General features: G+C 62.5%; 50 protein-coding genes (2 of these 50 cut by a window edge). 29 read left to right on the top strand and 21 right to left on the bottom strand.

Translation table 11 applies throughout. The annotated features are described in order from the left end of the window. Positions 1 to 1,809, top strand: the 3' portion of a protein-coding gene (locus ACW4TB_RS17605) for a TonB-dependent siderophore receptor (RefSeq protein WP_279931847.1). It extends 582 nt beyond the left edge of the window; only the last 1,809 of its 2,391 coding nucleotides appear in the window; its start codon lies off the left edge, out of view; the stop codon is at positions 1,807 to 1,809. On the opposite strand, the gene ACW4TB_RS17600 is transcribed toward ACW4TB_RS17605, so the two are convergent. Beyond that, a complete protein-coding gene (locus ACW4TB_RS17600) occupies positions 1,806 to 2,681 on the bottom strand; it encodes an AraC family transcriptional regulator (RefSeq protein ID WP_254467162.1) in 876 nt (291 codons plus the stop codon). The two genes, ACW4TB_RS17605 and ACW4TB_RS17600, sit on opposite strands and share 4 nt — an antisense overlap. A gap of 216 nt (positions 2,682 to 2,897) precedes the next feature. On the opposite strand from ACW4TB_RS17600, the gene ACW4TB_RS17595 reads away from it, so the two are divergent. The 4 genes from ACW4TB_RS17595 (at position 2,898) to ACW4TB_RS17580 (ending at position 6,704) form a co-directional block, all read left to right on the top strand. Next, positions 2,898 to 3,794 (top strand): DMT family transporter, encoded by an 897-nt coding sequence (locus ACW4TB_RS17595; RefSeq protein WP_012312788.1) that lies wholly within the window; start codon positions 2,898 to 2,900, stop codon positions 3,792 to 3,794. An 89-nt stretch (positions 3,795 to 3,883) separates the two neighbouring features. Beyond that, positions 3,884 to 5,404, top strand: coding sequence for a glucosyltransferase domain-containing protein (locus tag ACW4TB_RS17590; RefSeq protein WP_279931843.1), 1,521 nt, complete (start codon positions 3,884 to 3,886; stop codon positions 5,402 to 5,404). Further along, positions 5,398 to 5,769, top strand: a complete 372-nt coding sequence (locus tag ACW4TB_RS17585; RefSeq protein ID WP_279931841.1) for a GtrA family protein — start codon at positions 5,398 to 5,400, stop codon at positions 5,767 to 5,769. The genes ACW4TB_RS17590 and ACW4TB_RS17585 overlap by 7 nt, the downstream gene beginning before the upstream one ends. Next, the gene (locus ACW4TB_RS17580; protein ID WP_012312791.1) at positions 5,766 to 6,704 is read left to right on the top strand and encodes a glycosyltransferase family 2 protein; all 939 of its coding nucleotides are present in this window, start codon (positions 5,766 to 5,768) and stop codon (positions 6,702 to 6,704) included. The genes ACW4TB_RS17585 and ACW4TB_RS17580 overlap by 4 nt, the downstream gene beginning before the upstream one ends. A gap of 40 nt (positions 6,705 to 6,744) precedes the next feature. Here ACW4TB_RS17580 and ACW4TB_RS17575 read toward each other — a convergent pair whose 3' ends face one another. After that, a complete protein-coding gene (locus tag ACW4TB_RS17575; protein ID WP_279931840.1) occupies positions 6,745 to 7,719 on the bottom strand; it encodes a 2-hydroxyacid dehydrogenase in 975 nt (324 codons plus the stop codon). Between the two features lie 119 nt (positions 7,720 to 7,838). Beyond that, positions 7,839 to 8,786 carry a LysR family transcriptional regulator gene (locus ACW4TB_RS17570; protein ID WP_012312793.1) on the bottom strand — a complete coding sequence of 316 codons (948 nt, stop codon included), beginning with the start codon at positions 8,784 to 8,786 and terminating at the stop codon, positions 7,839 to 7,841. Positions 8,787 to 8,964: 178 nt separating this feature from the next. Here ACW4TB_RS17570 and ACW4TB_RS17565 point away from each other — a divergent pair, with 178 nt between their 5' ends. The 4 genes from ACW4TB_RS17565 to ACW4TB_RS17550 are packed head-to-tail and all read left to right on the top strand — an operon-like array spanning position 8,965 to position 13,753. Beyond that, the gene (locus tag ACW4TB_RS17565; protein ID WP_279931837.1) at positions 8,965 to 10,494 is read left to right on the top strand and encodes an efflux transporter outer membrane subunit; all 1,530 of its coding nucleotides are present in this window, start codon (positions 8,965 to 8,967) and stop codon (positions 10,492 to 10,494) included. Next, the gene (locus ACW4TB_RS17560; RefSeq protein WP_012312795.1) at positions 10,491 to 12,668 is read left to right on the top strand and encodes an FUSC family protein; all 2,178 of its coding nucleotides are present in this window, start codon (positions 10,491 to 10,493) and stop codon (positions 12,666 to 12,668) included. The genes ACW4TB_RS17565 and ACW4TB_RS17560 overlap by 4 nt, the downstream gene beginning before the upstream one ends. Further along, the gene (locus ACW4TB_RS17555; protein ID WP_012312796.1) at positions 12,658 to 12,873 is read left to right on the top strand and encodes a DUF1656 domain-containing protein; all 216 of its coding nucleotides are present in this window, start codon (positions 12,658 to 12,660) and stop codon (positions 12,871 to 12,873) included. The genes ACW4TB_RS17560 and ACW4TB_RS17555 overlap by 11 nt, the downstream gene beginning before the upstream one ends. Positions 12,874 to 12,883: 10 nt before the next feature. Next, positions 12,884 to 13,753 carry an efflux RND transporter periplasmic adaptor subunit gene (locus ACW4TB_RS17550; RefSeq protein ID WP_012312797.1) on the top strand — a complete coding sequence of 290 codons (870 nt, stop codon included), beginning with the start codon at positions 12,884 to 12,886 and terminating at the stop codon, positions 13,751 to 13,753. A 22-nt stretch (positions 13,754 to 13,775) separates the two neighbouring features. Here the strand turns inward: ACW4TB_RS17550 and ACW4TB_RS17545 are convergent, their stop codons facing one another. Next, entirely contained in the window at positions 13,776 to 14,222 is a 447-nt protein-coding gene (locus ACW4TB_RS17545) for a universal stress protein (RefSeq protein WP_254467166.1), read from the bottom strand. A gap of 268 nt (positions 14,223 to 14,490) precedes the next feature. Between ACW4TB_RS17545 and ACW4TB_RS17540 the strand changes: the two genes are divergently transcribed. The 5 genes from ACW4TB_RS17540 to ACW4TB_RS17520 all read left to right on the top strand — a co-directional run bounded on the left by ACW4TB_RS17540 (position 14,491) and on the right by ACW4TB_RS17520 (position 20,040). Then, entirely contained in the window at positions 14,491 to 15,399 is a 909-nt protein-coding gene (locus tag ACW4TB_RS17540) for a LysR family transcriptional regulator (RefSeq protein ID WP_012312799.1), read from the top strand. A 135-nt stretch (positions 15,400 to 15,534) separates the two neighbouring features. Further along, positions 15,535 to 17,076 carry an MFS transporter gene (locus tag ACW4TB_RS17535; protein WP_012312800.1) on the top strand — a complete coding sequence of 514 codons (1,542 nt, stop codon included), beginning with the start codon at positions 15,535 to 15,537 and terminating at the stop codon, positions 17,074 to 17,076. Between the two features lie 27 nt (positions 17,077 to 17,103). After that, positions 17,104 to 18,165, top strand: a complete 1,062-nt coding sequence (locus ACW4TB_RS17530) for an HlyD family secretion protein (RefSeq protein WP_279931833.1) — start codon at positions 17,104 to 17,106, stop codon at positions 18,163 to 18,165. Further along, positions 18,162 to 19,613, top strand: coding sequence for an efflux transporter outer membrane subunit (locus tag ACW4TB_RS17525; RefSeq protein ID WP_012312802.1), 1,452 nt, complete (start codon positions 18,162 to 18,164; stop codon positions 19,611 to 19,613). Before ACW4TB_RS17530 ends, ACW4TB_RS17525 begins: the two co-directional genes overlap by 4 nt. A 16-nt stretch (positions 19,614 to 19,629) precedes the next feature. Next, positions 19,630 to 20,040, top strand: coding sequence for an SDR family NAD(P)-dependent oxidoreductase (locus tag ACW4TB_RS17520; protein ID WP_012312803.1), 411 nt, complete (start codon positions 19,630 to 19,632; stop codon positions 20,038 to 20,040). Here the strand turns inward: ACW4TB_RS17520 and ACW4TB_RS17515 are convergent. From ACW4TB_RS17515 to ACW4TB_RS17450, 14 genes are all read right to left on the bottom strand, one after another. Beyond that, the gene (locus tag ACW4TB_RS17515; protein WP_279931830.1) at positions 19,990 to 20,814 is read right to left on the bottom strand and encodes an SDR family oxidoreductase; all 825 of its coding nucleotides are present in this window, start codon (positions 20,812 to 20,814) and stop codon (positions 19,990 to 19,992) included. The two genes, ACW4TB_RS17520 and ACW4TB_RS17515, sit on opposite strands and share 51 nt — an antisense overlap. Positions 20,815 to 20,963: 149 nt before the next feature. Beyond that, positions 20,964 to 21,428 (bottom strand): hypothetical protein, encoded by a 465-nt coding sequence (locus ACW4TB_RS17510; RefSeq protein ID WP_012312805.1) that lies wholly within the window; start codon positions 21,426 to 21,428, stop codon positions 20,964 to 20,966. Between the two features lie 146 nt (positions 21,429 to 21,574). After that, positions 21,575 to 23,029 (bottom strand): mannose-1-phosphate guanylyltransferase/mannose-6-phosphate isomerase, encoded by a 1,455-nt coding sequence (locus ACW4TB_RS17505; protein ID WP_012312806.1) that lies wholly within the window; start codon positions 23,027 to 23,029, stop codon positions 21,575 to 21,577. A 37-nt stretch (positions 23,030 to 23,066) separates the two neighbouring features. After that, positions 23,067 to 23,714: an alginate O-acetyltransferase AlgF gene (locus ACW4TB_RS17500; protein ID WP_012312807.1), complete on the bottom strand. Its 648-nt coding sequence runs from the start codon at positions 23,712 to 23,714 to the stop codon at positions 23,067 to 23,069. A 21-nt stretch (positions 23,715 to 23,735) separates the two neighbouring features. Beyond that, a complete protein-coding gene (locus ACW4TB_RS17495) occupies positions 23,736 to 24,893 on the bottom strand; it encodes an alginate O-acetyltransferase (protein WP_012312808.1) in 1,158 nt (385 codons plus the stop codon). Between the two features lie 11 nt (positions 24,894 to 24,904). Next, the gene (locus tag ACW4TB_RS17490) at positions 24,905 to 26,365 is read right to left on the bottom strand and encodes an MBOAT family O-acyltransferase (RefSeq protein ID WP_279931824.1); all 1,461 of its coding nucleotides are present in this window, start codon (positions 26,363 to 26,365) and stop codon (positions 24,905 to 24,907) included. A 216-nt stretch (positions 26,366 to 26,581) separates the two neighbouring features. Further along, positions 26,582 to 27,685, bottom strand: a complete 1,104-nt coding sequence (locus ACW4TB_RS17485; RefSeq protein ID WP_012312810.1) for a mannuronate-specific alginate lyase — start codon at positions 27,683 to 27,685, stop codon at positions 26,582 to 26,584. A 7-nt stretch (positions 27,686 to 27,692) separates the two neighbouring features. Next, a complete protein-coding gene (locus tag ACW4TB_RS17480; protein ID WP_012312811.1) occupies positions 27,693 to 29,132 on the bottom strand; it encodes an alginate O-acetyltransferase in 1,440 nt (479 codons plus the stop codon). Positions 29,133 to 29,145: 13 nt separating this feature from the next. Further along, complete coding sequence (gene algG / locus ACW4TB_RS17475) at positions 29,146 to 30,705, bottom strand: mannuronan 5-epimerase AlgG (protein ID WP_254467170.1); 1,560 nt, start codon at positions 30,703 to 30,705, stop codon at positions 29,146 to 29,148. Between the two features lie 19 nt (positions 30,706 to 30,724). Then, positions 30,725 to 32,203: an alginate export family protein gene (locus tag ACW4TB_RS17470; RefSeq protein ID WP_046784816.1), complete on the bottom strand. Its 1,479-nt coding sequence runs from the start codon at positions 32,201 to 32,203 to the stop codon at positions 30,725 to 30,727. Next, on the bottom strand, positions 32,200 to 33,627 hold the full coding sequence (gene algK, locus ACW4TB_RS17465; RefSeq protein ID WP_279931815.1) for an alginate biosynthesis TPR repeat lipoprotein AlgK: 1,428 nt from the start codon (positions 33,625 to 33,627) through the stop codon (positions 32,200 to 32,202). The genes ACW4TB_RS17470 and algK overlap by 4 nt, the downstream gene beginning before the upstream one ends. A 12-nt stretch (positions 33,628 to 33,639) precedes the next feature. Then, on the bottom strand, positions 33,640 to 34,806 hold the full coding sequence (locus tag ACW4TB_RS17460; protein ID WP_254467172.1) for a PilZ domain-containing protein: 1,167 nt from the start codon (positions 34,804 to 34,806) through the stop codon (positions 33,640 to 33,642). 37 nt (positions 34,807 to 34,843) lie between these two features. Then, positions 34,844 to 36,325, bottom strand: a complete 1,482-nt coding sequence (gene alg8 / locus ACW4TB_RS17455) for a mannuronan synthase (RefSeq protein ID WP_174142263.1) — start codon at positions 36,323 to 36,325, stop codon at positions 34,844 to 34,846. A gap of 67 nt (positions 36,326 to 36,392) precedes the next feature. After that, a complete protein-coding gene (locus tag ACW4TB_RS17450; RefSeq protein WP_012312817.1) occupies positions 36,393 to 37,709 on the bottom strand; it encodes a nucleotide sugar dehydrogenase in 1,317 nt (438 codons plus the stop codon). A gap of 926 nt (positions 37,710 to 38,635) precedes the next feature. Between ACW4TB_RS17450 and ACW4TB_RS17445 the strand changes: the two genes are divergently transcribed. The 6 genes from ACW4TB_RS17445 (at position 38,636) to ACW4TB_RS17420 (ending at position 44,443) form a co-directional block, all read left to right on the top strand. Continuing rightward, positions 38,636 to 39,076, top strand: coding sequence for a hypothetical protein (locus ACW4TB_RS17445; protein WP_279931808.1), 441 nt, complete (start codon positions 38,636 to 38,638; stop codon positions 39,074 to 39,076). A 127-nt stretch (positions 39,077 to 39,203) separates the two neighbouring features. Then, positions 39,204 to 39,953: a hypothetical protein gene (locus ACW4TB_RS17440; protein ID WP_279931807.1), complete on the top strand. Its 750-nt coding sequence runs from the start codon at positions 39,204 to 39,206 to the stop codon at positions 39,951 to 39,953. Next, positions 39,950 to 40,615: an ABC transporter ATP-binding protein gene (locus ACW4TB_RS17435; RefSeq protein WP_279931806.1), complete on the top strand. Its 666-nt coding sequence runs from the start codon at positions 39,950 to 39,952 to the stop codon at positions 40,613 to 40,615. Before ACW4TB_RS17440 ends, ACW4TB_RS17435 begins: the two co-directional genes overlap by 4 nt. After that, the gene (locus tag ACW4TB_RS17430) at positions 40,608 to 41,777 is read left to right on the top strand and encodes an ABC transporter permease (RefSeq protein ID WP_455828439.1); all 1,170 of its coding nucleotides are present in this window, start codon (positions 40,608 to 40,610) and stop codon (positions 41,775 to 41,777) included. The genes ACW4TB_RS17435 and ACW4TB_RS17430 overlap by 8 nt, the downstream gene beginning before the upstream one ends. Next, entirely contained in the window at positions 41,770 to 43,233 is a 1,464-nt protein-coding gene (locus ACW4TB_RS17425) for a TolC family protein (RefSeq protein ID WP_012312822.1), read from the top strand. Before ACW4TB_RS17430 ends, ACW4TB_RS17425 begins: the two co-directional genes overlap by 8 nt. Beyond that, complete coding sequence (locus ACW4TB_RS17420) at positions 43,226 to 44,443, top strand: efflux RND transporter periplasmic adaptor subunit (protein ID WP_279931804.1); 1,218 nt, start codon at positions 43,226 to 43,228, stop codon at positions 44,441 to 44,443. The genes ACW4TB_RS17425 and ACW4TB_RS17420 overlap by 8 nt, the downstream gene beginning before the upstream one ends. A gap of 68 nt (positions 44,444 to 44,511) precedes the next feature. Here the strand turns inward: ACW4TB_RS17420 and yaaA are convergent, their stop codons facing one another. After that, positions 44,512 to 45,291 (bottom strand): peroxide stress protein YaaA, encoded by a 780-nt coding sequence (gene yaaA, locus ACW4TB_RS17415; RefSeq protein WP_012312824.1) that lies wholly within the window; start codon positions 45,289 to 45,291, stop codon positions 44,512 to 44,514. Between the two features lie 88 nt (positions 45,292 to 45,379). Here yaaA and ACW4TB_RS17410 point away from each other — a divergent pair, with 88 nt between their 5' ends. The 5 genes from ACW4TB_RS17410 to moaE all read left to right on the top strand — a co-directional run bounded on the left by ACW4TB_RS17410 (position 45,380) and on the right by moaE (position 49,491). After that, the gene (locus ACW4TB_RS17410; protein WP_455843030.1) at positions 45,380 to 46,555 is read left to right on the top strand and encodes a polysaccharide deacetylase family protein; all 1,176 of its coding nucleotides are present in this window, start codon (positions 45,380 to 45,382) and stop codon (positions 46,553 to 46,555) included. A 281-nt stretch (positions 46,556 to 46,836) separates the two neighbouring features. Next, the gene (locus ACW4TB_RS17405) at positions 46,837 to 48,231 is read left to right on the top strand and encodes a PhoH family protein (protein ID WP_039602532.1); all 1,395 of its coding nucleotides are present in this window, start codon (positions 46,837 to 46,839) and stop codon (positions 48,229 to 48,231) included. A gap of 95 nt (positions 48,232 to 48,326) precedes the next feature. Then, positions 48,327 to 48,797 (top strand): cyclic pyranopterin monophosphate synthase MoaC, encoded by a 471-nt coding sequence (gene moaC, locus ACW4TB_RS17400; RefSeq protein ID WP_279931800.1) that lies wholly within the window; start codon positions 48,327 to 48,329, stop codon positions 48,795 to 48,797. Then, positions 48,797 to 49,042 carry a molybdopterin converting factor subunit 1 gene (gene moaD / locus ACW4TB_RS17395; protein WP_012312828.1) on the top strand — a complete coding sequence of 82 codons (246 nt, stop codon included), beginning with the start codon at positions 48,797 to 48,799 and terminating at the stop codon, positions 49,040 to 49,042. Before moaC ends, moaD begins: the two co-directional genes overlap by 1 nt. Further along, positions 49,039 to 49,491 carry a molybdopterin synthase catalytic subunit MoaE gene (moaE, locus tag ACW4TB_RS17390; protein WP_455843039.1) on the top strand — a complete coding sequence of 151 codons (453 nt, stop codon included), beginning with the start codon at positions 49,039 to 49,041 and terminating at the stop codon, positions 49,489 to 49,491. The genes moaD and moaE overlap by 4 nt, the downstream gene beginning before the upstream one ends. A gap of 196 nt (positions 49,492 to 49,687) precedes the next feature. Here the strand turns inward: moaE and rhlB are convergent, their stop codons facing one another. Then, a complete protein-coding gene (gene rhlB / locus ACW4TB_RS17385) occupies positions 49,688 to 51,139 on the bottom strand; it encodes an ATP-dependent RNA helicase RhlB (protein ID WP_279931794.1) in 1,452 nt (483 codons plus the stop codon). Positions 51,140 to 51,239: 100 nt separating this feature from the next. Continuing rightward, on the bottom strand, positions 51,240 to 51,896 hold the full coding sequence (locus ACW4TB_RS17380; protein WP_012312831.1) for an alpha/beta hydrolase: 657 nt from the start codon (positions 51,894 to 51,896) through the stop codon (positions 51,240 to 51,242). Positions 51,897 to 52,226: 330 nt separating this feature from the next. Between ACW4TB_RS17380 and ACW4TB_RS17375 the strand changes: the two genes are divergently transcribed. From ACW4TB_RS17375 to ACW4TB_RS17360, 4 genes are all read left to right on the top strand, one after another. After that, entirely contained in the window at positions 52,227 to 53,255 is a 1,029-nt protein-coding gene (locus ACW4TB_RS17375; protein WP_012312832.1) for an amino acid ABC transporter substrate-binding protein, read from the top strand. Between the two features lie 67 nt (positions 53,256 to 53,322). After that, positions 53,323 to 54,501 (top strand): amino acid ABC transporter permease, encoded by a 1,179-nt coding sequence (locus ACW4TB_RS17370; protein ID WP_279931791.1) that lies wholly within the window; start codon positions 53,323 to 53,325, stop codon positions 54,499 to 54,501. A 37-nt stretch (positions 54,502 to 54,538) separates the two neighbouring features. After that, positions 54,539 to 55,609: an amino acid ABC transporter permease gene (locus ACW4TB_RS17365; RefSeq protein WP_217433461.1), complete on the top strand. Its 1,071-nt coding sequence runs from the start codon at positions 54,539 to 54,541 to the stop codon at positions 55,607 to 55,609. Between the two features lie 10 nt (positions 55,610 to 55,619). Continuing rightward, positions 55,620 to 55,952: the start of an amino acid ABC transporter ATP-binding protein gene (locus ACW4TB_RS17360; protein ID WP_012312835.1), read on the top strand. 432 nt of this gene lie beyond the right edge of the window; 333 of the gene's 765 nt are visible here — the first part of the coding sequence; it begins with the start codon at positions 55,620 to 55,622; the stop codon falls past the right edge of the window.

Below are 55,952 nucleotides of genomic sequence, written 5' to 3'. Positions count from 1 at the left end.
TTCGGCGATAACCGCGACGGTTCGATCATGCGCGATGGTATGCCCGTCGTGCAGGGGCGCAGCCTCAATGCGAGCACCGAACGGGTCGAGGTACTCAAGGGCCCGGCTTCGCTGTTGTATGGCATCCAGGACCCGGGCGGGGTGATCAACGTGGTCAGCAAGCGCCCGCAATTGCAGCAGTACAACGCCCTGACCGTGCGCGGTTCGACCTACGGCAGCGGCAAGAACGGCAGCGGCGGCGGGGTCGACAGCACCGGGGCACTGGGCGACAGCAACTTCGCCTACCGTTTGATCGTCGATCATGAGGACGAGGATTACTGGCGTAACTATGGCGTGCACCGCGAATCGCTGGTGGCGCCGTCGCTGGCCTGGCTGGGCGAGGACACCCAAGTGGTGCTGGCATATGAGCACCGTGAATTTCTCTACCCGTTCGACCGGGGCACCGCGTTCGGCAGCAACGGCCACCCACTGGACATTCCGGCCACGCGTCGCCTGGATGAACCCTTCAACGACATGGAAGGCCGCTCCGACCTGTATCGCCTGGAGGTCGATCACCAGCTGGCCAACGATTGGAAACTGCACTTTGGCTACAGCTTCAACCGCGAGACTTACGACGCCAGCCAGGTGCGCGTGACCGGTGTCAACGAAGCCAAGGGCACGCTCACGCGCAGCATCGATGGCACCCACAACGCCATGAGTCGCGACCAGTTCGCGACCCTGAGCCTCAATGGCAACGTCGAGCTTGCCGGAATGCAGCATGACCTGCTCATTGGCATTGATCACGAAGACCGCAAGGTCTTTCGCGGCGACCTGATTCGCCAGACCGCTCAGTCCACCTTCAGTTATTTGAACCCGGTCTATGGCCAGGAAGTGGAGGGCAGTACGGTGCGCGCCAGCGACAGTGACCAGACCGACAAGCTGCGCACCGACGCGCTGTTCCTGCAGGACGCACTGCACCTGGACGAACACTGGATACTGGTGGCCGGCGCCCGCTTTCAGCAGTACGACCAGTACGCCGGCCGCGGCCGGCCGTTCAAGGCCAATACCGACACCAGTGGCCAGGCCTGGGTACCGCATGCCGGCATCGTCTACAAGGTCGATGAGCAGTTGTCGTTCTATGGTAGTTACAGCGAGTCGTTCAAACCCAACTCCAGCATTGCCCCGCTGACCGGTGGCGTCGTGCTGGATTCGTCGATTGCGCCCGAAGAGGGTAAGTCGTGGGAGCTGGGTGCCAAGCTCGACATGCCTGGCAGCCTGACCGGCACCTTGGCGCTGTTCGACATCACCAAGCGCAACGTGCTGGTCTCCAACTTCGACAGCGGTACCGGCGAGACGGTTTACAGCAATGCGGGCGAGGTCAGTTCAAGGGGGGTGGAGCTTGACCTGACCGGACAGCTCAGTGAACGTTGGAGCCTGATCGGCAGCTATGCCTTTACCGACGCCAAGGTGACCAAGGACCCGGACCTTGAGGGTAACCGCCTGCAGAACGTGGCCAGGCACAGTGGCTCATTGTCGGCGGTGTATGACTTCGGCAGCCTGTTCGGCGGCGACAGTTTGCGTTTCGGTGCCGGAGCCCGTCATGTCGGCGAGCGCCCGGGCAACTCGACCAATACCTTCGACTTGCCCAGCTACACCGTTGCCGATGCCTTCGCCACGTATGAGACCCGGCTCGACGAGCACAACGTGCGCCTGCAACTGAACGTGAAGAACCTGTTCGACAAGGTCTACTACAGCTCGGCGGTGAACCAATACTTCGTTGCCATAGGTGATGCACGCCAGGTGAGCCTGTCGAGTACCTTCGAGTTCTAGTGGCTGAAGGCGGCGCGATAGTCGCCAGGTGTCGCGCCGACTGCCTGGCGAAAGCGATTGCTGAAATGGCTGGCACTGGCAAACCCGCACAGCAATGCAACGTCTCCCAATGGCAGCTGGCCCAGGCGCAGCAGTTGGCAGGCCCGATGCAGCCGGCGGGCCAGCAGATACTGGTGCGGCGGCAAGCCGAAGCTGGTGCGGAACATGCGTGCGAAGTGATACTCGGAGAGGTTGCAACGTACGGCCAACTCACCGAGGGTGATGGGCTGATCCAGGTGTGTCTCGATGTATTCCACCAGTTGCCGGCGCAGGTTCGGTGCCAACCCGCCTTTGAGGCGTAACCCCTGGCGCAGCCCTACCTGGCTGAGCACGGCGTGATCGACAATCTCGTGTGCCAGGCTGCTGGCCAGCAAGCGCTCGCCTGGCTCTTCCCAGGCCAGGCTGATCAACTGGCGAAAACGCAACGACTGCCGTGGGTCGTCGAGAAACGTCGCTTCCTGCAGTTGCATCTCCCGCGGTTCCCGGTCGAGCAGACGCACGCAGCCCAGGGCGAATTGCACCTCGCTGATGTACAGGTGCGCCAGGCGGATCTGCCCATTGACCACCCAGTTGGACTCGTGGCCGGCCGGCATGATGCACAATTTGTCCGGCGCCCCTTTGTCGGCTGGGCGCTGGCGGCGAAAGGTGCCGGTGCCGTGGGCGATGTAGCACGACAGCGTGTGGTGGCTGGGCGCCTGATAGTCGCGGGCATCGTCACGGTTGCTCCATAGCGCCGCCGCCAGCCCGTCGCCCAAGTGCGCGCTCAGTTCCAGCCGCGCGTGGGGCGAGGCATGCATGGCGTTGAACACGTGCAGCTGGGTGAGTGGGGTCATGGGCGATTCCTCTGTTGCCATCGTACTGCCGATGCGCCGACGTGGCAGCTCCCTGAGCGTTGAAAAGCGCAAGTTTGTGCAAGCGCACATCACTGGCCGAAGAGAACACTGATGGCCCTGGCGAGGGCTGCGCCCTCAATCGCCGGCAAGCCAGCTCCTACAGGTTGGCCGCATGGTGCCCCCCGCAATGCATGGTCGTATGCCTAAGGAACCCTCATGAACCTCTCCCTGTACCTGCTCACTGTCCTGATCTGGGGTACCACCTGGATCGCCCTGAAACTGCAATTGGGCGAAGTCGCCATTGCGGTTTCGATCGTTTACCGCTTTGCCTTGGCCGGGCTGATTCTGTTCGCCATCCTGTTGCTCACCCGCCGCCTGCAACCGATGAATCGGCGCGGTCATCTGCTGTGCCTGGCGCAAGGCCTGTGCCTGTTCTGCGTCAATTTCATGTGTTTCCTCACCGCCAGTCAGTGGATTGCCAGCGGCCTGATCGCCGTGGTGTTTTCCACTGCAACACTGTGGAATGCGCTGAATGCGCGCCTCTTTTTCGGGCAGAGGGTCGCCAGCAACGTACTCGGTGGCGGCGCGCTTGGTCTTTTGGGGTTGGGGCTGCTGTTCTGGCCGGAGCTGTCGCACCATGCGGCAAGCCGCGAAACGCTCTATGGTCTCGGTCTGGCCTTGCTCGGTACGTTGTGTTTTTCGGCAGGCAACATGCTCTCGAGCATGCAGCAGAAAGCTGGCCTCAAGCCTATGACCACCAATGCCTGGGGCATGGTCTATGGCGCCGCGATGCTGACCGTGTATTGCCTGATCAGCGGTATTCCATTTGCGATGGAGTGGAACACGCGTTACATCGGCTCGCTGCTGTACCTGGTGATCCCGGGTTCAGTGATCGGCTTCACCGCCTACCTGACGTTGGTCGGGCGCATGGGCCCGGAGCGGGCTGCGTATTGCACGGTGTTGTTCCCGCTGGTGGCGCTGAATGTGTCGGCGTTTGCCGAGGGCTATCAATGGACAGCCCCCGCTTTGCTCGGGCTGGTCGCTGTCATGGCGGGTAATGTGTTGGTGTTTCGTAAGCGCAAACCCACGCTGGCAGGTGCATTGGCACGCTGAGCGCTGCGCTGCAACTGACATAAATGCCAGGTGTTGGCACGGGGTAGTCTGTTTAGACTTGCCCGGGAGCCATTAGCCCGGAAACGTCAATGCCACCATTGCTCTCCTGGAACAAGCGACTGTCGCATCGTCAGGTCCAGATGCTCTGCCTGCTCGCCTTGGCTGTTCATCTATTGCCGCTGGTGCTTGCCGATTACGCCTATATCGATGATGTGTGGCGCGCCCAGAACGCTGGGCTCACGCTTACCGGCAATGAATCCTGGACAGGGCAGGGGCGCTTCCTGCTCTATCTGATGCATCGCACGCTGGGCTTCTCTGCCGGGGCTGTGAATCTGTTCCCTTTGCCTATTCTGCTGGCAGCCAGCGTGACTGCCCTGGCGCTCGCCCGGCTGGTGTCACATTACTTCCCGGTGCCCACGGCGACCTCCGTGCTGGTGGTGTTGCCCTTATGGTACAACCCCTTCTTTCTGCAGAACCTGTCGTACCAATACGACGCACCCGGTATGGCGTTGGCGCTGGCTGCATGCGTCTGGGCCATCACGCTGAGTGCCGAGCGCTGGCAGCAGTGCCTGCTGGGCGGCGTGCTGGTGGCATGTGCCGCGAGTTTCTATCAGGTCAGCATCAACGTCTTCGCTGGCTTGTGCTGCCTCGAAGTCATGCGCCAAGTACTCGGGCATGCCGAGTTGCGCCAGGTCTGCCGTCATCTTTTCGGCCGGCTGGCACAGCTGCTCGGCGGGTGCCTGCTGTACTCGCTCACGGCCCATCAGTTCATAGATGTCCCCCGCACTGCGTTGCTGCCTCTGGATGCCCAGTGGTGGCCTGAGGTGTTGCGGCGCCTGGAAGTTATCTTGGGCCACGTGGCGTTGTTGATCACGCCGGGAACGGCGTGGGTGTTCATCGGCCTTTCGGGGCTGGCGCTCGTGGCGCTGCTGATCGCCTTGCGTGAGGTATTGGTTGATCCACGCCCTGTATGGGAACGGGGGGTGTTGACGGCTGCGCTGCTGCTGCCCATCCCGGTAGTGGCGTTGCTGGTGTACGGCCTGATGATGGTGTTCGCGCATTTTGACGGTGGCGCACGCCTGTTGATGGGGTTCGGGGTGGTCTTGATGATGCTGGCACTGCTGGCGCATCGGCTACTGTCAGGGCTTGGCGGTCGGCTGAGGTGGCTGCTGGCTATTCCTGTGTTGTTCATGTTGTCATTTTCGTTCGCTTACGGCCGAACGCTGATCGTGCAGAAGGAACTGCAACGCATGGTGACGTCTTCGCTCGCCAATGCCATCGAAAGCCGGCCGCAGTTGTACGAGACCAAGCGATTCTATGTTTTCGACATCGGTAGCAGCAGACGTTGGTTGCCTGCAGCCAGCGCCAGCTATGAACAGATGCCAGCTTTGCGTTATGTCATGAACATCGATTTTCTGCTGTTGCCTGAGATGATGCCGCGCCTCGGGCTGGTCAACTTCGCTAAATCCGCCCCACTCGACCGTGAGCAGGTACTTGCGCGCGACCATGCAGCGGTGGTGGAGAGCAAGTTTTTCGACATCCACCTGGTCGACGGTAACGGCTATGTGCTCATGAAAGCACCTGTCGAGAGCGAGACCTACCGATGGTAATGGCCCTGCGTTTCTACCGTTATGGCCTCATCGGTGTTGGAAATACGCTGTTGCACTGGGCGGTTTTCTTCCTGCTGCACCAAGCTGCAGGGCTAAGCCAGGCATTGAGCAACCTCCTGGCATTCACAGTGGCTGTCAGTGCTTCCTATTACCTCAATGCTCGCTTCACGTTTGCCTGCGCGCCGAGCAGGCTGCGTTACCTGGCGTTCGTGTCGGGCATGGGGTGCCTGAGCCTGAGCATGGGGGCGCTATCGGACCGGGCTGGTTTGTCACCCTGGCTGACCCTCGTGGCGTTTTCCGCCGTCAGCCTGATCATCGCCTATGGCTACTCACGAGCAGTGGTGTTCAAGCGGAGGCAGCCATGAACATTACCTTGGTCGTGCCCCTGTACAACGAGCAGGACACCCTCGAACGCTTCTATCACACGGTGCGCAACGAACCGTCTTTACAGGGCTTGGCGGTCGAAATCCTGTTGGTCAACGACGGCAGCAACGATGCCAGCGAAGCCATCTGCGCCGAGTTGGCGGCACGTGACGAATGGGTAACCGTCGTCAATTTCTCGCGTAATTTCGGCAAGGAATCGGCGTTGTTCGCCGGGCTTGAGTACGCCGATGGCGACGCCGTGGTGCCGATCGATGTCGACTTGCAGGACCCGGTCGAGCTTATCGCGCAGATGATCGATGTGTGGCAGCAAGGGGCGGAGGTGGTTCTGGCAAAGCGCCGTAGTCGCGCCGCTGACACGCGGTTCAAACGGTGGAGCGCACGCTTGTACTACCGCCTGCACAACCGCATAGCATCGACTCGGATCGAAGAGAACGTCGGTGATTTTCGCTTGTTGGACCGCAAAGTGGTAGCCGCCATCCGCCAGTTGCCGGAGCAGCAGCTGTTCATGAAAGGTGTGTTGTCCTGGGTAGGCTTTCGTACCGAAATCGTCGAGTACGACCGACCTGAACGCACGGCGGGCAACAGCAAGTTCAGCTTCTGGCGGCTGTGGAACCTGGCCCTGGATGGCATCACCTCGTTCAGCACTGTGCCTTTGCGGCTATGGAGTTACGTGGGCGGAGGGGTATCGCTGTCGGCGTTTGTGTTTGCGATGTATATGGTGATCGACAAAATCCTGTTCGGAAATGACGTGCCGGGTTATCCGTCATTGATGACGGCAGTGCTGTTCTTGGGCGGTGTGCAGTTGATCGGCATCGGAATATTGGGGGAATACATAGGCCGGATCTACCAGGAGACCAAGCATCGGCCCCGGTACGTGGTGCGCAAGGTTCTGAGGCGGCGCAGGCAACCCATGTGAAGGTTGCCTGGCCTGGTCTGCTCGCGGCAAATACGAGTTATCAGCCCTTCCACACCTGCGGATTCACCAGATCCCGCGGCCGCTCACCCAGCAGCGCGGCGCGCAGGTTGTCCATCGCCCGGTTGGCCATTGCCTCACGGGTTTCGGCGGTGGCCGAACCGATGTGCGGCAGCGTCAGAGCATTGGGCAATTTGAACAGCGGTGATTCGCTCAGCGGCTCCTTCTCGTAGACATCCAGGCCGGCGCCGCGAATGGTGCCGTTGTGCAGCGCCTCGACCAGCGCTGCCTCGTCTACCACCGGGCCACGGGCTATGTTGATCAGGAAGGCGCTCGGCTTCATCAGCTTCAGCTCGCGAGCACCGATCAGCTTGCGGGTGGCGTCGGACAGCGGCACCACGATGCAGACGAAATCGGATTCTGCCAGCAGTTGTTCAAGGCTGCGGTATTGGGCCCCCAATTCCTGCTCCAGCGCCTGCTTGCGACTGTTGCCGGCATACAGCACCGACATGTTGAAGCCGAAGCGGCCACGGCGTGCGACGGCCGCGCCGATGTTGCCCAGGCCGACGATACCCAGTGTCTTGCCGTACACATCGCTGCCGAAGTGCGCCGGGCCGACGGTGGCCTGCCATTGGCCAGCCTTGGTCCAGGCGTCCAGTTCGGCCGTGCGCCGTGCGCAGCCCATGATCAGCGAAAAGCCCAGGTCGGCGGTGCTTTCAGTGAGCACGTTAGGCGTGTTGGTCAGGGCGATGCCGCGCTCGTTGAAGTAGTCGACGTCGTAGTTGTCGTAGCCCACCGACACGCTGGACACCACTTCCAGTTTGGCTGCCCCTTCGAGCTGCGCGCGGCCGAGCTTGCGACCGGCGCCGATCAGGCCGTGGGCTTGGGGCAAAGCTTCATTGAACTGGGCACTGATGTCGCCGAGCTTGGGGTTGGGCACGATCACGTTGAAGTCTTGCTGCAGGCGCTCGGCCATGGCCGGGGTGATACGGCTGAAGGCCAGGACGGTCTTTTTCATCGGGCTACTTCCAACGGAAAAGCTACAAGCTACAAGCTTCAAGCTGCAAGAAAAAGCAGCGCGTGCACCAATCTGCTTTTTCTTGCAGCTTGCAGCTTGCAGCTTGCATGCAGCTGCTTTCAGTTCGCGATCAGCAACTCGTGGGTTTTCAGGTCCGCTTCATGGGCTGCGAGAATCTCCGGCAACGAGTTGCGCAGGTACTCAACCCAGGTCTTGATCTTCGCATCCAGGTACTGGCGCGACGGGTAGATCGCATAAAGGTTCAGTTCCTGCAGTCGGTAGTCCGGCATCACCCGCACCAGGCTGCCATCACGCAAGCCATCGATGGCCGAGTAGATCGGCAGCACGCCCATGCCCATGCCGCTGCGAATCGCGGTTTTCATCGCGTCGGCCGAGTTGACCTGGAACGGCGAGCTGGTGATGTTGACCAGCTCCTGGCCTTCCGGGCCGTCGAATAACCATTTTTCCAGCGGGATCACCGGGCTGACCATGCGCAGGCAGGCATGCTGCAGCAGGTCGACCGGCTTGTGCGCGAAGCCGTTCCTGGCCACGTACTCGGGCGAGGCGCAGACGATGCTGTAGGTGATGCCCAGGCGCTGCGACACGAAACCTGAGTCCGGCAGCTCGGTGGCCAGCACGATGGACACGTCATAGCCTTCGTCGAGCAGGTCGGGCACGCGGTTGGCCATGGTCAGGTCGAAGGTCACGTCCGGGTGCGACTCGCGGTAGCGGGCGATGGCATCGACCACGAAGTGCTGGCCGACCCCGGTCATCGAATGCACCTTCAATTGCCCGGCAGGCCGGGCATGCGCATCGCTTGCCTCGGCTTCGGCCTCTTCGACATAGGTGAGGATCTGTTCACAGCGCATCAGGTAACGCTTGCCCGCCTCGGTCAGGGCGATGCGCCGTGTGGTTCGGTTGAGCAGCCGGGTTTGCAGATGGGCTTCCAGATTGGAGACCGCCCGCGACACGTTCGCGGTGGTCGTATCCAGTTGCGCCGCGGCGGCAGTGAAACTGCCAAGCTGGGCTACGCAACTGAAAGCACGCATGTTTTGCAGGGTGTCCATGGGTCACTCTCAAGGTAGAGGGCAAATTGTGTCACGAAGTTGGTTGCATGTGCCTTCGACCAAAGCCGGATTATCGCTGTTTTGGTAACAAAGATTCGCAGGAATCTGCGCTTATCGCCAGTACGGCCGCCCCCTAGAATTGCCCAGCCCTCCACCTCTTCCTCGGGAAATCGCAGCTGTGCCGCGTCGCATCATCAGAACGCTTCAGGCGTTCAGTGCCTGTGCCCTTAGCCTCACCTTGAGCGGCTGTATCGGAACCTGGGGCATTGCCCCACAGAGCAAGACCCTCCAAGCCAATACCTTGACCACCGACGCGGCCATCCGTGAAGCCGCCAGCGATGCCCACTGGCCCGACCAGCAGTGGTGGCACGCCTACCGAGATCCGCAGCTCAACCGTTGGCTCGACCTGGCTATGGCCGGTAGCCCGACCCTGGCCATGGCCGCAGCGCGGGTGCGCGCAGCCAAAGCCATGGCCGGTGTGGTCGAGTCGGCAGAAAAGCTGCAGGCCAACGGCCAGGCGTCGCTCAAACGCCACAACTGGCCTGAAGACCAGTTCTATGGCCCGGGCGCCCTGTCGGGTGCCAACACCTGGGACAACAACGCCGCCATCGGCTTCAGCTATGCCCTGGACCTCTGGGGGCGCGAGCGCAATGCCAGCGAACAGGCCGTGGACCAGGCCCACATGAGCGTGGCCGAAGCCCGCCAGGCGCAACTGGAACTGCAGAACAATGTGGTGCGTGCCTACATTCAGCTCAGCCTGCACTTCGCCCAGCGCGACATCGTCAAGGCCGAGCTGGAGCAGCAGGAGCAGATCCTGGCTTTGGCCAAGCGCCGCCTGGACGGCGGTATCGGTACCCATTTCGAGGTCAGCCAGGCCGAAGCCCCGCTACCCGAAACCCATCGCCAACTGGACAGCCTCGACGAAGAAATCGCGCTTACCCGCAATCAGCTGGCTGCGCTGGCGGGCAAGGGGCCAGGGGAGGGGGCGCAGATCCAGCGCCCCAGCCTGGCCCTCGCCGCCCCGCTGCAACTGCCGTCGGCGCTGCCCGCCGAGCTGGTCGGCCAGCGCCCCGACGTGGTCGCCAGCCGCTGGCAGGTGGCCGCTCAGGCGCGTGGTATCGACGTCGCCCACGCCGGCTTCTTCCCCAACGTTGACCTGGTCGGGAGCCTGGGCTTCATGGCCACCGGTGGCGGGCCGCTGGAATTCCTTACCGGGCGCAAGTTCAACTACAACGTCGGGCCGGCCATCAGCCTGCCGATCTTCGACGGCGGCCGCTTGCGCTCGCAGCTGGGTGTGGCCTCGGCGGGCTATGACGTGGCCGTGGCGCACTACAACCAGACGGTCATCGGCGCGCTGAAGAACATTTCCGACCAGTTGATCCGCCGTGAGTCGATGAAGGAGCAGGCCCATTTCGCCGCCGAATCCGTGGCCGCTGCACAGAAAACCTACGATATTGCCATGGTCGCCTTCCAGCGCGGGCTGACCGACTACCTCAACGTGCTCAATGCCCAGACTTTGCTGCTGCGTCAGCAGCAGGTGCAACAGCAGGTGCAGGCCGCGCGCCTGATCGCCCATGCCGAGCTGGTGACCGCGTTGGGTGGTGGCCTGCAGGCCGGCAAGGACGTACCTGAGCAGGAGCGCCAGACGGCGCCGAAAACCCCAGCCACCCTGGCTGTTTTCGACCGCAAACCGGACCGCGCCGAATGAGTACATCGAGCCTGCCCCTGCGCTGGCTGCACAGCCTGGAGTGGCGCCGGGGCTTCTTTGCCTGGGCGCGTACCGACGGGGTGACCTGGGTCTACATCTTCAAGGTGCTGGCCGCTGCGTTCATCACCCTGTGGCTGGCCATGCGCCTGGAGTTGCCGCAGCCGCGCACGGCGATGATCACCGTGTTCATCGTCATGCAGCCGCAGAGCGGCCATGTTTTTGCCAAGAGCTTCTACCGGGTGCTCGGCACTCTGGCTGGCTCGGCGATGATGGTGGCGCTGATCGCCCTGTTCCCGCAGAACACAGAGCTGTTCCTGCCCAGCCTGGCGCTGTGGGTGGGCCTATGTTCAGCGGGCGCCATGCGCTACCGCACCTTCCGCGCCTATGGCTTCGTGCTGGCCGGTTACACCGCTGCCATGATCGGCCTGCCGGTGCTGGAGCACCCTGACCAGGCGTTCATGGCTGCGGTGTGGCGGGTGCTGGAGATTGCCCTGGGCATTCTCGTCTCGACCTTCGTCAGTGCCGCGATCTTGCCGCAATCGGCCAGCGCCGCCATGCGCAATGCGTTGTACCAGCGTTTTGGCGTGTTCGCCGGGGTGGTGGTCGAAGCCTTGCGCGGTGACAGCCAGCGTGACCGTTTCGAAACCAGCAACGTACGGTTCGTCGCCGAGGCGGTCGGCCTGGAAAGCCTGCGCAACGTCACCGCCTTCGAAGACCCGCACATGCGCAGGCGCTCTGGCCGGCTGGTGCGCATGAACAGCGAGTTCATGGCCATTACCACGCGCTTCAACGCCCTGCACCGGTTGCTTGAACGCTTGCGCGCCCGCGGCCCGCTGCAGATCGTCGGGGCCATCGAGCCGGGCCTGAACACCTTGGTCGAGCTGCTTGAGCCCTATGTAGGGCGTGCGCTGACCGATGCCGATGCGCTGCGCCTGACGCTGGAACTGGCTGCCTACAAAGAGGGCCTGCAGGCCCAGGTACGCGGCCTGCGCGCCGAGTACCTGCTGACCGACCCCAGCGAGTCCGACCTGCTGGATTTTCATACCGCTTTCGAGCTGCTCTATCGCTTCGTCGACGAGATGTACAGCTATGCCGAAACCCATGCCTCCCTGGCCGCGCACACGCACGAGCGCGAGCAGTGGGACGAGCCTTACGTGGCCCGGACCAGCTGGCTGGTGTCGCTGGCCGCTGGCGTGCGCGCCTCGGCGGTGCTGTTGCTGCTGGGTAGCTACTGGCTGCTCAGCGACTGGCCCAGTGGGGCCATGATGACCTTGATCGCCACCGTCACCGTAGGCCTGTCGGCGGCTTCGCCGAACCCCAAGCGCATGTCGTTCCAAATGGCCTGCGGCACGGCGATCGGCGCGTTCGTCGGCTTCTTCGAAACCTTTTTCGTGTTCCCCTGGATCGACGGTTACCCGCTGCTGTGCATGGTCCTGGCGCCGGTGTTCATGCTTGGCGCGTTCCTGTCTTCGCGGCCGGCTTACGCGGGTTACGGCATAGGCCTGCTGGTGTTCTTCGCCATCGGTTCGGTGCCTAACAACCTGACTGTGTACGACCCTTACACTTTCATCAACGACTACATCGGCATGGTCCTCGGCATGTTCGTCTGCGCTGCTGCCGGGGCGATCATCCTGCCGCCCAACAGCCGCTGGTTGTGGAGCCGCCTGGAGCAGGAGCTGCGCGAGCAGGTACTGTTCGCCATCAGTGGTCGCCTGCGCGGTCTGGGCTCGGCTTTCGAAAGCCGCACCCGTGACCTGTTGCACCAGGCCTATGGTCTGGCCGCCGGCAAGCCGCAGGTACAAAGCCAGCTGATGGGCTGGATGTTCACCGTGCTGGAAATCGGCCATGCGGTCATCGAGCTGCGCAAGGAGCAGGCCCGCGCACCAATCCATCCTGCGTATGCCGAATCACAGCCTTGGCGACAGGCCATCCGTGTCATGGGCCGGGCTCTGGCGCGGCTGTTCCTGCAGCCCAGCGCCAGCAACCACGAGCGCGCGCTGGTGGCGGTGGACCACGCCATCAGCCGCGTGCAGGCCACCGACGAACCCTTCGCCCGGCACTTCGATACCTCGGTGCTGCGCCGCGCGCAGAGCTACCTGCACTTCATCCGTTCCTCCCTGCTCGACCCACAGTCGCCGTTGGCTACGACGAAAGGATTGCACGATGTTCCGTGAAATCATGCCCCGTGAGATCGCCTTCCATGGCGTGTACATGCCCACCATGACCTTGATGTTCCTGTTCGCCCTGGGCCTGGCCTGGGGCCTGGACCGCTTCATTGCCAGCCATGATGGCTACCGCTTCTTCTGGCATCCGGCGCTGTTGCGTCTGAGCCTGTTCGTCTGCCTGTTCGGCGCCCTGGCGCTGTCGCTCTACTGGTGAGAATCCTTCGATGAAAAAGTTCTTCAGCCTGTTTGCTACCTTGCTGGTGCTGACCATGGCCGTGGTGATCGGTCGCCAGTTGTGGCTGCACTACATGACTACGCCCTGGACCCGTGACGGGCGCGTGCGGGCCGACATCATCAATGTGGCCGCCGACGTGCCCGGTTATGTGGTGGACGTACCGGTCAAGGATAACCAGCGGGTGAAGAAGGGCGACCTGCTGATCCGGGTCGACCCCGAGCACTACCAGCTGGCTGTCGACCAGGCCAAGGCGTTGGTCGCCTCGCGCAAGGCCACCTGGGAGATGCGCAAGGTCAACGCCCGCCGCCGTGCCGACATGGACAACCTGGTGATCTCCAAGGAAAACCGCGACGACGCCAGCAACATCGCCAATGCCGCCCTGGCCGACTATCAACAGGCCCAGGCAGCACTGGCAGCGGCCGAGCTGAACCTCAAGCGCACCCGTATCGTTGCCACGGTCGATGGTTACGTGACCAACCTGAATATCCACAAGGGTGACTATGCGCGTACCGGTGAGGCGGTGATGGCAGTGGTCGATGAAAACTCGTTCTGGGTTTACGGCTTCTTTGAGGAAACCAAGCTGCCGCACGTGAAGGTGGGTGACCAGGCTGAGCTGCAGATGATGAGCGGCGAACGGCTCAAGGGCCACGTGCAGAGCATCGCCCGCGGTATCTACGACCGCGACAACCCGCAGAGCCGCGAGCTTATTGCCGACGTGAACCCGACCTTCAACTGGGTGCGCCTGGCCCAGCGCGTGCCGGTGCGGATTCACATTGATGAAGTGCCGGACGGGTTTCTGCTGGCGGCGGGGACGACGTGTACGGTGGTGGTGAAACCGAGCGAGGGTGGAGCGGGCTAGCTAAACCACGTTCAATCAAACCCTAGGCCGGGCCTACCATTACCGGTATTTCGACACGGTCAATCACCTTCGCGCTGATCGACGGGTCGAGCATCCGCCCCAGCCGTGACAGGTGCCGGTGGCCCATGATGATCAGCTCGCATTGCAGTTCCCGTGCCTTGGCGACAATGGCCTCGACCGGTTGCCCGGCGACCATGCAGCCGTGGCTGGTGAAGCCGGCCTGCTTTAGCAATGCAACGGCCTCGGCCACGGCGCGGTCGCCCAGGCGTTGTTCCTCACAGGCGGCAGGGTATTGCTCCAGTTCCTCGGCGGTGTAGGGCGCAGGCTTGTCGTGCACCGCGAAAGTCGAGTCGATGGCCAGCAGCACGTGCAGTTCGTGTTCGTCGGGCCGGCAGTAGCGGCGGGCGAGGGTGAGCAGGGCGGTCGAGGCAGGGGACGCGTCGATGGCGATCAGGACGGGGTTGGGCATGGGGGTCCTTGCTGAAAAACTGGCTGGTCGGTTGGCTGTACTGCCCCATCGCCGGCAAGCCGGCTCCCACAAATAATGCACCGATCGCAGGGCAGTGGGGCACCTGTAGGAGCCGGCTTGCCGGCGATAGGGCCGGTGCAGCCACTGCATCATTTATGGCCCATCTCGCCCTCGAGATAAATGTTCCACCACGCACGAACGCATTGCGTCTGGTGCAATCATGCGACCTGTTAACATCGCTTTCCCACAACTGCCACGGAAATCGGCCATGCCACTCCCGGACATGAACCTGCTCGTCGCCCTCGACGCCCTGCTCGATGAAGGCAGCGTGGTTGGCGCGGCCCAGCGCATGAACCTCAGCCCGGCGGCGATGAGCCGGACCCTCGGGCGTATCCGCGATGCCTTGGGCGACCCGATCCTGGTACGCGCGGGTCGTGGCCTGGTACCGACGCCTCGGGCGCTGGCGCTGCGCGAGCAGGTGGCGGCGCTGGTGGAGCAGGCCGGTGAGGTGTTCCGCAGTGCTGGAGAGGTGGATTTGCCCAAGCTCGACCGAGCCTTCAACATCCGCACCAATGACCTGTTCATTGCCCTGTATGGCGCCCTGCTGTTGCGCCGCATGCATGAGCAGGCCCCGCGCACGGTACTGCGCTTCGTGCCCGAGAGCCCCGGCGGTGATGACGATAGCGTGCTGCGCGACGGGCGCACCGACCTGATCATCAGCTCGACCGTCGACCTGGGCCCGGAGATCAAGGTGCAGAGCCTTTTCCAGACCTACTACGTGGGTTTGGCGCGGCGCGACCATCCCATATTCGACCAGCCGATCACACCGCAGAGCTTTGCCAGTTATCCACAGATCAGCGTTTCCCGGCGTGGCCGCGCCAATGGGCCGATTGACGTCGAACTGGCCAACTTCAAGGTGCAGCGGCGCGTAGCGCTGATTACACCGAGTTTCCACTCAGCGTTGTTCTCGCTGCCGGATTCGGACCTGATCCTGCCGATGCCCGCCAATATCCTCAACAGTGTGCACAAGCTCGGTTTGCCGTTGCGCTCGTTCGAGATTCCCGTGCCGCTGGAGCGGGTAACCGTGCTGCAAGCCTGGCACCCGCGTTATCACAACGATCCGGCACACCGCTGGTTGCGGCAGATCCTGAAAGCCTGTTGCAGTGTTGATCCGTAACCCCGCTTCGTCCGATTGCGGCTGAAGCGGATTGCGTCATACGCAATATAAAACTGCCGATAAGTCAGTTTTCGTAAGCATTCGACTTTCTTAGACTTGCCCCAGCCATAAAATTGTTGCTGGAGTTGTCTACCCATGAGTTCTCTGTCCGCCCCTGCCACCGCGATCGCCGCCGCCCCTGCGCCGGCTGCGCCCGTGCAGTCGGCGTTCGGCCTGCGCGTGGTGGTCGGGCTGTTCGGCGTGTTGCTGGCCGTGCTGTGCGCCGGCCTCAACGAGTCGGTGACCAAGATTTCCCTGGCCGATATCCGCGGGGCCATGGGCATCGGCGCCGACGAGGGCGCCTGGCTGCTGGCGGTGTACAGCGCCGCATCGGTTTCGGCCATGGCCTTCGCGCCGTGGCTGGCCACTACCTTCTCCTTGCGCCGCTTCACCATGAGCGCGGTCGGGCTGTTTGCGCTGCTGGGATTGCTGCAGCCCTTGGCCCCCAACCTGCACAGCCTCATGCTGCTGCGCATCCTTCAGGGCTTTGCAGCGGGCGCCTTGCCACCGATGCTCATGAGCGTGGCGCTGCGTTTTCTGCCGCCGGGCATCAAGGTCTACGGCCTGGCCTGCTATGCCCTGACGGCCACCTTCGGGCCCAACCTCGGCACGCCGCTGGCCGGGTTGTGGACCGAATACGTCGGTTGGCAGTGGGCGTTCTGGCAGATCATTCTGCCCTCGGCCCTGGCCATGTTCTGTGTCGGCTGGGGCTTACCGCAGGACCCGCTGCGTCTGGAGCGCTTCAAGCAGTTCGACTGGCGCGGCGTGTTGCTGGGCCTGCCGGCCATCAGCTGCATCGTCCTGGGCCTGTCGCTTGGGGACCGCTGGGGCTGGCTCGATTCGCCGCTGATCTGCTGGCTGCTGGGCGGGGGCGTGCTGTTGCTGGTGCTGTTCCTGTACAACGAATGGTCCGAGCCGCTGCCGTTTTTCCAGTTGCGCATGCTGTCGCGCCGCAACCTGAGCTTCGCGCTGGTCACCCTGGCCGGCGTGTTGGTGGTGCTTTCCGGTGTGGGCAGCATTCCCTCTGCCTACCTTGCGCAAATCCAAGGGTATCGCCCGGCGCAAACCAGCCCGCTGATGATGCTGGTGGCCATGCCGCAACTGATTGCCCTGCCATTGACGGCGGCACTGTGCAACCTGCGCGCGGTGGACTGCCGCTGGGTGCTGGCCACGGGGCTGGCGATGCTGGCGCTGTCGTGCATCGGTAGCAGCCTGCTGACCTCCGAGTGGATCCGCGGTGATTTCTACCCTTTTTACCTGCTTCAGGTGTTCGGCCAACCGATGGCAGTACTGCCGCTGCTGATGCTCTCCACCAATGGCATGAGCCCGCAGGAAGGCCCATTCGCCTCCAGCTGGTTCAACACCGTCAAGGGGCTCGCCGCAGTGATCGCCGGTGGCCTGCTGGATGCCCTCGGCACGCTGCGCCGACACTTTCATTCCAACCACCTGGTGGACAGCCTGGGCAACGCCCCGCTGATCGATGACCACGCTGCGGGCCTTGCCAAGCGTATCCATGACCAGGCGCTGGTGCTCACTTCGGCCGACCTTTACCTGGTCATGGCCGGTATCGCCGTGGCGCTGATCTGCCTTATTCCTTTCGTGCCTACCCGGGTCTACCCACCGCGCGCGGTGGCCTGAACCCGGATGAATTCGAGACCGCTGAAAATGACCAACAAGCGCAAGACAATCGTGATCGGCTCGGTACTCGCCGTGGCCGTGCTGGCGGGTATCGTCGGCCCCTGGCTGCTCGGCAGTGACCACCGGCAAAGCACCAACGACGCCTACGTGATCGCCGATTACACCGTAGTGGCGCCCAAGGTGGCCGGCTTCGTCAAGCAAGTGCTGGTCGAAGACAACCAGCAGGTGCAGGCCGGCCAGTTGCTGGCGACCATCGATGCGCGGGACTACCAGGCCGCCCTGGATGCCGCGCAGGCCCAGTTGCTGGTGGCCAAGGCGCAAAGCGCCGATGCCCGTGCCACCCTGGAACGCCAGGCGGCATTGATTGCCCAGGCTGAGGCGGCGGTGAAGGCGGCGCAGGCCGAAGCATCGTTCGCCGACCACGAGGTCAAACGCTACAGCCGTCTCGCCCAGCAGGGCGCCGGCACCGTGCAGAATGCCCAACAGGCGCGTAGCCGGGTCGACCAGGCCCGCGCGCGGCTGGCCAATACCCAGGCTGCTTTAGTTGCCGCGCGCAAGCAGGTGGACATCCTCAGCGCTCAGGTCGCCAGTGCCGATGGGCAGTTGAAGCGTGCCGAAGCGGGCGTTGAAAAAGCTCAGCTGGACCTGTCCTACACGCGCATTACCGCCCCGGTGGATGGCATGGTCGGTGAGCGTGCCCTGCGCGTTGGCGCCTTCGTCAACCCGGGCGCGCGGCTGCTGTCGGTGGTGCCCCTGCAGCATGCCTATGTGGTCGGCAATTTTCAGGAAACCCAGCTGACCCATGTGCAGCCGGGGCAGCCGGTCAGTATCAGCGTCGATACCTTTTCCGGTGAAACCCTCAAGGGCCATGTCCAAAGCATTGCGCCTGCTACTGGCGTGACCTTCGCCGCAGTAAAGCCCGACAACGCCACCGGCAACTTCACCAAGGTCGTGCAGCGCATCCCGGTGAAAATCGTCTTCGATGACGGCCAGCCGTTGCTTGCGCGCCTGCGTGTGGGCATGTCGGTGGAAGCGACCATCGACACCCGTGGTGACACGTTCAGTGGCAAAGAGGTGAGTGCACGATGAAACCGGCATTACGCTTGAGCCCCTTGCTGCTAGCCGTGCTGATGGCCGGCTGCACCCTGGGCCCCGACTTCAAGCGCCCGGCCAGCCAGGCCCCGCAGCAATGGGCACCGCTGCAGGGCCAAGCTGCACCCAGCCAGCCGCAGGCAGAAGCGCTTGAACTGCGTTGGTGGGAGACCTTCCACGATGCGCGCCTGAGTGCGCTGATCCAGCAGGTGGCCGAGCGTAACCTCGACCTGCAGATCGCCAGTGCGCGGCTGCTGCAAAGCCGCGCCTTGCGCAGTACGGTGGCTGCCGACCAGGCGCCGTCGGTCGATGTGGATGGCGGCTACAGCCGCGCCCGTAATAGTGCCGAAGGCCTCAGCGACCCGTCCGGCAAGGCAGGCAAGTCGGCGTTCAACCTGTGGCAGGGCGACCTGGTCGCCGGTTGGGAGCTGGACCTCTGGGGCCGGGTGCGCCGGCAGGTGGAGGCTGCCGACGCCACGGTGGAAGTGGCCGAGAATGACCGGCGCGGCGTGCTCTTGGCGCTGTTGTCGGAAACCGCAGGCAACTACATCCAGTTGCGTGCCGTGCAGCACACGCTCGATGTCACGCGCGACAACCTGAAGGTCGCCCGGCACAGCCTGAAGCTGTCCCAGGACCGCCAGGCCGAGGGTGTCGCCACCCGGCTCGACGTGGCCCAGGCCAGTGCCCAGGTTGCCTCGATCGAGGCCCGTCTGCCGAGCCTGGAGGCCCGGCGCGACGACCTGATAAACGCGCTCAGCCTGCTGGCGGCCGAGCCGCCACGCAGTTTGCAGGCACAGTTGCTTGAGGGCGGGGAGTTGCCCGCGCCGCAGCAGCAATTTGCGATCGGCTTGCCATCCGAGCTGGCCGAGCGCCGTCCGGACATCCGCCAGGCCGAGGCACGGCTGCATGCGGCCACTGCCAGCATTGGCGTGGCCAAGGCGGATTTCTACCCCAGCATCCGGCTGTCCGGCAGCGTCGGCTTCCAGGCCATGCAACTGTCGGATTTCGGCGCTTGGGACTCGCGCCGCTTTGCCTTCGGCCCACAGCTGTCATTGCCGATCTTCGAGGGTGGCCGGCTCAAGGGTACCCTGGCGCTGCGCGAGGCGCAGCAGCAGGAGGCGGCGCTCAACTACCGCAAGGTGGTGCTCGGTGCCTGGCACGAGATCGACGATGTGCTGCGGCTGTACAACGCCAGCCAGCTGCGCCGTGATCATTTGGCCGAAGCGGTGCGGCAAAACCGCATCGCCCTGGAAACCGCCCAGCGTCAGTACGTGGAAGGCGCAGTGGACTTTCTCAACGTGCTGACCGTGCAGAGTGCGTTGCTGGCCAGCGAAGAGCAGTGGATCGACAGTTCGGCGGCGGTATCGCAGGCATTGGTCGGGCTGTACAAGGCTTTGGGTGGTGGCTGGCAGGCGTTCGACGGGCAGCCGACGACAAAGGTGTGATCAAGCGGAGGCAGCCATGCACCTCTCCCTCAATGGAAAGCGCGCACTCATCAGTGGTTCCATGGCAGGGCAGGGCCTGTCTACCGCCATCGACCTTGCCGCCGCCGGCGCCGAGGTCGTGCTCAACGACCGCACCCAGGCGTTGGTCGACGCTGCGCTGAAAGCGATACGTGAGCGCTTGCCCAAGGCACGGATCATTGGCGTTGCCGCTGACCTGGGCACCGAACAGGGTGTGCAGGCCTTGCTCCAGCAGGTGCCGCACACCGATATCCTGGTCAACAACGGCACGCAGGACGTTGCCCGGCGCCTGCAGCGTCATTACGCCCGCGGCATGGCCGAGCGCAAGTGGGGGCAGGTGATCCACCTGCGCGGTGAATCAGAGCGGTCGCAGCAGCCCGAAGCGTTTGCGCAGTACCCAGTCCAGTAACCGCCGTGGCAGCCAGCGTGCCAGTAGCGGCAACGCCGTACTGCCATTGCCCAGCCGCACCACTGCTGGCACAGGTGATTTGCGCGTGGCCGCCAGCAGCCCTTGGGCAAATTGCGCCGCGGATGTGGGCCGGTCTTGCGAGGCGCGGGCTCGCGCCTGGATATGCTCGCGCAGCGGCCACCACGGCGACTGCGCCGCTACCACCTGATCGGCCTGGCGCTGCGCATTGCTGGCGAATTGTGAGGCGATCGCTCCCGGTTGCACTTCCATCACCTGAATGCCGAAAGGCGCCAGCTCCAGGCGCAGGGCGTCGCTCAGTGCATGCACGGCAGCCTTGGAGGCGCAGTAGGCGCCCGCGAACGGCGTGACCATTACGCCCGATACACTGCCGATGTTGACCACCAGCCCACGCGCACGGCGCAGCAGCGGGAACACTGCACCGGTTACCCCGATCACGGCGAACACATTGGTTTCGAACTGCTGGCGCATGGCGTCCACGCCGCCATCCAGCAGGGGCCCCATGGCACCGTAGCCAGCGTTGTTGACCAGGATGTCGAGCCGGCCGTGGCGTGCTTCCAGCTCCTCGGCCAGGTGCTTCAGGCCCTCGGGGTCGTTGACGTCAAGCTGCCGGGCGGTGAAACCGGCGCCGGCCAGGTGTTCAACGTCTTCGGCTTTACGGGCGGTGGCCCAAACGTCGTGGCCGGCAGCGCGAAAGGCTTCGGCCAGGGAGCGGCCGATGCCGCTGGAACAACCGGTGATCAGGACGGTGGGCATTGGGCAGGCCTGTGCTCAGAATAAGTTATGTATAGGCTGGGCTGGCCCCATCGCCGGCAAGCCAGCTCCCAGAGGTACCCCGAATCTGCGGGCAGCGGTGAGCCTTTGGGAGCCGGCTTGCCGGCGATAGGGCCAGATCAGGCACCGTATCAGTTGGCGAATGTACCCTGTAGATGCTCGGCACGAAACTCCAGTGTCTGCGGCCGGTAGCCAGCGCGCAGTGGCGGCAGTGGCAGGCAGTCGGTCCACTCGGCCCCAGGCTGCAGTTCACCCGGCCCACGATAGCGCGGTGCGCTGTAGGTGTTTTCGGCCAGGTTGATTGTATCGCCCGGGGCATAGGCACCGACCCGCCAGCGCAGTTCGGTCAGCGGAGCCTTGTTGCCGTTTTTCATCTGTACCTTCAAGGCACGGTCGGCGGGGCATTGATCCGGGGCGTAGGTCAGGCGCAGGTCAAGACGCGCCAGTTGCGAAGCTTCGCGTGTGTCCTGCCAGACGACGAACAGCGCGACCAGCCCGAGGCCGCAGACAGCGGCCAGCGAGATCGGCAAGGCCTTGGCCGGGTAACGCAGGAGCAGTACCAGCCAGGTGAGGATGAGGAAGGCGCCGATGATCATGTGGTCCGAGTCCCGTTCGAGTCTTCGGACATCTTGGAGCTGCAAGCTGCAAGCTGCAAGAGAAAAGCGGGTCGGCGGTGGCCCCACATCTGTAGGTACACCGTCGACCCGCTGTAGCTTGCCGCTTGCCGCTTGCCGCTTGCCGCTTACTGCGCGATGGTCTTCACCGATACGCCCCGTTCGACGGGAGTGGACGTGCGCCCATACACATCTTCGAAGCGCTCGATATCATCCTCGCCCAGGTAACTGCCGGACTGCACTTCGATGATCTCCAGCGGGATCTTGCCCGGGTTGCGCAGGCGGTGGACCGAAGCGATCGGGATGTAGGTCGACTGGTTTTCGGTGAGCAGGAACACGTTTTCATCGCACGTCACTTCGGCGGTGCCCGATACCACGATCCAGTGCTCGGCCCGGTGGTGGTGCATCTGCAGCGACAGGCTGGCGCCCGGCTTGACGGTGATGTGCTTGACCTGGAAGCGGCCGCCCATGTCCACCGAATCGTAAGAGCCCCACGGGCGGTACACTTCGAGATGGTTCTGGGTTTCGCTACGGCCTTGCTCGTCGAGGGTCTTGACCATCTGCTTGACGCCCTGGACCTTGTCCTTGTGGGCGATCATCATCGCGTCCTTGGTCTCGACCACGACGATATTTTCCAGGCCGATCACCGACACCAGCTTGCCATTGCCATGGATCATGCAATTGCGGCTGTCCTGCACCACCACATCACCCTTGGTGACGTTGCCATTGGCGTCCTTGTCATGCACTTCCCACAGCGACGACCAGCAGCCGACGTCGCTCCAGCCAGCCGACATCGGTACCACGCAGGCGCGCTGGGTCTTTTCCATCACCGCATAGTCGATGGAGTTGTCCGGGCAGCAGGCGAAGGTCGCTTCGTCGATGCTCAGCACATCATCTGTTTCGTCGCTGCGCTCCAGGGCCAGCACGCAGGTGTCATAGATGTCAGGGTCGTGCTTTTTCAGCTCTTCAAGGAAGCGGCTGGCGCGGAACAGGAACATGCCGCTGTTCCAGAAGTAGCCTCCGGACTGGACGAATTCGGCGGCGCGCTTTTCGTCGGGTTTTTCGACGAACTGCGCCACCCGGGCCACGCCTTCGGGCAGCAGGGCGTCCTGGCTGGAGCGGATGTAGCCATAGCCTGTCTCGGGCCTGGTCGCCGGTACGCCGAACAGCACCATTTCGCCACGCTCGGCGGCTACGGTAGCCAGGGCCAGGGCACGCTGCAGGGCTTTCTGGTCGTCGATCACGTGGTCGGCCGGAAGCACCAGCATCAAGTCATCGCGCCCCTCGTTGGCCAGCTTCATGGCGGCCATCGCTACCGCAGGGGCCGTGTTGCGGCCGAAGGGTTCCATCAGGATGCCCTGGGTTTGCAGTTTCAGCGCTGCGAGCTGTTCCTGGACGATGAACTTGTGGTCCTTGTTGCAGACCACGATCGGTGCATCCATGCCTTCGAACACCAGGCGCTCGAGGGTTTGCTGGAACAGCGTGTGCTCACCGGTCAGGGCGAGGAACTGCTTGGGGAACTGCTTGCGCGACAAAGGCCACAGACGCGAACCGCTACCACCAGAAAGAATTACCGGGATCATGTTGTTTCTCCAATAAGGTCGTTAATGAGGCAGAGGATCAGTTGGTGGACACTGGGCGGGTGACCCAGACCGGCGACAGGCTGCTGCCGGAGCCGGTGACGTACAGCACGGCGGCTTCGCCGCGCTCCAGGGCGACGGGTTTGACGTCGCTGACTTTCTTGTCTCCTGCAAACAGAGCCAGGTTCACCTTGACCGGGTTGATCTCACGCTCGCCACGGCCTTTGGCAGCCACCGGAGTAACCACCTCGGTCTTGCCATCGGCGGTCTTCAGGGCCAACGGCTGGTCGCTCAGGTTCTGCACACGTACCAGGGCTTTCTGCTTGTTCTTGAAAGGCGGTTCTTCAATCAGCTGCGGGTTGCCGCTGCCGTTGTTGACCAGGGTGTAGTACTTGTCTGCGGCCAGCTTGACCGGGACGCTCTTGCCTGCGACCTGCGCGGTGTAGTCACCGCCCGGGAGGAAGCTGAAGTCGCTGCTGGCCTGGGCGCCGACCTGTTTGATCTGGGTGTTGCCGACGCTGGCGGCAGCCGGTGCAGGCGAGGCGTTGTACAGGCGCACGAAGGTCGAGCCTTTCGGTGCGGTGGGGCCATACAGGGCAGCGTCGGCGCCGGCGAATGCCTGCATCGAAGCCAACGACAGGCCTGCTGCGAGGGTGAGGGCTTTGGCAATGGAAGTCTTGGTAGTCATGTGCGTGTTCCTCTCTATCTATCAGTGGTCCGTCCGGTTGGACGACAGGGCCAGGTTTTCTTCGGATTTGCGGGTGTTCTTCAGTTGCGCGATCCACTGTGGATCGAAGCTGCTGAGGTCGTTTTTCATTGGCAGATAACGTTCGGGGAATTCCCACACCACAACCTGTGGCGCGGCGTTCTTGAAGGCATCGCTTTGCAGGTACTTGAGCATTGGCAGCAGCGGGCCGTGGCCGTCTTCGGCATAGTTGGCGACATCGCTGTGCAGGGCCTGCTGCAGCGCGCCGAGGAAGTTCCAGTGCGGGTTGGCGCTGTAGCTGGTGCCGACCAGGGCGACTGGGATCTGGCTGTCGGCGAACAGGGCATCGCCCGCATCACCTTCTGCCTCGACCGGGCGCGTGCTGCGTTGCTGCAGGGTGTCCGGGTTGGGCAGCAGGTTGCTGAACAGCGGGTCCAGTGGCAGGAAGTTGGTCAGGTCGCCCTTGTACGGGGCAGTGCTGCCAGCCTCGGTGATGAACGTCTGTGGGTCGCCATTGAGCAGGCTCTGGCGGTTGACCGCCTCGGCCACTGCCTGTGCGGCGACTTCAGCGCCCATCGGTGTCCAGTGGGTATCTGTACGCAGGAATACTTGGCCGCGGGCCTTGGCCTGTTCCATCGGGGCCATCAGGTCAGGGGCGAACACGTTGGCCTGACGGACCTGGGCATGGAACTGGTTGTACAGGTCGTCATGCAGGCTGGCTGGCGTCTCCTTGCCCAGATACTCCGAGTAGACCCGCGCCTTCGCCGGCACGATCGCCAGCACCAGCTGGCTGCCGTGCTGTTGCAGGGTGTCGCGCACACCGCGGATCAGCGCCAGGTTTTCCTGCATGAGCTGGTCGGCACCGGCAGTCGGTTTGAACTCTTCGTCGCTGAACAGCCACTGGTCACGGCCCAGCACCACGCCCGGGCGGCCTTCGTTGAACAGCTTGTAATCCAGCGCGGCCCAGAGGTTGGTGCCCAGGCGCTTGATCGGGAACTCGTCGTCGTAGTGCGTCTCGGCGGCCTTGGCCAGCTTGCCGTTGAGCACGGTCATCTGTTCGGTGCGCTGGAAGCTTTGCAGGCCACCGGTGGACCAGGCGCCCATGCCTACCAGCAGGCCGATGAACGACAGGGAATAGGTGATGCGTAATGTCCGGGTCATGGTCATCAACCTCAGAACTGGAAGTAAAGGAACGGCGAGTAGCTCTGCGCCGAAAGCTTGAGGATCGAGGCCACGAACAGCAGCAGGATCAGGGCGCGGGTCATCACCCGGGTCCAGTCCAGGCCCAGCGAGCCGTCGGCATTGACCTGTGCCGGAGTGCGCATGGCTGCCGGCGGGGTGGCATTGCGGTAGAAATCACGCAGGCCGAAGAACGCCAGGGTGATGTAGGCGATGACCAGCGTCGCCACCTGCAGCCCGGTGAGCTGGGCGCGGTTGAGTTCGGACAGCTGCCACTCGCCGAAGCTGAACATGGCGCCGTACATGCGGCCGGCCACTTCGAGGTTTTCGGCGCGGAAGATCACCCAGCCGACCACCACCAGCAGGAAGGTGAACGCACACTTGACCGGGTTGAAGCGCTGCGGGTTGGTGTCCAGGCCCAGTGCGCGCTCGATTGCCAGCCACATGCCGTGCCAGGCGCCCCAGATGATGTAGGTGAAGTTGGCGCCGTGCCACAGCCCGCCCAGCAGCATGGTCAGGAACAGGTTGCGGTAGGTGTTGAAGGTGCCTTTGCGGTTGCCGCCCAGGGTGATGTACAGGTAGTCGCGCAGCCAGGTCGACAGGCTGATGTGCCAGCGGCGCCAGAACTCGGTTATCGACTGGCTGATGTAAGGCTGCTTGAAGTTCTCCATGAAGCGGAAGCCCATCATCAGCCCCAGGCCGATGGCCATGTCGCTATAGCCGGAGAAGTCGAAGTACAGCTGCGCGGTGTAGGCCAGAGCGCCCAGCCAGGCGTCACCGGTGGTAGGGTTCTGCAGGGCGAAGCAATGGTCGGCGACCACCGCCAGGGTATCGGCGATGAACACTTTCTTGATGAAGCCCTGCATGAAGCGGGTGCAGCCTTCGGAGAACTTGTCCAGGGTGTGGGTGCGGTTGTTGAACTGGTCGACTAGGTCCTTGAAACGCAGCACGGGGCCGGCGATCAGGTGCGGGAATATCGCCACGAACGCCGCGAAGTCGATCAGGTTGCGGGTGGCCGGGGTATCGCCGCGGTACACGTCGATGATGTAGCTGATCGATTCGAAGATGTAGAACGAGATACCGATCGGCAGCAGCACATGGGTGAGGATGAAGGGCTCAAGGCCGAACGAGCTGATGATCGCGTTGAGGCTGTCGACGCCGAAGTTGGCGTACTTGAAGTAGCCGAGGATCGCCAGGTCCACGCCTACGCCCAGCAGCAGCCAACGCTGTGCAGGCTTGGTGCGCACGCCAGCGGCGCCGACTTTCAGGCCGATCCAGTAGTTCCACAGGGTGACACCGGCGAACAGGGCGAGGAAGTCCACCCGCCACCAGGCGTAGAAGATGTAGCTGGCGACCAGCAGCAGCAGGTTGCGATAGCGTTGCCCGCTCAGGTAGTACAGGCCGAGGAATATCGGCAAGAACAGGAACAGGAACACGTTGGACGAGAAGACCATCCCGGTTCTCCTAAATTGTTCACAGCATCCAGGGCAAAGCGCCCCCCAAACCCCCCAGTGAGAAACTGGAGGAAACCTTTGTTGCTTCAATACCGCTGGCGAGGGCTTGGCCCTCGTTTCGCGACGCAAGGCCGCTCCTACAGATTCAGCGCCGTCCTTGTAGGAGCGGCCTTGCGTCGCGATGGGCCGCAAAGCGGCCCCCCATTCAGGCAACGCTTATTTCTTGGATTGCGCGCTCGGGTCATAGACCCGGGTCAGGTTGCCGCCGAGCCGGAAGCTGTCGAACGGCTGCATCCGGTGTTTGCGCTCAAGCGTGTCGCCCACGCACTGGTACAGCGCGCACCAAGGCTCGAGCCATGCGTACTTGCCGTCGACCTTGAGGTCCTTCATGTCCTGTTTCTCACCCGCGCGCTCGGCGAAGTGGCGCGGATCGCGGGCGCCGTACAGCACGCCTTCGCCCAGGCGCTGCAGGGCAAAGTTGTTTTCGCTGCGCAGGTCCACGCCGTTGGCCTTGGCAAAGCTTGCGATCATCGCCAGTGGTGGCAGGGCGTAGTTGTGATATGCCAGGGCACGCTGCTTGCGTTTGATTTCGTTGGGCAGGAAGCCTTGGTCGTCGATCTGGTTGGCGCCGACCTTGTATTCCTTCACCGCCCAGTCGAACAGGTCACGGCGGTCGGTGGCCACGGCGGTAGCCATCACCGACCAGGCCGCCCAGTAGCTGTGGTTGTTGATCTTCTCCAGCGGCAGGTTGCTCCAGTCGCGTACGGTCTGCTCGGCGAGGCGGGCGAACCACTTCTCGATGAGCTCGGCCTCGGCCTGGTGTGCGGCCAATGGTTGCGAGTTGGAGAACTTCAGGCGCAGCCACGAGCCGCTCATGCTGCCCAGCGCCCATTTGCGCATGGACTTGCCGGTGTGGTTGTAGTTGGTGGACATCAACGCATCAGCGCGCGCCCATGTACCCAGCCAGGTCAGGGTGCAGTCCAGCTGCGCCGGACGGCCGTCACGCATGTACTGGTTGACCATCTTGGCGACACCACGCTCAAGGGTTGTGATGTCTTTGGTGGAGTCGCGGAAGGCTTGTTCCGAGTCCCGGTTCAGGGTCGCCCGAGCCTTGTCCGAGCCTTCGTACTTGCTGCGGAATTGCAGTGCGCCGGTGAAAGGTTTGGGCGCCGATTCGCAGCGGAAGTTGCCGTCGCTGGTCTTGATTTTTTCAATCCCCTCGTAATAACCCTGGGGGGGTACCAGCGCGGCATGCGCGGCACCTCCGTACAGGGCCAGAACGAGCAGGGCGGGGCTGAAGATTCGCTTGAATGCAGTCATGGTCGCCTCACTGGCCGGCCTGCGCGGTTTGCGCGGGCACGGCGTAGTTGTTGCGTTTGCAGAGCTTGGCCTCGACCTTCTGGGTGCCGCTTTCTGGCCCCTGGACTTCCAGGGCCAGCAGGTTCTGGCTGGCCCAGTCCTCGTCTTCACGCATCTGGAAGACGAAGCGGCCATTGGTGTCGGAGGTTTCCGGCTTCTCGATCTTGATGTCCTCGTGGCGCCCATTGAGGTACCAGAGGGTGGCTTGCAGCACCTTCACCGAAGGGTCTTCGAACTTGATGTCCATCTGCAGGTTGCGGTTGATCAGGTCTTTGATCACGCCGCCCTTGCCGTTTACCATCAGCTCGTTCTTGCCGGGCTTGAGGGTGCTGCTGGCGCTCATCAGCGCCGGGCGCGCGTCACAGCCATCGTCGAGCAGACCGAGGATCTGCCGCCAGATGGTTTCCTGGTCCAGGCGATACAGCGGCGAGAATTCCCAGATGAGGATCTTCGGTGGATTGTTCTGGAATTCCTCACTGCCCAGGTACTCGATCATCGAGCCTTCCAGGCCGCCGCCAGGGAAGGCGACGTTGAGCACGTCGGCACCGATGTACTGCTCGAGGAAGCCCGAGAAGTTGTAGTTCTTGCCGCTGTGGCTGGTGCCGACCAAGGTGATCTGGGCGTTACCGCTGTCACCGAACAGATCGTCGCCGCCGCTGGCGCCTTTCGGTTCGGTGGCGAACTGGTCCATGTACTGTACGGCGTAGCTGGTGCCGCACAGCTGCCCGGCAACGTTGTGCAGGGTGCCGGTCTTGCCCATGCGCCCGGACTTGTGGGTCTCGAATTCCTTGCGCGGGATACCTTCGAAGGCCGGCATCTTGTGGACGGTGTCGGCCACGATCTTGGCTGCACGCTCAGCACCGTAAGGTGTCCAGTGCTGGTCACCACGGAAGTAGAAGTCCTTGCCCTGCTCGGCGGCCGCCAACTGTTCGTTGGTCAGCGGCGACAGGTCCGGCACGTTGTAGCCCATGCTGGCGAATCGCTTGAGCATGGCCTGGTAGTTGCCCAGGGCCTTCTGGTAGTCGAAGGCAGCTTTCTCGGCCGGGTTGAGCATGTTGCGGTTCACCAGGCCTCGGGTTGGCTGGTACACCACCACCAGTTCCACGCCACGCTTCTTGAACGCGTCGTGCACTTGCTGCAGGCGCTTGTAGCCTGCAGGTGTGGTGCTGAACTCGGTACGCAGGTCTTCGCGGGTACGGAACAGCCAGTCGCCCTTGGCTTGTACCAGCGTGGTGAAGTTCTGCTGGTAGCGTGTGGTGTAGCGGCTGGCGTCGTGTGCCTCGGGGCACAGCTGGCAGCAAGGCTCGGCAGTGAAGGTCGGCGCCTTGACCTCGTCGGCGCGCACGCCCTGGCTGATGGCCAGGAGGGCGGCGGACAGGCCCAGCAGTTTCATCAAATGTGGGGTCATGGTCTGGGCTTCCTTAATCGATCATTTCGGTCTGGCGTTCGACCGGGTCGATCAGCACGGCCTTCTGCTGGCGCACCAGCAGGTCGAGGATTTCGTCCTGGCGCTCACCCAGGATGCCGTTGAGGCTGATGCCGTTGGCTTTGCGCGGGGCGAGCATGGAGACTTTGTACAGCTCCACCGACAGCGGCGAGTCGATCGAAAGAGGCCCCGAGCCGTTGGCCGCCAGCTCACCGCCGACCACGATCAGCGAGACCTTGGTGTCGAACGGGTCGAGGGCGATGTCACGGTCAGTGTCGGACAGATCCTTGATGTGCCCGTAGACACCCACCAGGCCGTTGGCAACGGCGACGTTTTCGTACAGCCGGATGTTTACGCTGTTGCGCACACGGATGCCGTGGCGACGGTTGTTGATCAGCTTGTTGCCCCAGATCAGGTTGTCACCGCTTTCGTACAAGGTGATGCCGTCGGTGTGGTTGCGGTAGATCTCGTTGTAGGCGATCAGGTTGTTGACGCTGTTACGGTCGATCACCACACCCGAGAGCTTGTTGTCGTAGCTCTTGTTGTTGATGATCCAGCTGTCGTTGACCTCACGCGAGACGATGATCCCGTGCTTTTTCTTGGTGCCATAAACCGTGTTGCCGGCGATGATCAGGCGGTGCGAACGGTCGTGCGGGTCGATCCCGTAGACGATGTTGTCGCGGTAGGTGCTGTCCTTGACCACGAAGTCCTGGGTCTCGTAGCAGTAGAACCCGTACCACATGTCGCTGAATTCCGAGCCGATGATCCAGCCGGTGGGCTCCGGGCGGCCCATGCGTTTGGCCATGTTCGGGGTGTACTGCGAGATGCTCACACCGTACGACTTGGACTTGGCGTAGCCAAAACTGGCCATCTTGGTGTTGACGATGTACGTCTCGGTGCCGCCCCACGACAGCAGAAACGGGCGGAATTCATTGGGCGAGCGGAAGGTCGCCGGGCCGTTGTCCTTCTCGCGCCAGCCAGTGACCTGGGTGTCGCTGACAAACAGTTTGCCGTCATTGACCAGGAACGCGCCGCCCTCCTGGGACAGGCGCAGTTGCTTGACCTTGCCGTCGATCTCGAGGATGCCCTTCTGCCCGACCACGATCGGCAAGCGCGCCAGGTAAACACCTGGCTCGACTTCGCTGAGGTACTGCTTGGGCACCTTCTTGCTCAGTTCGACCAGGTCGACATGGCCGTCATCGACAAAGATCGCCTGGGGGATGCCGTGCTGGCGTTGTACCCACTCGGCAGCCTTGTTGTCGCCGCCGATGAATTCCTTGAGCGATTCTTCCTGCAGCATGCGGCGCACGCTGACCTTGCCCTTGTGGCTGCGGTCGATCTTCTTCTGCACGGCGGCGGCGGTGTAACCGCTCAGATCGGGCAGCTTGGGCGGGTCCATGTGCAGCGGCTCGGTCGGTGCGCTGGACACGGTGTAGGTCTTGGCCTGCTGCAGTTCCTTGGCAATCACCGCAGGTTCTGCGGCGACGGCCAGGCCTGTGGCCAGCAGCAAAGCGCTGGCCAGAAGGCTGTGACGTAAGTGCGGGTGAAGGTTCATTGCAGGTCCTCTACCGGCCTTAGAAGCGCCAGATCACGTCGACGAAGGCGCGGTGCATATAAGAGTCCGCTTCCTTGCCATAGGCATCGCCGGGCTTGAACACACCGGCACGCAGGCGCACCAGAGCGGACGGCTCGTCGATCGCCTGGCTCATCGAAGCAGGCAGCAGGCCCTGCTTGAAGTACTTGGTGACGACCACGTCCATTTCCTGACCCAAGTCTTTCTCGCCGTTGACCAGCGGGCGGCTCACGCCGTTGTCGTTAACCGCGGCGTTGATACCGCTGGAGCCAATGTTTTGCGAGCCATCGACACGCCAGAACTTGTGGTAGATGAAGCTGGCGTCGTAGTCCTCGCGCAGTTGCCAGGAGGCGAACAGGGTGGCCGCCTGCAGGTTGCCCAGCTCGCCGCGGAAGGCCTCGCCGAAGCGGTGCACGCGCGAACGGGTACCGGTGAAGTTGGAGCGGTTGCTCTCAAGGCCGGTCTGCTCGAAGTTGCTCGAACCGTCGTCGCCACCACCGCCGCTGCCGCGGGCATAGGCCGCGCCAACTTGCCAGTTCGGGTCCAGGCGCAGGCGGATGCCCAGGTCGGTGGCCCAGGCGTTGACGTCGCCGCTCTGCTTGCCGACAACGACTTGGTCGTCACCGACCAGCTGGCTGTTGAGCTTGTCGCGATCACCGGTCAGCCAGGTCAGGCTGCCCCAGTAGTTGACGGTGTGGTCGTTGCGCCAGTTGTAGGCGTCGCTGTTGGCTTCCAGGCCCAGCCAGGTGAGGTCGCCGGTGCGGGTCTTGTCCAGTGCGTCGATGGTTTCGCCCGGGCTTTTCAGGCTGCCGCTGTCATGGGTGTGGTGGGCGCGCAGGCCAACCCAGTGGCCGGGAGTCCACTGCGTGGCGACGTTACCGTATACGTGCGTACGGTCTTCGTCTTCCGGGGCCAGCTCGGTCAGGTCGGTGCGGTATTCGCTGAAGCGTTGGGCCACACCCAGGTCAGCCTTGAGCAAGGTGGTGTCGAAGGTCCAGTTCAACGCTTCAATGTTGGTGTCGCGCCACATGCCGTCGTCGCTGCGCAGGCGTTGGCGACCAAGGCGCAGCTGCTCGCCCGGGTAAGCCGTGAGGCCGCTGTAGCCGACCCAGAACTCGCGCATGGCCAGGTAGCTTTTGTCGGGTTGGCGGCTGTCGTCACCGGTGTCGGTGGTGGTGCCGTCATCGTTCTGGCGCAGGGTGTCGGTTTCGATGGTGTCTGTGGCAGCAACGGCCTGGCCCATGGCGAAGGCACTCCAGTTGCCGCGCTCGCCGTACACCCAAGGGCGCAGGTCAAGGCCCAGGCCGTTGACGTCACCACCGGAGCGGGTGCCCAGATCGCGATCGTCTTCCGACTGGCCGGTGATCTTCACATCCAGGCCGAAGTTTTTCTGGGCGGTCATGTCGGCCAGGGTCGGGCAGGACCACAGCAGGGCGAAGCTCAGGCCGATGCCGGCTTTCACGAAGGGATTGAGCGTCATAGCGAGTCCTCACCGTCTACTTCTTTTTCGTCTTCTTGCAGGGCCTCGAGGGCCAGGGTGCTAGTGCTACCTTGGGCCATGCTGCCGCGAGCTTGCTTTTCCTGCGCCAGCAGGCTCTGTGCCTGGCTGCGCTGGTCGGGTGTGAGTTGCTGGTCAAGTTGCTGCAGCAGTTCGCTGGACTGCGGCGTCGGGTTGGCCTGCGAAAGCTGGGCGAATACCCAGGCGTTGCCAGGTTGTGGGCGAATGCCATGGCCTTCGCTGAACAGCTGGGCAAGGGCATAGTCGGCACTGTTCTGGCCACCGCGGGCTGCGCTGAGCAGGTGGTCGACGGCCTTTTGCGGCTCGACGTTGCCCAGGTAGCCACGGCGATACAGCTGGCCAAGGTAGTAGTGGGCGCTGACTTCGCCGGCCTCGGCAGCTGCCTGCAGGTGGTGTTCGGCCTTTTCGGCATCCGCTGGCAGGGTCTTTCCTTCGTAGTACAGGCGCCCGAGCAGCAGTTCGGCACGCGGCTGTTCGGCTTCGCGGCCCTTGTCGATGTAGGCCATCAGCTGGTCGGTGTCGCCCAGCTCCGGGAAGTCGTAGACCAGTTGCGCCAGGCTCACCCAGGAAGCCGGATTGGCCGGGGCGACCTGTTCCAGCAGCGCTTTGGCGGTTTTTTCGTCGGTCTGGCCCAGGCTACGGTCGGCCAGTACACGGGCAACGCTGTCGACCCGAGTGGCAGGCACCGCACCGCGGGCATAAGCGGATTTGAGCTGGCCGAGCAGGGCGGCTTGCTGGTCGGCCTGGCCGCGTTTCTGGTACACGGTGGCCAGCTCGACGTAGCAGATGTCGCTGGTGTTCAGCGCCGCCTTGCAGATCTTCTCGACTTCACCCAGGTGCTGGTCGTAGGTGCCCTGGGTGCGATACAGCAGCACCTGGGCCAGGCCCGCTTCCGGGTTGCCGGCAGCGCGCCACTGGTCGATCTGCTGCTGGGCATTGATGTTGGGGAAACTCTGCGGGTAGGTCAGGTAAAGCATCGCCAGCGGGATCAGGGTATTGCCTTGGCCCTGCTTGGCGGCGAGCTTGAGCAGGGTCTGAGCTTCTTCGCGTTCGGCCTGGGTGCTGTCGGGCTTGGCCACCAGCAGGCGGCCGAGGCGTGCCTGGGCGCGTGGCGAGGTTGCCGCCGCAGCGCGATAAGTGGCCTCAGCTTCCTTGAGCTGCGAGGGGTCGCGGGTAGCGACCTTGATGTCGGCCAGGCCTACTTGTGCGTCGCTGTAGCCCAGGTCAGCCAGGGCCTTGTAGTTGCGCTCGGCCAGCGCGGTGTCACCGCGCTTGAGGGCTTCGTTGGCCAGGCGCTGGTCGGGCAGGCCCGCACAGCCTGCCAAGGCGATCGCCGCGGCCAGGGCGCAGAGGCCCCGGCTTGCGCTTTTCTTGTGGGGAATCATCGCTTGATCCTCTTACAGCCCACGGGCCACGGCTTTGTCGATCAGCCAGTTGAGCGAAGGGCCACGGTCGCTGCTGACCGATGCCGGGCGCCCGGCCAGCTCGGCAGGCAGGCCGCCGTCTGGTTTGATCTGCACGCGGATGTCGGAGGCCAGGTTTTCGCTGTCGAGGCTGGAGCTGCTGACGATCTGGCCGGTGCGCACTTCGGTTTCGCCTGCCACCTGGAAGTTGACGCGGGTACCTGGCTTGACTTCGTCGAACTGGCGGTAGCTGAAGCGTGCCTCGACCATCGGGTTGCTGGTACGCGGGATCAGCTGGAAGATCGGCTGGCCCTTGGCGGCATACTGGCCATCGTCCACCAGCTGGCGGGCGACTACGCAATCGCATGGGCTGGTGAGGGTGCCGGAGAGTTGCTTGCCGAACAGTTCCTCGACCTTGGCCGGCTCCAGCTGCGAGTCGTCCAGGTGGCCTTTGAGCATGTCCAGCATGCTGGTGCTGAAGCTTGCCAGCGGCGCGCCCTTGACCACCATGCCACCGGGCTCGACCAGGCTGTTGACGGTGCCGTCACGCGGCATGGTGATGTTGGTGGTCGGCACCGCGACCACGCCGGCTTCGGCGTGGCTGACGAAGTACATGCCGTACAGCGATTTGGCGACGAAGCCGAAAGCGGCTACACCGACGACAAATACCCCGAGGGTCACGGTCACTGCCTTGAGGCGGCCGAAAGCGGACAGGCCAGAGCCGCCGTCCTTCTGTTTGCGCGCCTTGGTGAAATTGTCGCGCTGCAGGGTGCTGAGCACGTCGCCGACGCTGATCAGTTCACCCGAAAGGTGGCTGGTGATGATATGGCGCAGGGTGGCGATGTCACGGGGTTCGAGGTTCTGGAACTGCGCACCGGTACGGCCATCGCTCGGGTTGCAGGAGCGCACCTGAAACTCGATGTCCATCGACAAGCCCAGGTTGTCGACCACGAACTGCAAGCGCCCGCGCAGTACCTGACCGACCTTCAGCGGCTGCTTGGCGTAAAAACTCAAGCCGCCAGCGGACAGGTCTTCGACCTTTACCTCATGGGTCTGGCGTTCGCCATCCAGATAGCGCAGCTTGGCCGGGATGCGCACCCGGGCGTGCTGGCGCTGGGCTTCGGACTCATGCACGACATTGACGTTCACGGCGGTATTCATGGTGGTTTGTTCCTGTTAGTTCCGATCCGGGTTGGGCTCACACGACCATGAACAGCACAGCGACGAAGATGCTGGCAGCCGAGAAGGTCATGGTCCGCGAGGACCAGGTGTTGAACCATTGTTGAAAACTGGCGAGGTCACGTTTCAGGGCAGTCGGTTGACGGGTCCAGGACTGCTTGTCGAGGCGGAAGAAGACGTAGATCTTCATCAGCGCGCCGACGATCTGGTTGTAATAGAGGATCAGCGGATAGGCCGGGCCGACGTTGTGCCCCGAGCACAGCAGCATGATGGTGAGGATCAGGCGGGTGATGCCGATCCACAGCAGGTACACCAGCAGGAAGCCGAGGCCGAACTTGAGGCTGGCGATCACGGCCACGGTCAGGCCCAAGAGGCTGGTCCACATCGACACGCGCTGGTCGAACAGCACGATGCTGGTGAACAGCCCGAGGCGGCGCATGCCCAAGCCCAGCGCGCGGGAGTTCTGCCGCAGGTTGTTGCCGTACCAGCGGTACATCAGTTTGCGGCTGGCCTTGAGGAAGCTCTTCTCCGGCGGGTGCTCGACCGTGTTGATGGCGGCGTCCGGCACGTAGAAGGTGTCGTAGCCAAGGCGCATCAGGCTGAACCAGCTGGACTTGTCGTCACCGGTGAGGAACTTGAAGCGGCCCAGGCGCCAGTGCATCAGCGAGTCGCTTTCGACGTCGGCGATGAACTCGGGGTTGGTCACCACGCTGGCACGGAACATCGACATGCGCCCGGTCATGGTCAGCACGCGCTTGCTCAGGGCCATCGAACACATGTTGATGTGGCGCTGGGCGAAGCGCAGCTTGTGCCACTCGCTCATGATGTAGCCACCGCGCACTTCGCAGAACTCGTTGGTGGTCAGGCCACCGACGTTCGGGTACAGCTTGAACCAGGGTACGGTCTTGCGAACCACGCCTTCGGCCAGCACGGTGTCGCCGTCGATCACCGCGACAACGGCGTTCTCATCCGGCAGCATCCGCGAGATGGCGCGAAAACCGTACGCCAGGCCATCACGCTTGCCGGTCCCGGCGATGCGCACGATGTCCAGCTTCACGTGGGCGGGCGGGTTGTATTTGGCCCACAGGCTCTTTACCAGCAGCTCATCGGACATTTCCACCAGCGAACAGACCACGGTGGTGGGGAAGCCGCAATCGATCGCTTCACGGATCACCGAGCTGTACACCTGGGCAGTGGTCAACGCTTCGATGCGAAAGCTGGTGACCATCAGGTACACGTGCGACGGGTCGGCCGCGCTGCCCATCTTCTGCACCTTGCGGCGCAGGTAGGGGTACACGCCGTAAAGGAAGATCATGCCGCGAATGAAATGGGTGGCGCCCATGGAGTAGCGCCAGATGCCGACTGCGCCGACCAGGAAGATGAAGTGCTTGGACTGCGAGTCGAAGATTTCGGCCGGCAAGGCCAGGGCGATCAACATGAGCAGGCTCATGTAGAGCAGCCAACCGGCGCACTGCAGCAGCACTGTCTGTAGCCTTTGCATGTTCAGCATCCGTCGAGAATTCTGGGAAAAGGGCAGCGCAGGAGGCCTGCGCTGCCGGGCCGCTGGCTTACCAGCAGATGCCTTCTGTACCGCGGGTAGTGCAGGTTGGCTTGCTCATGAAACCGACCAGGTCGATCACTTGCTTGCCAGCCGGTGCCTGTTCGGCCAGGGCGCGGAACTGCTCGTCACGGTTACCCAGGACGATGATGTCGGCGTTGTCGATGACCTTCTGGAAGTTGGCGTTGAGCAGCGACGAGACGTGCGGGATCTTCGACTCGATGTACTCTTTGTTCGCGCCGTGAACCCGGGCGTACTCGACGTTCTCGTCGTAGATGTCCAGTTGGTAGCCTTTGCCGATCAGGCGCTCGGCCAACTCCACCAGCGGGCTTTCACGCAGGTCGTCGGTACCGGCCTTGAAGCTCAGGCCCAGCAAGGCGACCTTGCGCTTGTCGTGGGCTTCGATCAGTTCGAAGGCGTTCTGCACCTGAGATTCGTTGCTGCGCATCAGCGAGTCGAGCAGTGGCGCCCGTACGTCGAGGCTGGCAGCACGGTAGGTGAGGGCGCGCACGTCCTTGGGCAGGCACGAGCCGCCGAAGGCGAAGCCAGGGCGCATGTAGTACTGCGACAGGTTCAACACCTTGTCCTGGCAGACCACGTCCATCACGTCGCGGCCATCGACGCCGACCGCCTTGGCGATGTTGCCGATTTCGTTGGCGAAGGTGACCTTGGTGGCGTGCCATACGTTGCAGGTGTACTTGATCATCTCGGCGACTTCGATCGGCTTGCGGATGATCGGTGCATCGAGTTCTTCGTACAGGCTTTGCAGGACGTCGCCGCTGGCGCTGTCCAGTTCGCCGATGACAGTCATCGGTGGGTGGTCGTAGTCCTTGATCGCGGTGCTTTCACGCAGGAACTCGGGGTTGACCGCGACGCCGAAGTCGACGCCGGCTTTCTTGCCCGAGCAGTCTTCGAGAATCGGGATGACCACGTTCTTGACCGTGCCTGGCAGCACCGTGCTGCGCACCACGATGGTGTGGCGGCGAGTGGTATCGCGCAGGACGTAGCCGATTTCGCGGCAGACCGACTCGATGTATTCCAGGCCCAGGTCGCCATTTTTCTTGCTTGGGGTACCGACGCAGATCATCGACACGTCGCTGGCGCGGATGGCCTCGGCGAAGTCGGTGGTGCCACGCAGGCGGCCGTTGGCGATGCCCTGCTGCAGCAGTGCTTCCAGGCCAGGTTCGACGATGGGCGACTTGCCCTGGTTGATCAGGTCGATCTTGGTGCTGGACACGTCCACACCAATCACGTCATGGCCTCGCGCCGTCAGGCAACCTGCACAGACCGCACCCACATAACCCAAACCAAAGATGCTGATACGCATCGCTATCACCTCATGTGTTTATCACGCCAGCTCCTCCGGGAAGAGCCGGACCGGGTTGATTAACAACAGTTTTAGGGCGCACGGATCCCATGGCGAATGCACACTTCACCGAGCGCAGGCATGAACAAATCCGGAGCGCACAAAGTTGTGCACTCAAAGTTGGCAGTCAAAGGCCAGTAATTAATAGGCGTGCCCTGAAATGCAGCCGTCTTTATTGCAAAGCGCTACTTGGCGCGTTGCTGTGCTTGTTCTTTCAAGTGGAAAAATCCTTTGAAATCAAACACTAGGACGATTCTTTAGGGGCGCGTCTCTCCTGCTGGGCAGGGCCTACGGGAGTACCCGTGGCATCTGTTAAAAGTTCCGGAGCCGCTATTGGTTCGCGGCTGCTTGTCATCTGTAAGTCATCTCTCACACCGCACAGGCATGAAATTCGTTACGGCACTATGAGCTATGCGTCACAGAAGAAGTTCCTGGGTGGGTTTCGCCTCGATGAAAGATTTCTAAATAATTCTTCAATGGCGAATACTTTCAAACTGATAGCACGTCTCAGGCGCACCCCTGTATATAAAGGGCGAAATCCGGGTGCGATATTTTTGTGCCAGCAACGAAAAATTTTTTTCAAAATTCGTCAAAAAACTACGAATGGGCTTATGACGGTTTGCGATAACGGCTCGTATGCCGATTTTCTGGCGCTGGTTTGTTGGCGCAGCTGCTGAGTGATGTCTGCTTCAGTGTGGTGCGGGATCACATTCAGAAATACTCAAAGCCATGCGAAAGCTAAGGTTTTTCCGGGGCTGGTCGTTAACCCCCTTGGACGCCCCTATTCGGAGCTGTCCATGAACGACGGAGCGTCTTGGGCAGCCTGAGGCCACTGGCCATCAGGGGCGTCTCATCCTTAATCACATGGAAGAGACGAGATCACGCTAATGAAAAAGACATCGCAGATTGTGCTTGCCACCGTATCGCTGCTTGCTGCCGGCCTGGCGCAGGCGGGGCCGCCCGTTGAGGTGACGTTTAAAAATCTGGGAGTGGAGAATGCCGTTTTCAAAATGGTTACTTCCAACGAAACCAGTACCTACCAGATTGCTCAGCCCAGACCAGCGCAGACTGTGGCACCGGGAGCTTTGACTCGGTTTGATGTTCAGCGGGTAGTTAGCCCTGACGTCAATGGCGCCATGGTTCGTTACACGCAGGGCAGGAAAACTTGTGCTTTCGGCACTACTTTCCAGATGCGAGTACTTCCGGGGAATATCAAGCAGCCTCAATGGACTAAAACAGCAACCCCAAGTGGTGGCGCGACGTGTACTGCCACGATCACTCGAACTAACTCCGACTACTCATGGGCGGTCGAATTCACCATGAGGTAAAGCGACTGTTTACGCGCGGCACGCACTTCGCTGTTTTAGCGGATCATGTGCGTGCTCGCGTGCAAAGCGCTATTTTCGCGAATAGGAGACCATGATGGAAGGAATAAAAAATAACGGGAGCACCTCCATGCCTGAGGTGGCTGCTTCATCGCGAACCGGTGCTGAAGTGTCAGCATCTACAAAAAAACAGGGCGCAGATGTTGAGCAGCCAACTCAAAATACCCAGCTTTCAACGCTCGCCCAGCACCTCAATAATGCTGCGCAGCGCGCCAATGAGCGCGATAACCGGCTTTCCCGGGATGAGCTCGCAGCGTTGGCTTCTCGCATCCTGGACAGGCTGTCAGGCGGCAGCTATACGATTAGCAAAATTGTTTATGACAGTTATCTACCAACCACAGATGATCCCGAGTTACTTGCGCGTGCTCGGCAGGCAACCGCCTTTGCGAATGGCAGAGGCGAGAACCCATTTGCGCAACTCCCACGTGATCAATTGAGTTTGATAGCCTACGACGAGGGTACGGATTTTACCGTAAATGAACGTCGTGCGGCCTTCTTTGAATTAAGTTATAGAGAGGGTGTTTGGTCACAGTACATTACTCAAAAAATGGATAGTGAACGTCAGCGTACGGGCCACATAGATGAGGGCGTAGCTGAAATCATTGCGCATTACCGATCGCTTCCGCCCATTGAGGAGGCACAAATACTTGGTAATTATGAAACTGAGACTAGGTTGCAACTTCATGGGGGAGAGTGGCCTGAGTTCAATGCTTCTTTGATTGATATGATTGCAAAGGAATGGAAAGCGGCGAACGACGCTGATGTGAAACCATTCGCCTCCCGGAGTGACGCGCTGCCCGGCGGGGAGCTCAACGAATGAATCCGATCATTACTCTTCAGGGCGTCACGCGCCTATTAGGCAGTCAGCGGGTACTGCGCAACCTCTCACTCACTATCCCCCGCGGCCAGACCTGCGCCATCATCGGCCCTTCCGGCTCGGGCAAAAGTACCTTGCTCAACCTGATCGGCCTGCTCGACCAGCCTTGCCGTGGCCAGGTAGTGCTGGCTGGCCGGGACATGACCGCCGCCACCGCCGACCAGCGGGCAATCATGCGTAATCGCCTGCTGGGTTTCATCTTCCAGAGCTTCAACCTGCTGCCGCGCCTGACTGCGCTGGACAACGTCGCTTTGCCATTGAGTTACCGGGGCATCGGGCGGGTAGCGGCACGCCAGGCGGCGCAACAGCAACTGGAGGCGGTCGGGCTAGGTCAGCGGGCGCAGCATCTGCCTGCCGACTTGTCCGGTGGCCAGCGGCAACGGGTCGCCATCGCCCGGGCGCTGGTGACAGAGCCTGCGTTGCTGCTGGCCGATGAGCCGACCGGTAATCTCGATGGCGCCACGGCCGAGGGTATCGCAGCGCTGTTACTGGCGCTCAATCGTGAGCGGGGCGTGACCTTGCTGATGGTCACCCACGACCCTGCCATGGCGCGGCGCATGGACCGTTGCATCGAGGTGCGCAACGGTGGGGCCTTTGATGCCTGAGGCCTATGGCCCTTCGTGGCCACAGCGCTTGAGCGAGGCGTTGGCCAGCTTGCGTCAGGCGGGCCCCCGCGCCTGGCTGGCGCTGATCGGCATCGCTGTGGGATGCGCTGCGCTGGTGGCCTTGCTCAATATCGGCCACAGCGCCACGCAGCATGCTCGGCAGCTGTATCGAGGCATGGGCAGTGAACTGCTGGTCGCCAATCTGCAACGCCCCGCTGAAGTTGCAGCACCAGTGGCACTGGACCTGTCAGTACTGCCAGCGTCCATTCGTGCCGCTGCGCCATTGCTGGTTTCTGTGGCCACAGTGCAATTGGCAAGCAAGCGCCATGAGACCCTGGTCGGCGCAAGCACGCTGCAACTGGCGCAAGTGCTGGACCTGCAAGCCAGTCAGGGCCGCTTGTTGTCCGCCTACGACGATGACACCACTCACGTGTTGCTGGGGGCCACACTGGCCCGGCAACTGGGTGCGCGTGTGGGCGATCGTCTGCAGTCGGGCCGCTACCTGTTCGAGGTGATTGGCGTGCTTGCGCAGCGGGGTTACAACCCGATGCTGCCAATACAGGTCGACGATGTTCTGTTGATGCCCTTGCCGGGTATGCGCCGCCTGGGCGCTGCGCCCGAGGTGGGGACGGTGCTTGCACGCGGGCATGATGTCGCGGTGTTAACTGGCACGGCGCAGGCGCTGACTGACTACCTGGTTGCACGATTGCCAGGTTACGAGGTCGACGTGCAACTGCCACAGCAGCTGCTGGAAGGGATGGCCAACCAGTCACGGATGTTCACGGGGGTGCTCGCCGGGTTTGCCGGTATCGCATTGCTGTTGGGTGGGGTCGGGGTGATGAATGTGATGCTGATGAGCGTAGCGCAGCGCCGTCGCGAGATCGGCGTGCGCTTGGCGCTGGGCGCACGCACCCGCGATATTGCCTGGTTGTTCCTGCTCGAAGCGCTTTTGCTGGCGGGTGGCGGAGCGTTGCTCGGAACACTTGTGGGGCTAGCGGCTAGCTGGGGCTTTGCCTTGCTGTCAGGCTGGCGCTATGCGCTGGATGCGTCATCGATAGCGCTGGGCATGGGCAGCGCGATGGCGCTCGGCCTGTTCTTCGGCTTGCAACCGGCGCTGGCTGCGGCGCACCTGCAACCTGTATTGGCGTTACGCGATGACTAGATGGCTCGTTTTTCTGTGCTCGGCGCTGCTGGGCGTTGCCGTACTGGCTGCTGATCCGCTGCAGCCGCCTCGTGCGGACCAGGGCTTTGCGGTGTCGGCCACTGCCTGGGCGGCCAGCGGGGGTGCCGAGGTATCGCTGGAGCTGGCCGATGCCGTTGCCTTGGCCCTGCGCGACAACCGCGCCATCCGCAGTGCTTATCTTGAGCGCATCGCGCAGAAATTCGACCTGCGCGTGGCGCGTGATCACTATGCCCCGCAGCTGTCATTCAAGGCACGCTACCTTGGCAATCGCAACAGTGATGACCACTACCGCGAAGTCCAGCTCGCTCCGGCGGCGAGCCTGCTCACGCCCTACGGCACACGGCTGAGCCTGGACTGGGCGTACGGCCAGACACGCGCCGACAGGGCTGGCGTACATTACCGCGATGGCGCCAACCTGATGGTGATACAGCCGCTGCTGCGCGGTGCCGGGCGCGAGGTGGCCAGTGCACCGCTACGCCAGGCGCTACTGGCCGAGCAGCTCAACCGGCTGGTGCTCAAAGACCGCGTGGCTGAAGTGATCACGCGCACCATCCTGCAATATCGCGAACTGCTTCACGCCCAAGAGCAGTTGCACATTGCCCAGCAGGCACTGGCCCGGGCCCAGCAGTTGGTAGAGGTGAACCAGGCGCTGATCGCTGCCGGGCGCATGGCCGCATTCGACAAGGTTCAGGCCGAAGCCGAGGTGGCTGGGCAGGAGTTGGCGCTGGAAAGCAGCCGTAATCAGCTCCACGCAAGCCGGTTGGCGTTGGCCCAGGTGTTGGCAGTGGACCTAGCCACCCCTTTGCGAGCAGTGGAAAAGGCCCACGTCCAGCGCTTGCGGGTCGATACTGCGCAGGCACTGACCCAAGCCGAAGCGCTGCAGCCTGCGTATCTGATGCAAGTGATCACGGGTGAGCAGGCGTTGATTGAGCTGCAGGTGGCACGCAATGAGCAATGGTGGGACGTGTCGCTGGTCGGCGGGGCCAGCCAGACGCGCCAGCGCCCTGGCAACCAGGCCGGCTGGGAGCACTATGTAGGGCTGGAGCTGGAAATACCGCTTGGAGACCTGAGCCGGCGTCAGGCCGAGGTACGTGCCCGTGTGGCGGTCGAAAGGCAGCAGGTCAGCCTGGCCGAGGCGCGCCAGCAACTCCAGCGCGATGTGTTGACTGCAGTGCGCGATTCCCAGGTGCGTTGGCGCCAGCTGGAAATTGCCGCACGGGCGCTGGCGCTATCGCGGCGCAAACTGGAGATAGAGCAGGAAAAGCTCGCCGTCGGACGCTCGAGCAATTTCCAGGTGCTCAGCTTCGAAAGCGATTTGCGCCATGCACAGAGCGTCGAACTGGATGCCAGAATTGCCTACCTCAATGGCCAGGCTGAACTCGACCGGACACTGGGTACCACGCTGGAAAGCTGGGCTGTAGCGCTCAATGATTAGGTGGCGGTTGCTGTTGTGGCTGCTGGCGTGGTCGGCAGCGTTGCTCCTGTGGCAAGCCTGGCCTGCTAGCCAGGGACAGGTTGTAGAGGCGCGCTGGTTGTGGGTTGAGCCGCAGCGGCTGGAAAGCCGGGTGGGCCTGGTCGGCAGGGTACAGGCGGTCCGCCAGCAGATCCAGGCTGCGCCATTCGACGGGGTGGTCGCCGAAGTGGAGGTGGAGCCAGGGCAGCGGGTGGCTCCAGATCAGCCACTGTTCAGGCTCGATACCGCACAACTGGATGTACAGATACGCCAGGCTGAGGCCGAATGGCTCAAGGCGCGGGCAAGCTTACGCGTGCTACAGGGTTGGCAAACCGGGCCACAGGTGGCCCGTGCGCGCCGCGCGATGCTCGGTGCCCGGGCGGCTTTGGCAACCAGCCAGGCCGCGCTGGCAGACACCCGGCGCCTGTTCGAGCGGGGGATCGTCGCCCGCATCGAGGTCGACGGCCTGGCGCAGCAGGTAGTCGCTCAGCGCGAGGCCCTGCGAGATGCCGAACAGGAACTGAACCTGGTGCGCGAACGCGGGCAAGTCGATGAGCTGCGCATTGCCCAGATGGAGCTGGCTAATACCCACGCCCGCTGGCAGGCCAGGCTGGCGCAGCGTGAACGCAGGATAGTCAAGGCGCCTTTTGCGGCCTTGGTGGTGCGTGCCGACAACGCCGGTGGCGGTGCCTCACGGCACCTGCAACCGGGCCAGCAGGTGAGCCAGGGGGCGCCTTTGCTGACGCTGGTCGACCTGAGCCAGCTGCAGGTGCTTGCCGCAGTCCAGGAGCATGATCTGGACAGGCTGCGCGAAGGGCTGGAGGTCGAGGTCATCATCGCCGGTCAGCCACTTGCCGGCCAGGTGCAACGCGTTGCCCTTCAGGCCAGGAACGATGAAGGGCAGGGGGCCTGGTACGACGTGCGGGTGGCCTTGGAGATGCCGAGGGAGCCGTCGACACCGTTGTTGCGCCTTGGGATGACGGCGCAGTTGACAGTGATCGCGCACAGAACGGAACAGGGCATTGCGGTACCGGCAGAGGCGCTGCAGCTGGATGAGGCGGGGCAGGCTTACGTGGTTTACCGGGTTACGGGCGATCGACAGGGGCGCAAGGTACCGGTCACGGCAGGTGTCGCGGTAGCGCAGGGGGTCGAGGTGCTGGGGCTATCGGCGGGTTATGTGCAAATTCCGTAAAGGGCCGCTGTGCGGCCCGGTAGGTTGTCACAGATCCAGGGATCAGGGCTTGGCGGTGGTGCAGGCACTCACTCGGCCGGATGATCGCGCAAGAACACCAGGTGATCGGGCTTGGACTGTTCGGCGCTGTAGTAGTAGCCCTGTACATCGAACTGCTTGAGCTGCTGCGGGTCATTGACCCGTTCCTGGATCACGAAGCGGCTCATCATGCCGCGGGCTTTCTTGGCGTAGAAACTGATGATCTTGTACTGACCGTTCTTCAGGTCCTTGAAGTCGACGTTGATTACCCGGCCTTTCAGGGCGCTGCGTTTCACCGCGCTGAAATACTCGTTGCTGGCCAGGTTCAACAGCAGGTCATCGCCCTGCTCGGTCAGTGCCTGGTTCAGCCATTGGCTGATACGCGTGCCCCAGAAGGCGTACAGGTCCTTGCCACGAGCATTCGCCAGCTTGGTACCCATTTCCAGGCGGTAAGGCTGCATCAGGTCGAGCGGGCGCAGCAGGCCGTACAGGCCGGAAAGCATGCGCAGGTGCTGCTGGGCGTAGGTGAAGTCGTCTTCGCTCAGGGTTTCGGCGTCCAGCCCGGTATACACGTCACCCTTGAAGGCCAGCAGGGCCTGCTTGGCGTTTGCCGGCGTGAAGTCTGGCGTCCAGCTGCCAAAGCGGGCGGCGTTGAGACCGGCGAGTTTGTCCGACAGGTGCATCAGCTCGCTGATCTGCGCCGGTGACAGCTCACGCAGTTGCACGATCAGTTCCTGTGAGTCGTCCAGGTACTGGGGCAGTGTAAAACGCTCGGTCACCGGTGGGGTGTCGTAATCGAGGGTCTTGGCGGGGGAAATCACCGTCAGCATCGGGTCGGCTCCTGAAATCGTTGCCGGGGATTCTACGGATTGAAGGGGGGAACGCCAAACTATGGCGACAATAGTCACAGACCATCGGATGAGCAGGCGCTATAGTGCGCGTTTCGCTGTGACGGAGAGACCGATCGTGCGCATTGCCGGTGCCTTGCTGGCCTCACTCCTGAGCCTGGCCGCCCAAGCCGCCCCTATCCCCCCCGCCAGCCTGGACCGCAGCCTGTGGCCCGAACAGTTGGACAGCCCAGCATTGTTCGATGTCGCCTCGCGCGCAGAGATCCTGTCGTTTGCCCAGGTGCTGCACGAAAGTGAGCTGCTCGACGATGGGGCGCTGGCCGCGCGCCTTGGGTTGCGGCAGATCAACCTGCAGAAAGTCCGGGCGCTGCGTGCGCGCATGTGGCAGCGTTTGTGGCAGGGCTACCAGCAGGCCCAGCGCAGCTGCGAGCAGGATGCCTCGTTCTGCTACGTGGTGGAGTCCATGGCCGATTTGCGCACAAGGGCTGCGACGTTCGCTACCGATGTCGGCACCTTCTATACCGGTTGGGTCGAACCAAGCCACCAGTTCCATGTGCGCTACCTGGATGAGCAGTTGCGCAAGGCGGCGCTGTTGCCGCAGATCACCAGCGAGGTCGAACGCCTGTCCGATCGTGAGCGCAGCGGCGATGAGCTGAACGACCGCATGTTCCTGCTGACCTTCGTGGGTGGCCCCGGCCCCCAGGGCAGCACGACCGACATGCTGACCGCTTACCTGCGCAAACAGAAGATGCAGGGCACCTTCTTTGTATTGGGCAACCGCTTGCAGCAGCGCCGTGACGCTGGAGCGGCCAATGCGCTGGCGCAGCTCTATGATGGCCAGTGCGTGGGGCTTCAGGGGTGGGAGTATCGCTCGCATGCCCAGTGGAATGGCTGGCAGGATTCGCTCAGGCGCAGCCAAGCGCGGGTCCAGGCCGACCTGCCTGAGCAGTATGTGCCGTTGTTCCGCCCCCCCTATGGTCAGCGCCGCGCCGATGGCGAGGCATTCATGGCCAGCCAGCAGTTGCGGGTGTCGCTGTGGGATATCGATGCACAGGATGACGGCCCGTTGACAGCCCAAGCTTCGGCCCAGCGGGTGGTGACCTTGATGCTGCTGTGGCGCAAGGGCGTGATCCAGTTCCATGACAGCCTGCCCAAAGCGCAGCCGGCGGTGCAATGGTTGCTGGAACATACCGCGCAAAGCGGCATTGGCTGGGAGGATTGCCGTGAATACGGCTATCAGGAATAACGGGTCTGACTTCTGACTGTAGTCCCGTCTGGGTCCATCGCCAAGTCCTGTTCGTCAATCGGAAAAATAAACTTCACCAACACGTAAAAATGCTTTTTTTAGTCATGCTTTTTGCGGTATGAAGAAACCAGACAGCCGATTCCTGCAGCACAGGTGGCGTCATCCGAGCCCACCTTGCCAGGTTCACTTCCCGCCCGTAGCAACGCGGATACGGGGAGAACGGCAGTCACTCTGCGGCGCAGCAGACCGCGCCGTGTGGCTTCGACATAAGGTGACCGAGTATGGATGACCAAGGACGCAACCCTTCCTCCAGCAAGCCAATCCTCTATGTGCTCGATACCAACGTCCTGATTCACGACCCCAACGCACTTCTCAACTTCGAGGAGCACCACGTCGCCCTTCCGATGACGGTGCTGGAGGAACTCGACAAGCTCAAGACCGGTAAACAGACCATCGCCGCCGAATGTCGCCAGGCCATCCGCCTGATCGACCAGACCCTCGGTGACGCATCGCCTAGCGATGTCGAGCAGGGCGTACCCATACAGCGCGGCAAGAGCGGGCCCAAGGGCTTCCTTTCGATCCTGATGAGCCCGCGCAACGAACCCAACCGGCTGCTGCCGGAGAACCTCAACGACAACATCATCATCAACCAGTTGCTGGAACTTCGGGCCAAACGTGCCGACCTGGACGTGGTGCTGGTAACCAAAGACATCAACATGCGCCTGAAGGCGCGGGCCTGCGGTATCGCGGCCGAAGATTACAGCACTGACCAACTGGTCGATGACGTGTCGCTGCTTTCCAAGGGCTACCACTCGGTTACCGGTTCGTTCTGGGACCGTGTCAGCAAGGTCGATACCCGTCAGGAGCGGGGCCGAACCTGGCATCGCGTGCAATTGATCGACAACCTGCCAGCAGTTCATGTCAACGAGTTCATCATCGATGAGCAAGGGTTCGTCGGCTGGATCAAGGGCATCCGCGAAGATGAACTGCTGCTGCTCGATCTGCACCAGGAGCCACTGTTGCACCAGGAGGCCTGGGGCCTCAAACCGCGGGATATCCATCAAAGCCTGGCGCTGTTCGCGTTGCTCGACCCGGATATCCACCTGGTCAACCTGACCGGCGCCGCCGGCTCTGGCAAAACCATCCTGGCGTTGGCGGCGGCCATCGAGCAGACCATGGTCAGCAAGCGTTACCGCCGTATCATCGCCACTCGCAGCGTGCAGGGGCTGGACCAGGAAATCGGTTTCCTGCCGGGGACTGAAGCCGAGAAAATGGAGCCTTGGCTGGGTGCGATCACCGATAACCTCGAAGCGTTGCACATGGATGACGAGAGCACCCACGGCAGTGTCGAGTACATCCTCGAGCGGGTCCCGCTACAGTTCAAATCGCTGAACTACATCCGGGGCCGCAGCTTCCAGCAGAGCCTGATCCTGATCGACGAGTGCCAGAACCTGACGCCGCACCAGATGAAAACCATCATCACCCGTGCCGGCTCCGGTTCCAAGGTGGTCTGCCTGGGCAACCTGGCGCAGATCGACACCCCCTACCTGTCCGCGACCAGTTCGGGCCTGACCTACCTGACCGAACGCTTCAAGGACTTCCCCCATGGCGTGCACATCACCCTGCAAGGTGTGCCGCGCTCGGTGCTGGCCGAGTACGCCGAGTCGCATCTGTAACCTCTCGAACCGGGCGGTGCGCCGCCCGTTTTTTTCCACTGCTCAAACCTGACCCACAGGTTTACACTCTGTGTTCCCTTCACAGGAGCAGAGCAGTGCTGACACATCTTGATTCCCAGGGGCGGGCCAACATGGTCGACGTCACTGAAAAGGCCGTGACCGAGCGCGAAGCCACCGCTGAGGCGCGCGTGCGGATGTTGCCGCAGACCTTGCAGATGATCGTCGAGGGTGAGCACCCCAAGGGCGATGTGTTCGCCGTGGCGCGTATCGCCGGCATTCAGGCGGCGAAGAAGACCAGCGACCTGATCCCGCTGTGCCATCCGCTGATGCTCACCAGCGTCAAGGTCGAGCTGAGTGCCGAGGGCGCGGATGCGGTGCGCATCGTCGCGCGTTGCAAGCTGGCCGGACAGACCGGCGTGGAGATGGAAGCTTTGACCGCTGCCAGCGTCGCGGCGCTGACGATCTATGACATGTGCAAGGCCGTGGACAAGGGTATGGTCATCGAGCAGGTGCGCCTGCTGGAAAAGCTCGGTGGCAAGAGTGGCCACTACAAGGTGGATGCGTGATGAACGTGAAAGTGATGTATTTCGCCCGTTACCGCGAGTTGCTCGGTGTGGATGCCGAGCGCCTGGAAGGTGACTTCAAGGTGCTCGACGATGTGCGCCAGGCCCTGGTGGCCAAGGGTGGGCAGTACCAGGTGCTGGCCGAGCAGAACCTGATGTGCGCGCGCAACGAAGAGCTGTGCAGGCTCGATGAGCCGCTGGAAGCGGGCGATGAGGTGGCGTTCTTCCCACCGGTGACCGGAGGCTGAGCATGGCAGTGCGAGTGCAGGATGGCGCGTTCGACCCCGGGTTCGAGGTCAATGCCATGCATGCCGCCAATGTCGGCGTGGGCGCGGTGGTCGGGTTCGTTGGTTACGTGCGCGATTTCAATGATGGCCGGGACGTAGCCGGGATGTTCCTGGAGCATTACCCTGGCATGACCGAGAAGGCTTTGGCGAAGATCGTGGTCGAGGCCGAGCAGCGCTGGCCGTTGCTGAAGGTTGAAGTGCTGCATCGCATTGGTGCGCTGGAGCCGGGGGAACCGATCGTGTTCGTCGGTGTGGCCAGTGCCCATCGGCAGGCGGCTTTCGATGCCTGCAATTTCATCATGGACTACCTGAAGACCCGTGCGCCGTTCTGGAAGAAGGAGAATACCCAGGAGGGCCCGCGCTGGGTCGAAGGCAGGCAGAGTGATCAGGATGCGGCGGGGCGCTGGTAAGGTCTGATCGATTGGCCGGGGCTTTGCCCCGGATCGCCGGCAAGCCGGCTCCCACTGGGTTTGCGCTGAGCTTGAGAGCAGCGGGGTACCTGTGGGAGCCGGCTTGCCGGCGATAGGGCCGGTAAATCCGATGCAAGACTCAGTGCAGCTCGCGTCGCGACCAACTGCGGCGCGTGGGCTGCAAAGCAGCCCCGCATCAATGGTGTTTGCGCGGCACCGGCGTGAGCAGCTCATCCGGTGGCATCTCGCACTTGATCTTGCGCCCCAGCAACTCTTCGATCGCCGGCAACTGGTAGGAGTCATCCTCGCCGGCAAAGCTGATCGACACGCCACTGGTGCCGGCACGGCCCGTACGACCGATGCGGTGCACGTAGTCATCCGGGTCTTCCGGCAGGGTGAAGTTGATCACATGGCTGATGCCGTCGATGTGAATGCCTCGCCCCGCCACGTCGGTGGCAACCAGCACGGTAATCCGGCCTTCGCGGAAGCTTTCCAGGGTACGTATGCGCTTGTGCTGCGGCACATCGCCCGACAGCTGGGCGGCATTGATACCGTCGCGTACCAGTTTTTCCTCGATACGCCGCACTTCGTCCTTGCGGTTGGCGAACACCATCACCCGTTCCCACTTGTTCTGGGTGACCAGGTTGTACAGCAGCTTGTACTTGTCGCTGCCCGCCACTGCGAACACATGCTGTTCGACGGTTTCGCTGGCGACATTCTCCGGCTCGATCTCGACGATCGCAGGGTCGGTAGTCCACTGCTTGGCCAGGTTCATCACATCGTCGGTGAAGGTGGCAGAGAACAGCAGGGTCTGGCGCTCGCTCTTGGGCGGGGTCTGGCGGATGATCTGCCGCACCTGCGGGATGAAGCCCATGTCGAGCATACGGTCGGCTTCGTCCAGCACCATCACCTCGACCATGTCCAGGTGCACATCGCCGCGCTGGTTGAAGTCCAGCAGGCGGCCTGGGGTAGCCACCAGGATGTCGCAATGGCGTGCTTCGAGCGTCTTGAGCTGCTTGTCGAAGTCCATGCCGCCGACGAAGGTCATGACGTTCAGGCCGGTGTATTTGGTCAGCGCGGCGGCGTCCTTGGCGATCTGGACCACCAGCTCGCGGGTTGGCGCGATGATCAGTGCACGGGGCTCGCCCATGTAGCGCTCTTTGGGCGGCGGCGTCTGCTGCAGCTGGGAAATGATCGAGATGAGGAACGCGGCGGTCTTGCCGGTGCCGGTCTGGGCGCGCCCGATGGCGTCCTTGCCACGCAGGGTGTAACCCAATACCTGAGCCTGAATCGGCGTGCAGTAAGGGAACCCCAGGTCATGGATGGCGTGCATCAGCTCGTTGGAGAGCTTGAAATCGTGGAAGCGGGTCTTGCCTTCTTGCGGCTCGACCACGAAATCTTCCGGCTTCCACAGGCTGGCCTGGGGTTTGGGCTTGCGTTCGCGGCGCGGTTTGTCCTTGGCCGGTTGCTCGGCTACGGGCGCGGCGCCAGGCATCGGGGCCTTGGCGGCGGGTTTGGTGCGCGGCGTGGAGGGCTGCGGCTCGGGCTGAGCCACGGGTGCCGCAGCCGGCGTGATGCTGGCAGCAGGAGCGGCGGCCTGAGGTGCCGCGTCTCCCTTGCCGAATATTTTCTTGAGTGCCTTGAGCACGATCGTCTCATCAACTGATTAAGGAATGTACGCCGGGCAGTGTAATGCAAGATCTGGGCGCGGCGTAGCGGAATGCGCCCACAACTACAAGAGAGCCTGCCTATTGCAGTTGCTTGCTCAGCCAGTCGTGGATATCGCTCAGCTCTGCCACCACCACCTCGTGCTCCATTGGGTATTCCTGCCACCGCGCGGCCACGCCCCAGGTGTTCAGGTACTCGAAGGCGGTGCGGCCCATGGCTGGGATCACCACTGGGTCGTGCACCCCGTGCAGGCACAGGGCCGGGGTGCGTTGCTGACAGGCGCTCAGCTGATGGTTGTCGTTGAAGGTCGGTGCGTAGGTGGACAGTGCGATCACACCGCCCAGTGCTTCTTGCCACTTTATATAGGCGGTGTGCAGCACCACGGCACCGCCCTGGGAGAAGCCGGCCAGGATGATCCGCGTCAGGTCGATGCCTTGGGCCCGCTGGGCCTCGATCAGGGCAATGATCTGGTCAGCCGATTCCTCCAGCTGCGCTTCGTCGATGGCGCGGGCCGGGGTCATGGCCTTGATGTCGTACCAACTGGGCATGGCATAGCCGCCGTTGATGGTGACGGGCCGTGTCGGCGCCTGCGGCATGACGAACCGCGTGCTCAGCAGACGCTCCTGCATGAATTCGGCAACCGGTAGGAAGTCGTAACGGTCGGCGCCCAGGCCGTGCAACCAGATCACACAGGCGTCTGCGGTTTTCTGGGGTTCGAGAATCAACGGGTGGGTCATGACTGCTCCGAAAGTGTGCGAATCGTATGAAGGCATGCGCAAAAAGAAGGCGCTGGAAATGATTGTCGGAAAAAGAATGTCGCAACGATACAACTTTCCCTACTTGACGAGCGCTTAAACGCTTTAGCCGCCAACTGTGGTACGCCCCTTGCTATGAAACCTTCGATGCAAGGGTCGGGCCGGTACGGTAACACCCTTGCCACGCGAAGGCTGTCATAGAACAGCCCATTGCGCCATTGACCCAATAACAAGCCAACAAGGGTCGGATGCGCCTCATAAGGGTGCGGTGCAATTCCGGCTCGTACAACAAGAGCGATTTGGAGGTTGTGAATGAAGATGTTGAAAACCACCCTGGCAGTCCTCACCGCTGCCGCCGCGCTGGGCGCCGTGAGCACTGCCCAGGCCGGCGCCACCCTCGATGCGGTCAAGAAGAAGGGCTTCGTCCAGTGTGGCGTGAGCGACGGTCTTCCAGGCTTCTCGGTACCTGATGCGCAGGGCAAGATCGTCGGTATCGACGCTGATGTCTGCCGCGCCGTGGCCGCCGCCGTGTTCGGCGATGCCACCAAGGTCAAGTTCAGCCAGCTCAACGCCAAGGAGCGCTTCACTGCGCTGCAGTCCGGCGAAGTCGACGTGCTGTCGCGCAACACCACCTGGACCAGCTCGCGCGATGCCGGCATGGGCCTGGTGTTCGCAGGCGTCACTTACTATGACGGCGTCGGCTTCCTGGTCAACAAGAAGCTGGGTGTTTCCAGTGCCAAGGAGCTCGATGGCGCGACCATCTGCATCCAGGCAGGCACCACCACCGAGCTGAACGTGTCCGACTACTTCCGCGCCAACGGCCTGAAGTACACCCCGATCACCTTCGATACCTCCGACGAGAGCGCCAAATCGCTGGAGTCGGGCCGTTGCGACGTGCTGACCTCGGACAAGTCGCAGTTGTTCGCCCAGCGGTCCAAACTGGCCGGTCCAACCGACTACGTGGTACTGCCGGAAACCATCTCCAAGGAGCCGCTGGGCCCGGTGGTACGCAAGGGCGACGAGGAGTGGTTCAGCATCGTCAAATGGACCCTGTTCGCCATGCTCAATGCCGAAGAGGCTGGCGTCACTTCGAAGAACGTCGAAGCCGAGGCCAAGTCCACCAAGAACCCGGACACCGCCCGCCTGCTTGGCGCTGACGGTGAGTATGGCAAGGACCTGAAGCTGCCCAAGGACTGGGTAGTGCAGATCGTCAAGCAAGTGGGTAACTATGGTGAAGTGTTCGAGAAGAACCTGGGCCAGAGCACTGACCTGAAGATCGACCGTGGCATGAACGCCCTGTGGAACAACGGCGGCATCCAGTACGCGCCACCTGTGCGCTGATGGCTGCACCCTGCGGCGGCATTCCGCCGCCGCAGGCTGTTCGAATCCCTACTGTCCGGGGCACTTCATGCAAAATCGAATCGGCGCACAAAAGGGGCTGACCCTGAGCGATCCACGTGTGCGCGCGTGGTTGTTCCAGATTCTCACGATCATCTTCGTGGTGGGTCTGGGCTGGTACCTGTTCCACAATACTCAAACCAACCTGCAACACCGGGGCATTACGTCCGGTTTCGACTTCCTCGACCGCAGCGCCGGCTTCGGCATCGCCCAGCATCTGATTCCCTATGTGGAGTCCGACAGCTACGCGCGGGTGTTCGTGATCGGCTTGCTCAATACCCTGCTGGTCACCTTCATCGGCGTTATCCTGGCAACGATACTGGGGTTCATCATCGGTGTGGCTCGCCTGTCACCTAACTGGATGATCAACAAGCTGGCGACCGTGTATGTCGAGACGTTCCGCAACATCCCGCCGCTGCTGCAGATCCTCTTCTGGTATTTCGCCGTGTTCCTGACCCTGCCGGGGCCACGGGGCAGCATCAGCTTCGACGATGCCTTCTTCATCAGCAATCGTGGCCTGAACATGCCCGGCGCCACCATGGCCGAAGGCTTCTGGCCTTTCGTCGCTGCCGTGGTCCTGGCTATCGTGGCAATCATGGCGATGGTGCGTTACGCCAACAAACGCTTCAACGAAACCGGCGAGCCGTTCCACAAGTTCTGGGCAGGGCTTGCCCTGTTGGTGGTGATTCCAGGCCTCTGTGCGGTGCTGTTCGGCAGCCCTGTGCACTGGGAAGTCCCACAGCTCAAAGGTTTCAACTTCGTTGGCGGCTGGGTACTTATCCCGGAACTGCTTGCGCTGACCTTGGCGCTGACCATCTATACCGCCGCGTTCATCGCCGAAATCGTGCGTTCGGGCATCCGTTCGGTCAGCCATGGCCAGACCGAAGCCGCCCGTTCGCTCGGGCTGCGCGAAGGCCCGACGCTGCGCAAGGTGATCATCCCCCAGGCTCTGCGGGTGATCATTCCGCCGCTGACCAGCCAGTACCTGAACCTGGCGAAGAACTCGTCGCTGGCGGCCGGTATCGGCTACCCGGAGATGGTCTCGCTGTTCGCCGGTACCGTGCTCAACCAGACCGGCCAGGCCATCGAGGTGATCGCCATCACCATGAGTGTCTATCTCGCCATCAGCATCAGCATTTCGCTGCTGATGAACTGGTACAACAAGCGCATTGCGCTGATCGAGCGGTGAGGATACGCCCGTGAATGCTCATGTTTTCAAACCTGACATGCCGCCACCGGTCAAGACCGTCGGCGTGCTCGCATGGATGCGTGCAAACCTGTTCTCCAGCTGGCTCAACACCCTGTTGACCCTGTTCGCCGTGTACCTGGTATGGCTGATCGTGCCGCCGCTGTTGCAGTGGGCGTTGATCGACGCCAACTGGGTTGGCACCACCCGCGCCGACTGCACCAAGGAAGGTGCCTGCTGGGTGTTCATCCAGCAGCGCTTTGGCCAGTTCATGTACGGCTATTACCCAGCCGAGTTGCGCTGGCGCGTGGACCTGACCGTATGGCTTGCCGTGCTTGGCGCTGCGCCGCTGTTCATCAAGCGCTTCCCGCGCAAGGCCGTTTACGGCCTGGGCTTTCTGGTGGTGTACCCGTTCCTGGCCTACACGCTGCTGCATGGCGGCTATCTAGGCCTGGAAAGCGTGCCGACCAGCCAGTGGGGCGGGCTGATGCTGACCTTGGTGATCGCCACGGTGGGTATCGTGGGCGCCTTGCCGCTGGGCATATTGCTGGCCCTGGGGCGGCGTTCAAACATGCCTGCGGTGAAGGTGGTCTGCGTGACCTTCATCGAGTTCTGGCGTGGCGTGCCGTTGATCACCGTGCTGTTCATGTCGTCGGTGATGCTGCCGTTGTTCCTGCCCGAAGGCATGAGCTTCGACAAGCTGCTGCGGGCAATGATCGGCGTGATCCTGTTCCAGTCGGCGTACATCGCCGAGGTGGTGCGCGGCGGCCTGCAGGCCATTCCCAAGGGGCAGTATGAAGCCGCTGCCGCGATGGGGCTGGGCTACTGGCGTTCGATGGGCCTGGTGATTCTGCCGCAGGCCTTGAAGCTGGTGATCCCCGGCATCGTCAACACCTTTATCGCGCTGTTCAAGGACACCAGTCTGGTGATCATCATCGGCCTGTTCGACCTGCTCAACAGCGTCAAGCAGGCTGCCGCCGACCCGGCCTGGCTGGGCATGGCCACCGAGGGCTATGTGTTCGCTGCCCTGGTGTTCTGGATCTTCTGTTTCGGTATGTCCCGCTACTCCATGCACCTGGAGCGCAAGCTGGACACTGGCCACAAGCGTTAGGAGTTTCGAAATGAGTGAAGCGATCAAGCAGCCTGCCGGCCCCGAAGGCATCATCCAGATGCAGGGCGTCAACAAGTGGTACGGCCAGTTCCATGTACTGAAGGACATCAACCTGAACGTGCGCCAGGGTGAGCGTATCGTGCTGTGCGGGCCGTCCGGTTCGGGCAAGTCCACCACCATCCGCTGTCTCAACCGTCTGGAAGAACACCAGCAGGGGCGCATCGTGGTTGATGGTGTGGAGCTGACCAACGATCTCAAACAGATCGAGGCGATTCGCCGTGAGGTGGGCATGGTATTCCAGCACTTCAACCTGTTCCCGCACCTGACCATCCTTGAAAACTGC

Source organism: Lelliottia jeotgali (assembly GCF_977070485.1).
The sequence above is the reverse complement of the archived record's forward strand: the minus strand, read 5'-3'. Positions and strand labels throughout refer to the sequence as shown.

What these genes read in the sequence shown, in the direction of transcription:
- alg8 (WP_174142263.1), bottom strand. Translation starts at nt 36,325, where the DNA reads ATGCAAAGGCTACAGACAGTGCTGCTGCAGTGCGCCGGTTGGCTGCTC.
- ACW4TB_RS17375 (WP_012312832.1), top strand. Translation starts at nt 52,227, where the DNA reads ATGAAGATGTTGAAAACCACCCTGGCAGTCCTCACCGCTGCCGCCGCG.
- ACW4TB_RS17405 (WP_039602532.1), top strand. Translation starts at nt 46,837, where the DNA reads ATGGATGACCAAGGACGCAACCCTTCCTCCAGCAAGCCAATCCTCTAT.
- ACW4TB_RS17425 (WP_012312822.1), top strand. Translation starts at nt 41,770, where the DNA reads ATGACTAGATGGCTCGTTTTTCTGTGCTCGGCGCTGCTGGGCGTTGCC.
- ACW4TB_RS17380 (WP_012312831.1), bottom strand. Translation starts at nt 51,896, where the DNA reads ATGACCCACCCGTTGATTCTCGAACCCCAGAAAACCGCAGACGCCTGT.
- ACW4TB_RS17515 (WP_279931830.1), bottom strand. Translation starts at nt 20,814, where the DNA reads ATGCCCACCGTCCTGATCACCGGTTGTTCCAGCGGCATCGGCCGCTCC.
- ACW4TB_RS17450 (WP_012312817.1), bottom strand. Translation starts at nt 37,709, where the DNA reads ATGCGTATCAGCATCTTTGGTTTGGGTTATGTGGGTGCGGTCTGTGCA.
- ACW4TB_RS17545 (WP_254467166.1), bottom strand. Translation starts at nt 14,222, where the DNA reads ATGCCCAACCCCGTCCTGATCGCCATCGACGCGTCCCCTGCCTCGACC.
- ACW4TB_RS17365 (WP_217433461.1), top strand. Translation starts at nt 54,539, where the DNA reads ATGCCGCCACCGGTCAAGACCGTCGGCGTGCTCGCATGGATGCGTGCA.
- ACW4TB_RS17470 (WP_046784816.1), bottom strand. Translation starts at nt 32,203, where the DNA reads ATGACGCTCAATCCCTTCGTGAAAGCCGGCATCGGCCTGAGCTTCGCC.
- ACW4TB_RS17485 (WP_012312810.1), bottom strand. Translation starts at nt 27,685, where the DNA reads ATGACTGCATTCAAGCGAATCTTCAGCCCCGCCCTGCTCGTTCTGGCC.
- ACW4TB_RS17595 (WP_012312788.1), top strand. Translation starts at nt 2,898, where the DNA reads ATGAACCTCTCCCTGTACCTGCTCACTGTCCTGATCTGGGGTACCACC.
- ACW4TB_RS17495 (WP_012312808.1), bottom strand. Translation starts at nt 24,893, where the DNA reads ATGACCCGGACATTACGCATCACCTATTCCCTGTCGTTCATCGGCCTG.
- ACW4TB_RS17430 (WP_455828439.1), top strand. Translation starts at nt 40,608, where the DNA reads ATGCCTGAGGCCTATGGCCCTTCGTGGCCACAGCGCTTGAGCGAGGCG.
- ACW4TB_RS17460 (WP_254467172.1), bottom strand. Translation starts at nt 34,806, where the DNA reads ATGAATACCGCCGTGAACGTCAATGTCGTGCATGAGTCCGAAGCCCAG.
- ACW4TB_RS17410 (WP_455843030.1), top strand. Translation starts at nt 45,380, where the DNA reads ATGAGCAGGCGCTATAGTGCGCGTTTCGCTGTGACGGAGAGACCGATC.
- moaD (WP_012312828.1), top strand. Translation starts at nt 48,797, where the DNA reads ATGAACGTGAAAGTGATGTATTTCGCCCGTTACCGCGAGTTGCTCGGT.
- ACW4TB_RS17525 (WP_012312802.1), top strand. Translation starts at nt 18,162, where the DNA reads ATGAAACCGGCATTACGCTTGAGCCCCTTGCTGCTAGCCGTGCTGATG.
- ACW4TB_RS17505 (WP_012312806.1), bottom strand. Translation starts at nt 23,029, where the DNA reads ATGATCCCGGTAATTCTTTCTGGTGGTAGCGGTTCGCGTCTGTGGCCT.
- ACW4TB_RS17560 (WP_012312795.1), top strand. Translation starts at nt 10,491, where the DNA reads ATGAGTACATCGAGCCTGCCCCTGCGCTGGCTGCACAGCCTGGAGTGG.
- algG (WP_254467170.1), bottom strand. Translation starts at nt 30,705, where the DNA reads ATGAACCTTCACCCGCACTTACGTCACAGCCTTCTGGCCAGCGCTTTG.
- ACW4TB_RS17500 (WP_012312807.1), bottom strand. Translation starts at nt 23,714, where the DNA reads ATGACTACCAAGACTTCCATTGCCAAAGCCCTCACCCTCGCAGCAGGC.
- ACW4TB_RS17420 (WP_279931804.1), top strand. Translation starts at nt 43,226, where the DNA reads ATGATTAGGTGGCGGTTGCTGTTGTGGCTGCTGGCGTGGTCGGCAGCG.
- ACW4TB_RS17585 (WP_279931841.1), top strand. Translation starts at nt 5,398, where the DNA reads ATGGTAATGGCCCTGCGTTTCTACCGTTATGGCCTCATCGGTGTTGGA.
- ACW4TB_RS17550 (WP_012312797.1), top strand. Translation starts at nt 12,884, where the DNA reads ATGAAAAAGTTCTTCAGCCTGTTTGCTACCTTGCTGGTGCTGACCATG.
- ACW4TB_RS17570 (WP_012312793.1), bottom strand. Translation starts at nt 8,786, where the DNA reads ATGGACACCCTGCAAAACATGCGTGCTTTCAGTTGCGTAGCCCAGCTT.
- ACW4TB_RS17370 (WP_279931791.1), top strand. Translation starts at nt 53,323, where the DNA reads ATGCAAAATCGAATCGGCGCACAAAAGGGGCTGACCCTGAGCGATCCA.
- ACW4TB_RS17530 (WP_279931833.1), top strand. Translation starts at nt 17,104, where the DNA reads ATGACCAACAAGCGCAAGACAATCGTGATCGGCTCGGTACTCGCCGTG.
- yaaA (WP_012312824.1), bottom strand. Translation starts at nt 45,291, where the DNA reads ATGCTGACGGTGATTTCCCCCGCCAAGACCCTCGATTACGACACCCCA.
- ACW4TB_RS17435 (WP_279931806.1), top strand. Translation starts at nt 39,950, where the DNA reads ATGAATCCGATCATTACTCTTCAGGGCGTCACGCGCCTATTAGGCAGT.
- ACW4TB_RS17590 (WP_279931843.1), top strand. Translation starts at nt 3,884, where the DNA reads ATGCCACCATTGCTCTCCTGGAACAAGCGACTGTCGCATCGTCAGGTC.
- ACW4TB_RS17490 (WP_279931824.1), bottom strand. Translation starts at nt 26,365, where the DNA reads ATGGTCTTCTCGTCCAACGTGTTCCTGTTCCTGTTCTTGCCGATATTC.
- ACW4TB_RS17555 (WP_012312796.1), top strand. Translation starts at nt 12,658, where the DNA reads ATGTTCCGTGAAATCATGCCCCGTGAGATCGCCTTCCATGGCGTGTAC.
- ACW4TB_RS17520 (WP_012312803.1), top strand. Translation starts at nt 19,630, where the DNA reads ATGCACCTCTCCCTCAATGGAAAGCGCGCACTCATCAGTGGTTCCATG.
- ACW4TB_RS17480 (WP_012312811.1), bottom strand. Translation starts at nt 29,132, where the DNA reads ATGACCCCACATTTGATGAAACTGCTGGGCCTGTCCGCCGCCCTCCTG.
- ACW4TB_RS17580 (WP_012312791.1), top strand. Translation starts at nt 5,766, where the DNA reads ATGAACATTACCTTGGTCGTGCCCCTGTACAACGAGCAGGACACCCTC.
- algK (WP_279931815.1), bottom strand. Translation starts at nt 33,627, where the DNA reads ATGATTCCCCACAAGAAAAGCGCAAGCCGGGGCCTCTGCGCCCTGGCC.
- ACW4TB_RS17540 (WP_012312799.1), top strand. Translation starts at nt 14,491, where the DNA reads ATGCCACTCCCGGACATGAACCTGCTCGTCGCCCTCGACGCCCTGCTC.
- ACW4TB_RS17440 (WP_279931807.1), top strand. Translation starts at nt 39,204, where the DNA reads ATGCCTGAGGTGGCTGCTTCATCGCGAACCGGTGCTGAAGTGTCAGCA.
- ACW4TB_RS17575 (WP_279931840.1), bottom strand. Translation starts at nt 7,719, where the DNA reads ATGAAAAAGACCGTCCTGGCCTTCAGCCGTATCACCCCGGCCATGGCC.
- ACW4TB_RS17535 (WP_012312800.1), top strand. Translation starts at nt 15,535, where the DNA reads ATGAGTTCTCTGTCCGCCCCTGCCACCGCGATCGCCGCCGCCCCTGCG.
- ACW4TB_RS17445 (WP_279931808.1), top strand. Translation starts at nt 38,636, where the DNA reads ATGAAAAAGACATCGCAGATTGTGCTTGCCACCGTATCGCTGCTTGCT.
- ACW4TB_RS17510 (WP_012312805.1), bottom strand. Translation starts at nt 21,428, where the DNA reads ATGATCATCGGCGCCTTCCTCATCCTCACCTGGCTGGTACTGCTCCTG.
- ACW4TB_RS17600 (WP_254467162.1), bottom strand. Translation starts at nt 2,681, where the DNA reads ATGACCCCACTCACCCAGCTGCACGTGTTCAACGCCATGCATGCCTCG.